This window comes from Bacillus sp. PDNC022 (genome assembly GCF_016919285.1).
In the GTDB taxonomy this organism is placed as follows: domain Bacteria; phylum Bacillota; class Bacilli; order Bacillales; family Bacillaceae; genus Bacillus; species Bacillus safensis.
Genome location: NZ_CP070345.1, coordinates 56,908 through 114,578, shown reverse-complemented (window position 1 = coordinate 114,578; position 57,671 = coordinate 56,908). Strand labels below are relative to the sequence as shown.

The following is a 57,671-nucleotide window of genomic DNA, read 5'->3' as shown; positions in this document are numbered from 1 at the left end:
CTTACGCTCCAGGCCCACATGGTCCAGGACAACGCAAAAAACTATCTGAATACGGTTTACAATTACAAGAGAAGCAAAAACTTCGTCACATGTACGGTGTCAACGAACGTCAATTCCGTACACTATATGACAGAGCTGCTAAACTTCCTGGTAAACAAGGTGAAAACTTCATGATCCTTCTTGAAACTCGCCTTGACAACCTAGTATACCGTCTTGGCCTTGCTCGTACTCGCCGCCAAGCTCGTCAGCTAGTAAACCATGGTCACATCCTTGTTGATGGAAGCCGTGTAGACATCCCATCTTTCTCTGTGAAACCAGGTCAAACGATTGCTCTTCGTGAGAAATCTCAAAACCTTGCAGTAGTGAAAGAATCAGTTGAAGTAAACAACTTCGTTCCTGAATACCTTTCTTTCGATGCTGAAAAGCTTGAAGGAACTTTCACTCGTCTTCCAGAGCGTTCTGAATTAGCGCCTGAAATCAGCGAACAACTAATCGTTGAGTTCTACTCTCGTTAATTTCATTACTTCTCTAAGAGAGAGCAAAAAAACCCTAGATCCCTTGATTGTTCAAGGATTTCTAGGGTTTTTTGTTTCGGGTCAAACATATAAAGTAAAAGCTAGTGTATGACAGTGTTTAACAGCATCCTTTTTATGTTATAATACAAATAGAATTAGCGTAAAATAAAAGAAGCCAGGATGCTGTCACATCCCGGCAATGCACAAATGCTTGGCTCAAAGTGAGCTGGCTAGAAGGTACGCAATAAATGGACCTACCCTACAAGTTGTCTAGGCTCAAAGGGTGGTCTATTTCTTTTTGTCTATATACGTCAACAAAGCAAGTATAAACATCCCAAATAAAAACATAAGGGACAATGCTTGAAAAGTTGACATAGGCGTCACCCCCTTTCAAGGGGATTTAGCCAAGACCACCTTTGAGTAAGCCGTACATTTGTACATTCTCTATTATACATGAGATCATTGGAAGAAACCTCCCATTTTCAAAAACCTCTTTTCCTCGACCGTTCCCTCCATTCTTACTTCAATCAAACCTGCCTCGATTTCCAAATACAAATATAGGAAACAATTCATTGAATTGCCTTTTTTCTATTGGTACAATAATGATGGATGACATATCAGTCGTATGGTCTTCTATAGTACTTAGATGGAGGAGTTCCATGTTTAATATCATAATCATTCTATTCTTACTTTTAATCTTATCAGTGATCACCTATTCTCTTTTAAGAAAAAAACAGGTTATCGATGAGCCGCCCAATAGACTTGCTGTATGTCTATTTATCTTTCTGCTCTTTTTTTCTCTCTGCTTCGCGATCGCGGTCCAATGTATATTACTATATATCGTCGTTTCAGGTGTGAATTTTCTTTTTGAGGATTACATCACGTATGAGTCGTTTTTTTCTTTGATCTCATTCTCTTTATTCGCAAGTGTCATCGCCGTTTTTTGGTCACCTTTTCTGTTATTTATAGGAAAAGGACTGGCTTATCTCCTTAAACTTCCTGTATGGCTCACTTATGCTTTGGAATGGGTGAGTTCTTGGATCGTTTTATATCTCTCTATCAACTATATCCTTCACATCAATCTAGTGAATGTATCAATAGGAGATTACGGTATATTGATCTTATCATTCTTTGTCAGTTTTATATTTATTGAGATTGATCTCGTTTACTCACGTATGAAACAACGTAAACAATCACTGAACACATAGACTTAGCATGAAAAAAGCCCCTAGATATCTTTCTAGGAGCTTTCAATCGTTCATTCTTGACCTGTCCATTTTGTGATGAGCTGCTCTGTTGTCATAACAGTCGCAAATTCATCATGCAGGGTTGCAAGTGAGAGCCGGTGGATCGTTTCTGGGTCAAAATATGTACCGTTTTGATCTGTTAGTCCAAAGGCGGCTGTTGCATCTGATATCAAGTACGTATCAAAGCCAAGATTTCCGCTCATTCTTGTGGTCGTTGATACGCAGTGAGGGGTTGTTAATCCTGCTATCACGACCGTGTCAATCTGGTTTGATCTTAGATGTTCCTCTAAGTTAGTGCCAATAAAGCTGCTGTTGACTTTCTTTTGTATCACTGTTTCTTCCTCTAGCGGGTTAGCAATATCTTTGAAAAGGTGCCCTTCATTTGCCGGATGAAATACAGAGTCCGGATTGTCGGATGTATGCTGAATATGAATCACTTTCCAGCCTTTCTCTCTCCAAAACGTCAATAGCCTGCTGATATTTTCCTCTGCCTCTAGGTTATTGCGTTCTCCCCATTTTTCATGCTCGAACGCTTTTTGTACATCTACAATGATGAAAGCCTTTTGATTCGTTTTCAAAAACGCCCACCTCCGAATATTCACATTCACTACATGTAGTGTAAGGAATAGCGGACGTTTTGTACATGTTTTTATTTGGCTATGTACGATGTTTTGTCTGTTTTTGCATCAAAAAGACAAACCACACACTGGCCATGATGTAATAGATACCAATGATCGATGTACAGTTCGACACTACCTCACCTATTTGAACCGATTTGATCATCTTCATCCAGATGAAATAGATGACCTTTATCAATATCTCTTACATCTAACAGCTGCCATATGCCAATTGACATTAAAAAAGACAGCATATACCGCTGTCTTTTTCGTTTCTTAATTCGTATTCTGTCCTCCGCCGTTCAGTCCTTCTTTAATATACCCTTTCACTTGGCTTGAAGTTAATAGACCGATATGTCCAACGCCGTGAATCAGGACGTTTCTTGCGCCAATTAAACGAGAGAGGCTGTTGACGACGATGAGATCAGCTGAGCTATAGACGGATGTGTAAAGAATTTTTTGATTTGGATCTGTGCCTGGTAATGCTCTGCTTGAAACAAGTCCGTTTGCTCCACCAATTGTGACAACGTTTTCAATTTTATCGCCGCCATCTAGATTCTTAATATAGTATAATGTGTTCGCCCCGCCCATACTATGAGCCACAATATCTACTTTTTTGGCACCCGTTTTGTCTAACACATCTTTGACGAATCTAGATAGACGCGGTCCATTGTTGCGGTTATTTCCTGTTTTGTCTATGAAATCGATAGCATATAATTGGTTTCGATCCCAGCCTTGTCCAACCAAGTAACTTTTAATAGAATAAAAGTTATAAGAGGCACCGCCAATGCCATGTACCATTACAACTGGATTATGCTCAGCCGCCTTCACCTCTTTCGGCTGGATAAAAGCCATTGAACCAATCACCAATGCAAGCGCAATGAGAATTTGCAAACTCCTTTTCTTAAATAGAATCACTTTCATTCCCCCTTATTCATCTTATACGACTCTATTTTATACAAGAAAAATATGTCAGAAAAGTGAACAAGGTAATGTTTATGAGATGATTTTACAAAAATATAAATAATCAAAAAGCACCTTGGACTTTTTTAAATTAAAACAAAAAGACTACGAGACCTTCTTTCTTTCATATATAATATCAATAGACAAAGGAGGTTCTACTAGATGCTATTTACTCAAACACCTGCACCACCCTATTATGCCGTGATTTTCACATCAAAACGAACAAATGTCGAACAGAAACAATACGATACGGCTGCTCAAAAAATGGAAGAATTAGCGAAGGATTTAGATGGATTTCTTGGAATAGAAAGTGTACGAGATGAACATGGTGTTGGAATCACTGTCTCTTACTGGGATTCATTAGCAGCCATTAAAGAATGGAAAGCACATACAGCACATCAGCGTGTTCAAAAAAAGGGGAAAAAAGATTGGTATGAATCCTATACAACCCGAATTTGTAAGGTAGAACATGCTTATACAAACAAAGATTCACTCCTTGAACAAGAAGAAAACGACCCTGTAAAATAAACAGCTAAATTCATCCTTCTAAAAAGAAAAGCACCTCAATGTATACGAACATTGGAGGTGCTTTTCAATGATGCTTACTGTTTCATACTTTATTTATACGTCACAAGGAAGTATTTCTTCTTCCCTCTTCTTAAAACGGTAAATTGGTTTTCAATTCGGTCTTCAGCTGAAAGAACATAGTCTTTATCTGTTTGTCTCTCTCCATTGATGGAGACAGCACCATTTGTGATATCTTCACGTGCTTGACGCTTTGATGGAGACAGCTTTGATTCCACAAGGATATCGACAAGTGTTAATTCTTCTGTGCCGCTTTTCTCCATTGATGGAACATCCTTAAAGCCTACTTTCACTTCTTCAGCTGTAAGAGATTTGATCTCACCTTTGAATAGCGCATTTGAGATGTTGACAGCCTGTTCTAGTGATTCACGGCCATGTACAAGTGTTGTCACTTCCTCAGCTAGACGGCGCTGTGCTTCACGCTTTTCAGGTGCTGTTTGCACTTTTTCTTCGTACGATGCGATCTCTTCTTTTGATAAGAACGTAAAGTATTTTAAGTATTTCACGACATCACGGTCATCTGTGTTGATCCAGAATTGGTAGAACTCATAAGGAGACGTTTTTTCTTTATCTAACCAGATGGCACCGCCTTCTGTTTTACCAAACTTTGTGCCGTCTGCTTTTGTGACAAGCGGCATTGTCAGACCGAATGCTTTTGCCCCTTCTGCTTCAGATTTACGGATCAGCTCAAGTCCAGATGTGATATTTCCCCACTGATCACTTCCGCCGATTTGCAGCTTACAATTTTCATTTCTGTAAAGGTTTAAGAAGTCTAAAGACTGCAGGATGACATAGCTGAACTCTGTGTAAGAAATCCCTGTTTCGATACGTGAGCTCACGATATCTTTTGCCAGCATGAAGTTTACACCGAAATTCTTTCCAATATCACGAAGGAACGTGATGACATTCATTTGGCTGATCCAGTCGTAGTTATTCACGATGACGGCTGGGTTCTCGCCTGCTTCAAAATCAAGAAATTGAGACAGCTGTCCTTTGATTTTTTCTGACCACTGTTCGACGATTTCTGCTGGGTTGAGTGAACGTTCTGCTTTTTTGAAGCTAGGATCACCAATGAGTCCAGTTGCGCCGCCAACAAGAGCAATCGGATGATGACCTGCCTCTTGGAATCTGCGTAATGTTAAAATTGGCAATAGATGACCAATGTGCAAGCTGTCAGCTGTCGGATCAAAGCCGGAGTATAGCTTGATTTTCTCTTCTGCTAATAATTTTGTTAAACCTTCTTCATCTGTTTGCTGCTGAATTAATCCTCTGAACGATAGCTCTTCCATCAATTGACTCATATCCAAATCTCCTTTTTTTAAAATGAAACATAAAAAACGCCCCTTCGAATGAACGAAGGGACGATATATATCGCGGTACCACCCTGCTTAAAAGACAAAAAATCTTGTCTTTTCACTTACACTGATAACGGATAGTTCCGTTCTTTCACTAATCAGGGTATGCTCCTTTTCGTAAAAGCGGTTCGTGAGGGTAATTCGAATATCTCTTTGTACTGACTCGCACCAGCCGTCAGCTCTCTTTAACAGGGAAAGATTATTCTACTGAATCTCAGTCAAAACCTTTTCATATTCAACTAATGTCATTTTTAACACACTTTTGATATCAAGTCAACTGATGAAAAAATCAATCTTCCATTGTCGAAAGGTCGCCAGCAGGTAAATTCAGCTCCCATGCCTTTAGCACACGTCTCATAATTTTTCCACTTCTCGTTTTTGGCAGTTTGTCTTTAAACTCAATTTCTCGCGGTGCCGCATGTGCTGCGAGTCCTTTTTTCACAAACGTACGAATCTCTTCTTTTAGCTCATCTGTCGGCTCATATCCGCTTCTGAGCGCTATAAACGCTTTAATAATTTCACCGCGGACCGGATCTGGCTTTCCAATGACACCAGCTTCTGCAATAGCTGGATGTTCAACCAGTTTACTTTCCACCTCAAATGGACCGACCCGCTCTCCTGACGTCATGATGACATCATCGACACGTCCCTGGAACCAAAAGTATCCGTCTTCGTCCATATAAGCTGAATCTCCTGAAACATACCAATCTCCCGGCATAAAGTAAGATTCATATTTTTCAGGATTGTTCCAGATCGTATGCATCATAGAAGGCCAGCCTTTTTTAATGGCAAGGTTGCCCATCCGGTATGGCGGAAGTTCATTTCCTGCATTATCCACAATCGCCGCTTCTACGCCTGGAATCGGTTTTCCCATCGAGCCTGGCTTGATGTCCATGCATGGATAATTACAAATCAGCTGTGCACCGGTTTCTGTCATCCACCAAGTGTCGTGAATTCGTTTGCCAAAAACAGCATCTCCCCAGCGGATGACTTCTGGATTAAGAGGCTCTCCCACACTTAAGACATGGCGGAGTGAGCTTAGGTCATATTTTTGAATGAGGTCATCCCCTGCCCCCATGAGCATTCTAAAGGCGGTCGGGGCACTGTACCAAACGGTTACACCAAGTGATTCAATGGTTTCATACCACGTATCAGGATTAAACCGGCCGCCTAAAATCACATTCGTTGCCCCATTTAACCACGGTGAAAAAATACCGTACACTGTGCCTGTAACCCAGCCTGGATCAGCTGTACACCAGTAAACGTCATCTTCTTTTAAGTCAAGCACCCATTTACCAGTTTGACCTTGCTGCACCATTGCACCATGGACATGAAGCACACCTTTTGGCGTACCGGTAGATCCTGATGTGTAATGAAGCAGGAAGCCGTCTTTTTCATCCATCCATTCAATTTCAAGCTCCTTTGCTGCCTCCTCAAACGCCTTTTCATAGTGAATTGTCCGGACGCCATCGACGTCTTCGTTTTCACCGCCGACAATGATGACAGATTCAAGCTTCGGAAGCTCTGCAAATGGAATTCGCTCAAGCAACTCCGGTGTTGTCACGATCACCTTAGCCTCACTATTTTCTAAACGGTCTTTGACGGCACCTTCCATAAATGCCTCAAATAATGGGCCAACGATCGCACCAATTTTAACTGCACCGAGCAGAAGAAAATAGAGCTCGGGTGATCTTGGCATAAAGATAAACACGCGATCCCCTTTTTCCACATGCGCATTTTCTCTGAATAGATTTCCCGCTTTGTTTGTGTGGATTTTCATATCCCTGAACGTATACTTTTCATCTCGCTGTGAATCTTTGTAGTGCAGCGCCACCTTATTCTGACGAAACGAGTCCGCATGTCTGTCAATCGCTTCATAGGCTGCATTTATTTTTCCTGTTTCATACCATGAGAAGTTTTTTCTTGCTTCCTCCCATGAAAAATCTTTGTATGCCTGCTCATAATCATTTAAATGATAATCCCCTTTTACTGATGGCAGCGTTTCCAATTTCATCAAACAGTCCCCCTTTGCATACGTTTACAATGACCATTATAGTATAGATGACTTTTTTTCTCAATTTTTAAAAAACTTCTGATGAAACCGTTTTAAATCTTGCAAGATTTAAGATAGAATAGAGACGACTCACTAGAATTAGGGGCGGTGGATACGTGGAGCATCCTAAAACTTATTATTCAAAAACCATTGAGCGAGAAACAGGTTCCATCCTAATTGAAGGACCGGTGCCTGCATCAGAGCTTGCGAACTATACGTTTCATGAAGGATTAACGGCATTTCGCACGCCTGAGGAACAGAAACAAGCACTTGTTGAAATAGCAGATCTTCCAGAAGGACGTATTATCATTGCAAGAGTGGATGAGCTTGTCGTAGGCTACGTCACGTATTTGTATCCTGATCCACTGGAGCGCTGGTCAGAGGGCAAAATGGACAATTTAATTGAGCTTGGCGCGATTGAGGTCGCTCCTCCATTTAGAGGGTGCTCACTTGGCAAGCATTTACTTGATGTGAGCATGATGGATGAGCAAATGGAGAATTACATCATCATTACAACTGAATATTACTGGCATTGGGATTTAAAGGGGACAAAGAAAAACGTTTGGGAGTACCGCAAAATGATGGAGAAAATGATGAACGCAGGCGGTCTTGTCTGGTTTGCAACAGACGAGCCAGAGATTAGCTCACATCCAGCCAATTGTTTAATGGCCAGAATTGGGAAACATGTGAGTCCTGATTCGATCGAGCGTTTCGATCGTCTTCGCTTCCATCAGCGTTTTATGTATTAACGTTCAATTCGTTTTTTGGCAAAGGGGATTGGTAAATAATGATGATTGAACAAATTATGGAGCGTGATGTGATCACGCTGCGAAAAACCGATACGATTGAAGAAGCCATTCAAAAAATGAGTGCACACCACATCCGGCATATCCCGATCGTATCTGATCAAGGATCTGTCATTGGGATGGTGACAGACCGGGATATTAAAAATGCCAGTCCAAGTATTTTTGAAACAGAGAAAAGGAAGCTCTTTATTCAGCGGCCAGTAGAAGAGATCATGGTATTAGAGACGATCACTGCTCACCCGCTTGATTTCGTTGAGGAGATATCAAGTGTCTTTTTTGAGCACGGAATTGGCTGTCTTCCTGTGGTGAGACGCGGAAAACTTGTAGGCATTATCACAAAGACAGATCTGCTTCGTACGTTTGTAAGACTGACAGGTGCAGATCAGCCTGGATCGCACTTAGAGGTTGAAGTGGAGCAGATGACAGAAGGTCTCGCAGATATTACAGCCATTTTAAAGGAGCAGCATATTCAAATGCTGAGTGTGCTTGTATACCCGCATGCCAATGAGGCATCTAAAGTGCTCGTATTCCGCCTTCAAACCATTCATGCAGATCATGTGACGAAGCTGATTCGCGCAAAAGGCTATAAGGTGCTCTGGCCTATGGAGCAGACGATCAAATGAAGGAAGCGACCTTTGTTTTTTCACCATCTTTTCAAACGTACCAATTTAACCAAGATCATCCCTTCAATCAGCTTCGTGTCTACTTAACTTATGATCTTCTTCAAAAAATGAAGGCGTTAACAGAGGATGAGATCGTCGCACCGCGTATGGCTACTCTGGAGGAATTAAAGCTCGTCCATACAGCAGATTATATCCAGGCTGTGCAGCGGGCAAGTGAAGGAAAGCTGTCTACTGCAGAGGGTGAACGCTACGGTCTTGGCACTGAGGATACACCAATGTTCGCAGGCATGCATGAGGCGGCTTCTCTCCTTGTTGGCGGAACATTAACAGCGGTTGATCAAGTGATGCTCGGTCATTCGCAGCATGCACTCAATCTTGGCGGCGGGCTTCACCATGGATTCAAAGGGCGTGCATCTGGCTTTTGTATTTATAATGACAGCTCTGTGGCGATCCAATATATTCAAAAGACATATGGCGCTAGAATTTTATATATTGATACGGATGCTCATCACGGCGATGGTGTCCAGTTCAGCTTTTATGACGACCCAGAAGTATGTACGGTGTCCATTCATGAAACGGGACGCTACTTGTTCCCTGGAACCGGACAAGTACAGGAAAGAGGTCACGATAAAGGCTATGGCTACGCTTATAATATTCCGCTAGATGCATTTACGGAAGATGAATCGTTTCTCGAAGCATACCGAACAGCAGTGACTGAAATTGCTGCTTTTTTTAAACCAGATGTGATTTTGACGCAAAACGGGGCAGATGCACATTACTATGATCCGTTAACTCATTTATCTGCCACCATGAAAATATATGAGGAAATTCCTAGACTTGCCCATGAGCTTGCGCATCAATATTGTGACGGTAAATGGATCGCTGTTGGCGGAGGGGGATATGATATTTGGCGCGTCGTTCCAAGAGCGTGGAGCCGCATTTGGCTTGAAATGAAAGGCATTACACCGCCTGCTGAGCTGCCTCAGGACTGGATTCAGGCATGGAATAAGCAATCGCCTGTTACCCTTCCACCCACGTGGAGAGACCCTGACGATTTATATCCACCGATCCCAAGAAAAGCAGAAATCACAGAAAAGAATGCTCAAACAGTAGAAAAAGCACTTATGCCTGTTAGAAGAGAAAAGAAAAAGGCATGAAAAAAGCAGGCTTTCCCTCATAAGGTAAGCCTGCTTTTTTAGTTTTATTTCGTTGATTGTCTTTCTTCAATTCTGTGCGGAAGCTCAACAATTTGATCGTCCACTTGTTCTTTGTTCATCAGCTTTGTAAGCAGTCTCATCGCAACAGCACCAATATCATATGTCGGCTGAACCACGGTTGTCAGCTGAGGACGCACCATGAGAGAAAGTCTTGTGTTATCAAAGCCAATCACTTCTAGATCTTCAGGAATGGATACCCCTCTGTCTTGTGCTCCGTGAATGACACCTAGAGCCATTTCATCTGTAGCTGCGATAACAGCAGTCGGCTTGTCAGACTGCTCAAGCAGATGAGCAAGTGCTTCAATTCCAGAATCATAAGAGTAATCACCTTCAGCGACGAGTACGTCGTCAAACGCTATGCCCGCTTCTTCAAGCGCACGCTTATAACCTGCAAGCTTTCTCACGGAATTAATTGGTTCTGACATTGGACCAGAAACAAATGCAATTCGTTTATGTCCTTTTTCAACTAGCAGCTGAACTGAATCATAAATGGCTTGCTCATAGTTGATGTTGACAGATGGTGTTTGAGCCTGCTCTTCAACAGATGCTGCAAGCACAATCGGTACAGGAGAGCGCTTAAATTCTTCCACATGCACATCTGTGATGTTTCCGCCCATAAAGACAATTCCGTCTACTTGTTTGCCAAGCATCGTATTTAACAAATGAAGCTCTTTATCAGTATTTTGATCTGAGTTGCTCAAAATGATGTTGTATTTATACATCGTAGCGATGTCTTCAATACCGCGTGCTAATTCTGAATAGAAGATACTAGAAATATCAGGGATGATGACCCCAACTGTCGTTGTTTTTTTACTTGCTAGGCCTCGAGCCACTGCATTCGGACGATAGCCAAGGCGATCAATCGCTTCAAGCACCTTTTTTCTTGTTGTTGGTTTTACGTTTGGATTACCATTTACTACGCGTGATACCGTTGCCATACTTACATTTGCTTCTCTTGCTACATCATATATTGTAACATTATTCACATAAATCACTCCTTCAAATACACTTCATATCTATAGCATTCACCAATTGGATAGAGACATGTCAGATACGAGGAAAATAATATCCTATTTGTCATTAAAACGATGAAAAGAGACACATAATTTTTCAATCTACATCAAAATGACATTCTTTTATGAAATTATACACGTTTTTTTGTCATATGAAAACGTTCCCTTTCTTTTTATAACTAAATTAAACAAACTTTAATCAGCTTGTTACCTGTAATTTGAATCATATTTCATAAAAAAACATCGAGAACGCCAGCTATGACAATGATCTTAGCAGATTCTATCGAATTTTAAAAATGAAAACATTGTGAACAAGCACTTTTTGGGCTTGCAATGTGCTTTCTTCCTTTCATTCCCAAACTTCATGGTATTTTCTCCATAAAAAAACCGCCGGGCAGTCATCCGGCGGCTATTTCTATCTATGATTATGCGTGAATGTTGACAAGTGGTCTTAACGCATCTAACCATTTTTCGAATTGTGGAATGTCCATTTGCTGTGCTGAATCAGATAGAGCAACAGATGGATCTGGATGTACTTCTGCCATGACACCGTCTGCTCCAATCGCAAGAGCTGCTTTCGCTGTTGGAAGGAGAAGATCCCTGCGTCCAGTTGAGTGCGTCACATCAACGAAGACTGGTAAATGTGTCTCTTGTTTCAAGATTGGCACTGCCGAGATATCTAGTGTATTTCTTGTTGCTGTTTCGTATGTGCGGATACCGCGCTCGCAAAGGATGATTTGATCGTTTCCTTGGGCGATGATGTATTCAGCTGCATTGATGAATTCTGAAATGGTCGCTGCAAGACCTCGTTTTAAAAGAACTGGTTTATTCACTGAACCGGCTTCTTTTAATAGTTCGAAGTTTTGCATGTTACGTGCCCCAATTTGGATGACATCGATATGCTCAATCGCTTCTTCAATATGAGCAGGATTAACAATTTCACTAATGACAGCAAGACCGTATTCATCCGCTACACGCTTTAGAATCTTTAGACCGTCTACACCAAGTCCTTGGAAGTCATATGGACTTGTGCGAGGTTTAAATGCGCCACCGCGAAGTAGTTTTAATCCTTGCTGTTTCGCTGCTGCCGCTACTTCTGCGACTTGCTCGTAGCTTTCAACCGCACATGGTCCAACGATGAAACGCTGCTTTCCATCACCAATCGCTTCCCCATTGATGTTCACGATTGTGTTTTCTGGTTTTTTCTTACGAGAAACAAGAAGTGCTTTGCTATGGTCATCTTCTTGAAGCTCTAGACCTGCTTTGAAAATCTCTTTGAAAATATGCTGAATCGTTGAGTTTTCAAATGGTCCATCATTTTCTTCAAGAATTTGGTTCAGCATTGTGCGCTCTCTGACAGGATCATAACGGTTGACACCTTGCGCTTCTTTCGCTTTTCCAATTTCTTTTACAATGTTTCCTCTTTCATTGATCAGTTTTAAGATTTGAAGATTTAGTTCATCTGCCTGCTGCCTCAATTTTTCTAGTTCATTGTTGCTCATTTTTGTCATCCTTTCCTCTGCCTGCTCTCGCTTTTTATTTTTTCATTCTTTCATGATAGGGTTTATTATAAACAAAGATTTCGGAATTGTCACGAAAATTTTCTTTATTACCCAAACGCTTTTAAGCGGTAAAGTATTGTATGTAAGATTATAGCATACTTTTCGTTCAAGTAAACCTTTTTTTATAAAAAAAACGTCAGCCGATGCTGACGTTTCTTTTACAGATTATGTTCAAGCGCTTCTTTTGTAATGCTTGAGTGAGAAGCATGCCATTTTACTTTTCCACCGCTAAAGATGAGTGCCTGCGGGCTTTCATGCTTTACTCCAGACTTTTCCGTCACATAGGATGAAAGCTCTCTCGTGTTTTGAATCTGCAAGAAATACGTTGGCACGTCTTCATGTGCAGACGCAAATGCTTCAAACTCTTGAAAAGCTGCTTGGCTGATCGGACATGTCAAACTGTGCTTAAAAAAGACAAAGGTCCCATCTTGATTCGTTAGTTGATCAAACTGTTCTTCTGTTTCAATGAGTTGTTTTGACATGATGTTCTCCTTCTTCACTTCGAGCAGTGAGCGTTAGCCTTTAGTAGATTGTTCTACTTTTTCTTTGACATCTTTGATGCCGTCTTCAATTTCTGACTTTGCTTCTTCTGCTCGTACTTTTGCTTCATCTGCTACATCAGATGCATCGCTTGCCAAATCCGCTACCGCATCTTCTGCTTCATTTTTCACGTGATTAGCTTTTCCGGCCGCACGCTCTTTTATGTCTTTCACTTTGTCTAAAATCTGGTTTGACTGCTCTGCTACAAGCTGAGACAATTCAGACGTTTTATCTTTCGCAATCGTCACATATTCAGTGCCTTTTTCTTTTGCATCTGTTGTGAGCCGGTCTGTTTTTTCTTTTAACGCATTCGCTTGGGTGTTCAAATCATCGCGAAGCTCTTTCCCTGACTTCGGTGCTAAAAATAATGCTGTTGTTGCACCCACAATTCCACCAATAAGTGTTCCGATCAAAAAGTCTTTGCTATTGATTCCGTCTTTGCTCATGATTATTCCTCCTATGCGAATATGGTTTATTTTTGGTGTTTACGCTGTTTCCATTTTTTATAAATTTCAAGTGCTGCGTTACTCCAGCTTACCACATCCGTCACTTTTTCTTGATTTCTTTCAACGGATGAAGAAACTGCACCAGCTGCCTGCTTTATGCTTGTATTAAATTGGTTGATCGAGCCGCCAATTCCCTGCACCGCATCCACAACTGTATTGAGTTTTGCTGATTTGTCTTGAATATCTTCAGCAAGCTGATTCGTCTTATGTAGCAACTGCGCTGTCTCTGTGGTGATGCCTTGCATCTGACCTTCAAGACCCTCTAAAGTTGATGCAACATTCTTTAATGTCAGCTGTAAGGATTTTAATGTTTTGGACAAATAGATGACAAGAATGAGGAAAGCAATTGCGATCAGTGCAACGCTTAGATATAGAATAATAATCATCTGATACCTCCTTTGCTGCGGGCATATTCAATTCATTACCCTCTCGTTGTATCATTCAAACATCGCCTAGAATGACCGATTGAATAATAATTCTACACTTATTCGCTAATTCCTGTCCACAGCGAACGAAAAAAAGCGGCACATGTTGACACAATTAGCCCATTTGTCACATTTTATTCAAAATAAAAAAAGTGCCGTTTCACACGGCACTTTAGATTATGGACAAAAGGCTAAAATGATCTTTATTTTAGCCCTTTGTCTTCTTTCAGCGTGATAGAAAACCTTTGCAGTCTAGGAAGGACGAGCACCGGAACGGAGCGAATTTGACATTCGTGAGTACCGGCGCAGAGGCCTGACAACGAATGCGAGGGTTTGTCTACACGCTGAAGTGCCGTTCTACACGGCACTTTTCGTTTAAGCATTTATACAGCGACTTTTTCATAAGCACGCAAATATTTTTGAATGTCTCCTGCTCCCATAAAGATCAGAATCGCATCTTCATGCGCTTTCAGCACAGATGTGTCTTCTTCTTCAATCAATTGGGCCTGCGGGATTTTTTCTCGTAAATCTTCAATGCTCAGCTTCCCAATGTTTTCACGGGCTGAACCGAAAATATCACAAAGGTAGACATAGTCGGCTTTCTTTAGACTGTCAGCAAATTCACTTAAGAATTGCTGTGTACGTGTGAACGTATGCGGCTGGAAGACAGCCACAATATCACGGTCCGGATATTTTTGGCGAGCTGCTTCAATCGTGACTTCAATTTCAGTTGGATGATGTGCATAATCGTCAATTAAGACCTGCTCACCGACCACTTTTTCATTAAATCGTCGTTTCACACCGCCAAATGTCGTTAATGCGCCTTTGATAAGCTCTACATCAATGGACTCATAGTGACATAATGCAATGACAGCTAACGAGTTGAGGACATTATGATTTCCGTAGGCAGGAATGTAGAAGGTATCATAAAACGTATTGCGTACAAATACATCAAATGTGGTACCTTCCGTATTTTTCACAACATTGCGTGCTTGGAAATCATTTTCTTCGTTGAAACCGTAGTACACAACAGGTACCTTCGCTTGAATCTTTGGCAGATGCTCGTCATCACCACAGGCAATAATGGCTTTTTTCACTTGAAGCGCCATGTTTTGAAACGCATCAAACACGTCATTAATATCTGAGAAATAATCAGGGTGATCAAAATCAATATTGGTCATGATCGCATAATCTGGATGATAGCTGAGGAAGTGTCTGCGGTATTCGCATGCTTCAAAGACAAAATACTCACTGTTTTCTTTCCCCATTCCAGATCCATCACCGATTAAGTACGAAGTAGGTTTTGCTGCCTGCATGACGTGAGCAAGCAGTCCTGTTGTTGATGTTTTGCCATGAGCACCAGTAATCGCAACGTTTGTGAATGAATCCATGTATTCTCCAAGGAATTTATGGTAACGAATGACAGGAATCCCTTCAGAAAGGGCACGTTCAATCTCAGGGTGTGTATCAGGGAATGCATTTCCTGCGATGACCGTCATCCCTGGCTGAATATTATCTGGGTCAAATGGTAGAATTTTAATATTTCGTTCTTCTAATGCTTTTTGTGTAAAGATATGTTTTTCGATATCCGATCCTTGGACAGTATACCCAGTATCATGAAGAATTTGGGCCAGTGGACTCATACCTGTCCCTTTTATTCCAACAAAATGATAAACAGTCATAATTGTACCTCCAACAAACGTCTATCTGACTTACAGTATATGACGCTCATTTCAATTTGCAACTTGTGATTTTTGCCTCTAGCTGATCACAGATCGCAGCTCCAAATAAAGATTTTTTCCGATCTTCCTATTCTAATCAATATTAACTATGATTAGTATCCGACAACTTTCCCATTTCTAACACCTATTTCCGCTTATTTTACATAAAAAAGCGTTCTGGCAGACATGCGAAAAGCGTCCAATTACAAAATTGCACCTATGTGCTATCATACCATGTTTATAAAAAAAATGAAGTGGTTTGTTTAGATCAACTGTTCTAAGTCACTCAGCGTCATGAGCACTTCTCTCGGCTTACTGCCTTTCGCACCAGAGATCATCCCCTCGCGCTCCATCATGTCAATCAGTCTGGCTGCACGATTGTAGCCAATTCTAAATCTTCGCTGCAAACTTGATGTACTAGCGCTATTCTGCTCGATGGCAAAACGGCAGGCATCCATAAACAATTCATCTTCGTCTGTAATCGCAGAGCCTTGGAGCATTAGTTCCTCCTGTTCAAAAAGGAACACTGGCTTGCGCTGCTTTCTCACATGTGCCACTACTTGATCAATCTCACGGTCTGATACAAAGTTCCCTTGCAGCCTTGTCGGCTTGCCGGAGCCATTTTCTAAGAAGAGCATGTCTCCTTTTCCGAGAAGCTTTTCTGCACCTGCCATGTCAATAATGGTTCTTGAATCAACCTGACTTGAAACAGAAAACGCAATTCTTGTTGGGATATTGGCTTTAATGAGACCTGTAATGACATCAACAGATGGTCTTTGTGTCGCAATCAATAAGTGAATGCCGCATGCTCTTGCTTTTTGTGCAATTCGGCAGATGCTTTCTTCGACTTCATTTGGGGCGACCATCATTAAATCAGCCAGCTCATCGATCACCACGACGAGATAAGGCAGTTTTTCACCCATTTGTTTTTCTTTCACAAGCTCATTAAATCGTTTAATTTCTCTCACGCCAGAGTGCGCAAATAGTTCATAGCGTCTTTCCATTTCATCCACTACCCATTTCAGAGCAGCAGTCGCTGTCTTGGCATCCGTAATAACAGGACTCACAAGATGCGGAATGTGATTATACGGCGCTAATTCAACCATTTTAGGGTCAATTAAGAGCATTTTCACTTCATCTGGTGATGCCTTAAACATTAGGCTCACTAAAATCGTATTAATGCAGACGCTTTTTCCTGAACCAGTTGCTCCGGCAATTAAGCCATGCGGCATTTTTTGCAGATCAACCACGACAGGCTGGCCTGAGATATCTAATCCGAGTGCTGCTGTTAAAGGAGATGGATTGTCTCTAAACGCACTGCTTCTGATCATTTCTCTTAAGAACACCATTTTACTGTGCAGGTTTGGCACTTCGATCCCGATCGTGTTCTTTCCTGGAATCGGTGCTTCAATTCGAATATCCTTTGCGGACAAACTAAGTTTAATATCATCTGACAGGTTCGTGATTTTGTTCACTTTGACACCTGGTTCTGGATGTACTTCAAACCTTGTCACAGAAGGACCCTGTGTGACATGAACGACACTTGCTCTTACGTTAAAATTTTTAAGCGTCGCATTGAGCAGCTCTGCCCGCTCTTTCACCCATGTGCCGTCCTCTTCTTTTTGAGCTGGCGGTACGTCTAAAAGGGCGAGACTTGGAAAAACATACCCTTGTGTATCGGCTGCTTTCTTTTGCCCTTGCACGCGCTGATCGCTTTTCAACATCATGACATTAAAAGGAACCGTGGAGGTTTGCCCGCTTGCGCGTTGTGGCTGCGGAGATGTCTGTTTTGGTTCTTCTTTCTTGGCTTCCTGCGTTTGTTCTTGCTGCTCTGTCTGCTCTATAACCGTTTCTGCCGGTTCAGATGCAGTTTGTTCCTCTATTACTTGTTCTACTGGCATCAACACTTGATCTTCTACAATTTCAGCTTCTTGAACCAGCTGATCTTCCTGCAGGTCATGTTTGACTGGCTCAGCTTCTTCAAATGCTGCCGCTGGCGCTTCTTCTTGTTTGTCTTCTATTGGATCAGCTTCTAGTTCTTCCACCGTTTCTTCTGAAATGTTTTCTGTTAACGCCGCTTCTTCTGATGGAATGTCTACTTCCATTTCAATAGCCGGCTGCGAAGGTTCCGGTGTTTCGAAGGTCAACATCTCTATTTCCTCAGTATGATCTTCAAACTGATTGACAGGCTCATCTTTTATTTCTTCGTCATTGCTTGAGGCAGCCTGTTCCGGCTCAGACTCAACCGGCTGCTTCTGATAGACTTCTGCTTGCTGCTTATGTAAATCAGCTTCATGATGATCTTCTGGCTCATTTTCTTCTGGCTGGATGAACGGCTCGTCAGTTAAACGTTCCATCGTCGATTGAACATGATCTTGATAAGCGAGTTCCTCTTGCAATACATGCGGGGTTACTGCTGGCTCTTTGTCCGTTCTCTCTTCTGCTGACGCTGAAGCCATTTCCTCGATACGTTTTTCTTTCTGTATAGACGGGATGTTCATTTGCTGTCTGACATTTCGTTCACGCTCTGCCTCTTCTGATAACAGTGTGACACGCTGCGCCGTTTCTTCTGCTGCTTTCCTTTGAACTGAAGCTGCTTCTTCTTTTGCATCTGCTCGTTTTGGACGCATATCCTGATGATAGCCATAGATCGGTGATGGAATTTGCTCTGGTTTGAATGGCTTTTTATTCATATCAGGCTGAAGCGTTTGTTTAGGCTGATAGGTTGTCTGCTTTGCCTTTGGCTGGCTTGGTTTCACGCGTCTTCTCTCCTGCTTCACTCCATCACGCTGAGGTTCATCTGGAACGAGCGGAAAGCGAAAGTTGCCTTTTGGATATTCATAATACACTTTCGTATCTTCGATTTTTTTATATTCTTTATGCTGTTCAAAAGCTGGCTGCTTTGGTGCAGCTAGATTTTCTTCAGGTCTTGCAGCTTTTTCTTCTTTCTTTTCTTCTCCTAAAAATACACTAAAAAATTTATCTAACCAACTCATCATTTATCACTCACTTTAACTCCCCTTACGTTTTCTTGGGCGATTTTTAGTATACCATTGCTTTTTCATGCAGAAAAGCGAGAAAAGTGCCGCTTTATGCTGTTCATGCTGTTATAGATGAAAAAAAGTCACTAAGTACGTACTTAGTGACTTTTGGTATAACACATTCTTCGCTCCTATGTGCCCGTTTATGGGAGGTTAAGCTTTAAAGGGTTCGCCAGCTTGATGGCTTCCTTCTAAAACAAGAATCCCTTTTTCAGCAGGTGCGTCTGGAAGATCTAACTCTTTCGCTGAACAGATCATGCCGCTTGATGGAACGCCTCTAAGCTCAGCATCTTTGATGACCATACCGCTTGGCATCACTGCACCGACCTTCGCAACCACGACATATTGGCCTTGGTCAACGTTTGGTGCACCGCACACGATTTGTAAGGTTTCATCGCCCACATCGACTTGGCAAATGTTTAATTTATCTGCATTCGGATGCTTTTCTTTTTCCTTCACATAGCCGACAACAAATTTTGGTGATAGATCCACAGTTAACGTTTCACTGACACCGTTTCGGTTTAAAATTTCATTGATATCTTGAACAATGGTTTCAGAAAGCGGGACAGATCCGTTTTCTTCAATTTTCATGTAAGTGGATGCATTGAAGATATTAAAGCCTGTTGTTTCTTTTGTTTCTTGATTGAAGATTCGTACAACATCTCCAAATGTCTCATGACCTACTTCTTCTCTCGTCACATCTTTCAATGAAATAAGGAGTGTGTCGCCTACACCTTCTGCATTATAAAAAACGTTCATTCTTCAAAATTCCCTTCTACTGCTGTTTTGGTCTGCTTTTTGCAAGTATAAAGATCGGTTCAAGCTTACCCTCATCATATAAAAATGACAATGCGGTAATTGGAACCGTGCCGCTGGCGAAGAAGCTCATCGACATCTGTCCTAAAATATCATAGCCTGAATCATTGCGAACGTCTGCAATGATGAATACATCTTGATGAGGAACAGAAATCGCCATCTGCCCTTCTATTTTTTGCGCGTATTCTTGTAATAACGATTCATTTAAAAGTCTGCTGGCGTCATACCCGTCATTTGCACGGAAGAAATAAAACCGGTTGCCTGCCACTTCATCCATTTTCACTACAGTTTTAAGCGAACGGACATTGAAGCTTGCAGTTTCTCTGATTCGCTCTTTTGTCCAGTTTTCCTTTTGAAGCATCTTTTCATCAATTAATCGGTAGGTGCTTCCAAGGTCAAGTGCATAGTAGATTCTCGTTTCTGCTGTATGCTCATCAAACACGAGCGGAATTCCATCACTTGATGCCTCAGGAAAGGAAGTAGAACGAATGACCGGATAGATCTGCTTTTCTTTTCCTGAGATGTGCTGCGCTTCGCCTTTCATAGCACTCAACGCTTCTTTCACATAATAAACGATCTCATCGATTGTTTCATCAGGCTTTACTTCCCACTTTGCAATAATTGGCGGGAGCTCTAGTGTGATGCCTTTGCCTGTTTGTTTATCTTCAATACGAAGCGTATCTTTTTCCCGGTCAAACTGGTGTGACCAGCTGTCGTTCGTCAGACGGCTTTTGAGTTCATTCGCAAGCTGTCTTGATGTCATTTTTGCCATCGTTTTAGACTCTCCTTTCGTTATTTAGAAAGAGAATCTGTTAAAAATGCTTCTATCTCTTCCTTTGTCTTACGATCTTTGCTGACAAAGCGGTTAATCTCTTGTCCGTTTTTAAAGACTAAAAAGCTTGGAATGCCGTAAATTTCCCACTCTGCACAAGTGTCAATGAACTTATCTCTATCGACATAGAAGTACTCAAATTCTGGGTAGTTTGCTTCAAGCTCTGGCAAGAATGGCTCAATAAATGTGCAGTCCGGGCACCAGTCAGCTGAAAATAGCAATACCGTTAAGTCTTCTTGAATCACTTTTTGTAATTCTTCGTTTGATTCAATTTTTTTCATGTTTCATTCCTCCAGTTTGTATGGTTAAATCTCCGAATTGTATATAGCCTTTCTTTCTCATCCATTCTGATACTACCAAACTAATCACTGCCGGGCCAACGATATGCAAGAGAGCTATCGCCAGAAATACAGATGGATGAAACCCCATGACGGTCAGGGTCATGAGCTGTCCAACAAGCCCGCTCGTTCCCATTCCCGCTCCTGCCGCATTATTAACCATCCCAAAGCCAATAATACCAATTGGCGCGAGAATCAAACCAGCAACCGTCGGCGGAATCAGGATGAGTGGGTTTTTCACAATGTTCGAAAGCTGCAACTTTGACGTTCCAATGCCGACAGCCGCAAGACCGCCAAAGCGATTTTCTCTAAAGCCTGCAGCGGCAAAGCCGACCATTTGAGCACAGCAGCCAATCGTTGCAGCACCAGCAGCGGTTCCGCTTAAGTCAAGCATAAGCGCAAGTGCAGCACTTGAGATCGGAGAACTGAGAGCAAGTCCAACAATGGTCGCTACCAGCATGCCCATGATCAGCGGGCTTTGGTCTGTCCCCCACATGATGAGTCTGCCGAGCCCTGTCATCATGGCTTCAATCCCAGGTCCGATTAGAGCAGCGGTGAAAAAGCCAGTGATAATGGTGACAAGCGGCGTTAAAATAATATCAATTCTTGTCTCACCACTGACCAGCTTGCCGAGTTCCACCCCAATTAGAGCAGCCGCGAAGCTTCCGGCTGGTCCCCCAAGCTCTGCTCCAGCGGCACCTGAGACAACACTTGCAAAAATGATTAATGGAGAAGCATTTAAGCGATAAGCAACTGCTACGCCAATTGCCGGTCCCATCAGACCCATAGCAAGCGTACCCATTTTCACAATGAGAGAAAGTGATAACAGACCGCCTGCTGTTTTTAAAATCAGACCTACCACTAATGTAGCAAATAGGCCCAAAGCCATATAAGAAAGTGCATCAATGAAATACACCTTTGGCGAAAGGGAGATCCCCTTTCTTTTCAAATAAGTCATCAACGTCGTCTTCCTGCTTTCTCATAGGAAAGACGAAGAGGCCTGTCCTTCCCATTATATGTAGTATTCTTACGGTGAAAAATAGTCTCTACCATGAATATCATAATCATATTTTTTTTGCTTTATCAAGCACTTCTTGTGTAACATGAAAAGAAACAGGACAAACCTTTACTAAGTTTGTACAAAAGGAGGAGATCGTTATGCAATTAACTGTCTATTTAGCTGGAGAAATTCATAGCCAGTGGCGTGATGAAATCAAGGAGAAAAGCCAATCTTTGAAGCTGCCAGTGACATTTGTCGGTCCAATGGAAAATCATGACCGCTCCGATAACATCGGTGAGGATATTTTAGGTGAGCAGCCAAATGCCATTTTTAAAGATGATGCTGCGTCTGATTTGAACAATTTTCGTACTGAAATTTTATTAAACAAAGCAGATGTCGTCATTGCGCGCTTTGGTGAGAAATATAAACAGTGGAACACAGCCATGGATGCATCTGCTGCGATTGCAAAAGGGAAACCTCTTATTTTGATCCGTCCAAAAGAGCTGCACCATCCGTTAAAGGAACTATCAAACAAAGCAAATATCACTGTTGAAACCGTCAACCAAGCGATCAAGGCGTTATCTTATGTGTTTGAACAGCAATAATAAAGAAGGCTGCTCTCATTAAAGAGGCAGCCTTTCAGATTGTTGACAAAGGGCTAAAATGATCTTGATTTTAGCCCTTTGTCTTCTATTCAGCGTGATAGAAAACCTTTGCAGTCTAGGAAGGACGAGCACCGGAGCGGAGCGAATGTGAGATTCGTGAGCACCGGCGCGCAGACCTGACACCGAATGCGAGGGTTTGTCTACACGCTGGAAGGCTGCTCTCATTGAAGAGGCAGCCTTTTTCTATCACATTTATACCTGTTGATAAATAGAATCCACTGTACTTTGATCACAATTTTTGACAAGGCGGACAATTAACTCTTTTGCCGCTGCGTAATCATCCACATGCAAAACAGAATGACTTGTATGAATGTAACGTGCGCAAACCCCGATCACAGCAGAAGGCACACCTTGGTTTGAAATATGAACACGTCCAGCGTCCGTACCACCCGGTGATACGAAATATTGATATGGAATGTTGTTTGTCTCAGCAGTATCAAGCACAAAGTCTCTCATTCCGCGGTGCGTAATCATTGTCCGATCAAAAATACGGAGAAGTGCACCTTTTCCAAGCTGGCCGAACTGTGTTTTATCACCTGTCACATCGTTTGCAGGACTCGCATCTAAAGCGAAGAAAAGATCTGGCTGAATCATATTCGCAGCTGCCTCAGCTCCTCTAAGTCCTACTTCCTCTTGAACAGTTGCTCCTGAATACAGCTGACATGAAAGTGATTCGTCTTTTAATTCTTTTAATAATTCAATCGCAAGGCCGCAGCCATAGCGGTTATCCCAAGCCTTCGCTAAAATCTTTTTTGGATTCGCCATTGGAGTAAAAACCGTTGCAGGAACGATTTGCTGTCCTGGACGAACGCCAAGCTCTTTTGCCTCTTCTTCACTGTCTGCACCAATATCAATAAGCATATCTGACGGCTTCACAGGTTTGCTTTTTTGTTCTGGCGTCAGAAGGTGAGGAGGTGTACTAGAGACGACACCAGGAATTGGCCCGTGATCTGTATGGACGTCCACACGCTGTGCCAGCATGACTTGACTCCACCAGCCGCCAAGTGTTTGAAAACGAATCATCCCGTTTTTTGTAATCGATGAGACCATGAATCCGACTTCATCCATATGACCCGCTACCATAATTTTCGGTGCGTTTTCCGGCCCCTTGCGTACGCCAAACACTCCGCCAAGACGGTCTTGAATGAGTTCATCAGAATATTTCTCAAGTTCCTTTTTCATAAAAGCACGCACATGGTGCTCATTTCCTGGAGTTCCCTGTAATTCTGTTAAATTTCGGAAAAGTGACAATGTTTCTTCGTTCATTCTACAGTTTACCTCGTTTCTATGTAATGACCATATATATTCCTATAAAAATAACACTCACTTTATACTATAAGAATTCTTTCGGTTTTCCAAGTATCTCTCCAGAAATTTTGAATATGCTTTCAAGTATTCGGATTCCTTAACATCAATGGACAAGTTTTGTATAATGGAAAAAACAGCAATACGGAGGTGCAGCACGTTGAAGTTAAAACATGTTCTGATTGGTGCGAGTATTGGCGTAGCCGCTGCAATTGTTGCAAAGAAAGTATTTTTCCCTACGTATATTTCATCTGAAAAAGCATTAAAAATTGTGAAATCTGCTTTTAAACAGCGCGGCCCGATTGATGGCTCATGGATTTATACTGTACCAGAACCGTATACCGTAAATGGTGAAACGATTGATGTGTACAAATCTGGCATTACCCGCTCTGCCTTTGGCGAGCTTGAACAGTATGAAGTGATGATTGATGCCAAAACTGGCATGATCGTTGATGTCATTGATTCTGTTGCTTGATCAAGAAAGCTTCGCAAAGACGTGTCCTTGCGAAGCTTTTTTTATATGGCTTTGATTTTTTTGTACACAGGATGCCACATAGCGTCCTGTACAGCCTGAATAAGATCATCAGGCGTTTCTTCTGCAATTCCTTCATCAATTGCTGCCTGCGCCACACGGACGGCCACTGTCGCTGAAACGGTTCGAAGCTGATCGACACTTGGCAGCATCGCTGCACCCGGCTTCCCAACATTGACCATGCTTGCAATGGCTTCAGCACTCGCAACAAACATACTGTCTGTCATCAACCTTGCTTTTGACACAATTGTGCCTAGACCAAGACCTGGGAAGACAAGAGCATTATTCGCTTGTCCAATTTCATATGTGACGCCGCCATATTCGACAGGATCGAATGGGCTTCCCGTTGTCACAAGAGCGCGTCCCTCAGTCCACTCGATCAGATCTTGCGGCTTTGCTTCTGATAGAGGTGTCGGATTCGACATCGGTAAAATCGCAGGGCGTTCCACATGTGACGCCATTTCTTTCACAATTTCCTCTGTAAATGCTCCTCCGACAGTCGAGGTGCCAATTAAGATCGTTGGTTTCGCCTGCTTGACGACCTCTAATAGATCAATCGAATGCTTTGGACCATTACGGGCATAATCCTTTACTTCGTCAGCACGCCTTGCATACGGCTTTTGAAATGGCTGAATGTCAGGTGAATCATCTGTGAGCAGCCCCGTTTTATCAATACACCAGAAATGATCGTAGGACTCCTCTTCTTTGACCCCGTCTCTGACGATTGCATCACGGATTTGCTCGGCTATGCCAATACCTGCCGTACCCGCTCCAAAAATGACGATACGGTGATCTTTCAGCGGAACTTTCGAAGCTTTTGCACATGCAAGAACTGCTGCAAGTGAAACGGCGCCAGTCCCTTGAATGTCATCGTTAAATGTACAAATACGGTCCTTATATTTTTCCAATATCGCACGGGCATTCTTTGTGCCAAAGTCTTCCCAGTGAAGGAGTGCATTTGGGAAAGTAGCACGGGCAAGCTCGACATATTGATCAATGAACTGATCATAGCGCTCTCCTCGCACGCGGGAGTGCTGATTTCCAACATAAAGCGGATCATTCAAGAGACTTTCCTGGTTCGTGCCGGCATCAAGCACTACTGCCAGCACGCGGCTAGGATCAATGCCTGCTGCAGCTGTATAAACAGCAAGTTTCCCAACTGAAATGGCAATCCCGCCAACGCCCCAGTCTCCAATGCCTAAAATACCTTCTGCATCAGTTGCAACGATTAAATCAATTGATTCATCGACACCATAAGAAGCAAAAATCTCTTCCATGCCTTCCAGATCATCAATCGATAAATAAAGCCCTCTCGGCTTTCGATACTCATGGCTATAACGCTGAATAGCTGTTCCTACAGTCGGCGTGTAGACAATCGGAAGCATTTCCGCCAAGTGTTCATTAAGTAATTTGTAAAAAAGCACTTCGTTTCTATCATGAAGTGATGTTAAATACACATTCTTCCCTAGCTCATCCGGCTGTGCCTTGAACTGCTCATATGCACGCTTTGCTTGATCCTCTAAGGTTAAGACCTTAGGCGGAAGAAATCCCTTTAACCCGAGCTCCTCCCGCTCTTCCTTTGTAAATGCAACCCCTTTGTTTAAATAAGGGACTGACATGACTTCCATCCCTCTTAATGGTGTTTCGATCACATCACCATGTACACGATAAAATTGGTTCACCTGCACTCTTCCTTTCACAAGTTCATTTTGTCGTTATTTTGTGTGAAAGGATAAAAAAACATACAGATGATCTTTTATCTTCCTGTTTCTCTTTTGATTTCGTGTGTAATCTGCCCATCTTCGTCCCATTTTACAGCACGATAAATGGCATCATGATAAAACAAGTACCATGCATTTTTTTCTTCAGCATATGCCTGCCACTTTTGCTTGGCTGGAATCGAAGTCATTGGGTAATCATCATATGCCAAAACCCAGAGTGGATTTTTATGAGCGTGTGTTGGCATGATATCAGCTAAATGAATCGCTGTTTCGCCCTCACTTGTGAGCGTTAAAATACTATGACCGTTGCTGTGGCCGCCTGTATGATGCAGCTCGATTCCTTCTGTCACTTCGATGCTTTCTTCAAATGTGACGACTTGATCTGCCACAGGCTCCCAGTTTTCTTTCCAATATGTATTTCTTGAGCGAATATTTGGCGCTCTCATTTCATCCCATTCGATTTTCGATGTGATGATTGTTGCCTGCTGAAAAACAGACACGAGCTTATCGCCCTCACGTTTTGTTAATCCGCTGACATGATCGAAGTGTAAATGTGTCATTAATACGTAATCAATATCTGATGGGCGCAGGCCAAGGGCTGCCAGAGATTCTTCCAATTTGGTTTCCTCTGTCACGCCGTAATTGCGTTTTTGTTTATCTGTCAGCTTCCCTGATCCGATGCCGGAATCCACTAACAGATGAAGTCCGTTCCACCGAATGAGAATTGGATCACATCGTAATTCAATTTGATTGCGGTCATTTACCGGGTATTTTTTTGACCATAATGGCTTTGGCACGACACCGAACATCGCACCGCCGTCCATGTGCGTATCTCCCCCGTTTAACCAGAACAGTTCCATTTCACCTATTTTCATTGTCTCCATTGCTGTCATCCCTCCTTTTTCTATCGTAGCAAATACAGCCAAAAATCGCATGCACCAATCTTTTCATAAAAAAAGCTGACTGCAATTTTTCTTTGCAGCCAGCTTGATATCACTTGTTATTCTGGGAATTTGACTTCTGAACGATAGATAGGTTGCCCCATAGACGAGAATTTCTCTTCATATTCAGTCATCACGTTTCCTTCTAAGCCGTCCTCATGTAAATCTAGGCTGACATACGTTAAAAGAAGACCATAAGCAGAAAAACTTTTTAAGGAATATTCAAATAACCCGCGGTTATCTGTTTTGAAATGTAATTCACCGCCTGGACGAAGAATATGTTCATATCGCTCTAAAAAAGTTTTAAACGTCAATCTGCGCTTTTCATGTCTTGCTTTTGGCCACGGATCAGAGAAATTCAAATACACCCGGTCAATCTCATTTTCCGCAAACACATCTGTCAGCGTCTCAGCATTGATATTCAAAAGCTTTACATTTTCAACATCTGTCTCTTTGATTTTATCTACTGCTGTCACAATGACACTTTTAAATAATTCAATGCCAATATAGTTGATATCAGGATGAAGCTTGCCCATTCCAGCAATAAAGCTCCCTTTCCCTGTCCCAACTTCGATATGGATTGGATGATCATTTCCAAACAGCTCATGCCATTTCCCTTTATATTGCTCGGGACTTGCTAAAGCAATATGAGCATTCTCAGCTAAGTAATCATCAGCCCATGGTTTATGTCGCATTCTCAATTTGATACACCTCTATTTTCTTTACATTTTATCAAGATACCATGAAACATAAAGACCCGCAAGACAGCATCTTTTATGTCCATATAAAAAAACCAGCCCTTCACTTGAGCTGGTCTGCCGCATGTATAAATTGGGCGCTGAATGCACAGTTTAACCTCATAAATGACACGCAGGAAAGGAGCATTCGTATGGGTTTAAACCGTCAACATCAGCTTCAATTAATCAAAGATATTTTAACCGATCACCAGCTGGATTGCTGCGGGACTGTTGCAGAATATGAACAGGTGGGACGCGTGATTCAATTAATGCTGGCAAAAGAATATCTGGATGCTGACATTCGTCAGCTGTTAACAGATATTTATGATTACAGCCAAAAGGGCACCTCTGTCAGTTCAATTGATGCACATATCGAGGAGCATCAATCACATCTGTCTGAGTGGGTCGAAAACATTCCACTGTCTTAATGGATGTTTAACCGTTTTAAAAGTGCATTTAGCTCCGCTTGCACTTCTTTTTGTGCCTTTTCATTTCCTTTTCTTTTATGCCAAACGACAAATGATACGGTTTCAGCGAGCACGTACCACGCCATGCGCTTTCGCAAATTGTCCGTCAGCGGGGCGCCGTACATAGAGAGCCAGCTTTCCCAGTTCTCTTCCTCCACATAATGGTATAAAAGCGGTCCAAGATCAATCGCTGGGTCTGCAATCATCGCCCCATCCCAATCGATCAAATAGAGCTGGTTTTCATCTGTCAGCAGCCAATTATTATGATTGAGATCACAATGACAGACGACCTTGTCCTCAAAATGGACAGCCTCCACATGCTTCTCTAAGTACTGGATGGCACGCGTAATGTCTTGTGAATCAATTTGCTCGTTTAATATGGACTGTTTCAGATGCATCAGAATGGATTCTGGGTCTAGAGAGTGCTTCTCTAATCGTTTCAGCATATCGAGCAATTCTTTTGATGTATGAATTTTTCTTAGCTGCTCTGCTACAGGACGATCATTCATGTCCTTTGGCTTCAGCTCTCTGCCGCTCAGCCAGTGCTGTGCAGTAATCACATCTCCATTTTCCATCCGTTTTGTCCAGACAAGCTTCGGCACAATGCCTTCAGCTGACAAAACCGCAAGAAACGGTGACGTATTGCGTTTTAAAAATAGCTTTTGGTCATTGTGTGTTGCGAAGTACGCATCTCCCGTAGCGCCTCCAGCAGGAGAGATGTGCCATTCGCTACCTAATATTTGTCCCAACCAGTTCATATCAATTTTCAACCCATCATTTCTTAAAATATTTTAAATCTTGCTTTTTTAGTCGACAAAATTCAGCCGATTGAGGATCAATTGGCTGTTTCTTTTTTTATTTATATGATCATAAAAACAAAAAGGACAGCTATTGAGAATGAGATGCTAAACAATAGCCGTCCTATAGATTTTATCGTTACCTTCTTATACTCGTCAAGCAAAACTAAAAAATCAGGACAAGAACCTTACGAAAAAGAAGGCTTTTTTCATGGTTCTTTGCCTGCGGATATACCGCAAGTTATTTAAGCACGTAATTTTAAGGATCGTTCACTTGCCTTTACAAAGACAGGCGTTACACCGATCACTTCTCCATCTGCGTGAAATAAGATTTTCTCATCTGCTTCTAAGTACGCTTCCTCATGCTGAAACAGGGTAACTCCATTCATTCCAAGGTGCTTTCGAAACACCATTGCACTTAGAAACAAGAGGACTTTGAATGGATTCAAATCTGTGACAACAATCGTTTGAAAACCTGGCTGCCTTGCACTCACTTCCGGCGCTGCCTCCAGCCCTCCCCCGTAATACGGGTGATTGCATACGATCACAAACCACACTTGGCGAAAGACTTTCTTCTCATTTTCAATAAATAGCGCAAGATCAAACGGCTTAAACGACCATAAAGAATGGAGAAATGACAGAGGATAGATGATAAAGCCAAGCCCCAGCCGTTTCAGCCACTTCTTCCCTCTAAAATGCACCGTTTTCCTCAGCACATGTGCGTCAAACCCCACACCGATATGATTGAGAAAGAGAACTGATTGCGGACTTTCAGCATGATCTTGAAAGGAGCCGAGAGAAAATGTTTTGGTGAGCATTCTCTTTTGCTTTTTCACTTCTTTTAGGACATCGTGACGTTGGATACCTAGACCCTTCGCAGCATCATTCCAATGACCAGCAGGGACAAAACTAAGCTGCACATGATCGATTTCCTTTAAGCCATTCAGTACTTCATGAATAGTGCCGTCACCACCAATGACAATTAAGCGCTTCAGCCTGTCATCCTGCATGGCACTGATTTGTCTTGCCAAAACTTCTGCATGGCCTTCATGCTGGGTGAGAAACGATCGATAAGAGACCTCCACCTTTTGTAATTCTTTCTCTATGCTCCTCCATGTGCGGAGTCCTTTTCCATGTCCTGCTTCTGGATTAACGATAAAGTACCATTCATTCATATATTAGCTCCACTCAGGTGTCATTTTTCGTGACCTTCCATCATTTCTTTAATCGAGCCATTCCTGCCTTCTTTTACTGTCTGATTCACCATAAGCAAGCAATGCTTTTGTCGCCTTAAACTGCTGATGCTTTGTCGGCGCCGTATTTTTCCGCTGCTTTTCAAACCACTCTTCCGCCTTCTTTTTATCGACAACCTCCATCCCGTATGGAACTTCAGGTAAATCAATATAAGAGGTTCGGCTGATGAGGATTTTTTTCACAGGAATATCTACACCACTTTGCTGTAATATCTTTGACACGACGGTGCCAGAGCGCAGAAGGCTTGCACAAGGATTCAAGACAGACTGTACAGCTTTCCCAGTCGCCCGTTTTTCCCAAAAACGTTCCTTCGTTCCGATATAGACGCTGTCTGGCTCGGCCTCTAAGAAGGATAAACAGATCACTTCGAGCGGCGTGATGAGGATCGGACATAGTTCCATCTCAGCTTTTTGAATGAGCAGCACCGGCTTGTACATCACAAAATAAGAATCCGGAAGCTGTCTTGCAAGCATCCGCAGCTTTTCATCATACCGAATATGATGGGAAACGGTTGAAATATGTGAAATCGTCGAACTCGCCCATTTTAATTGCACCTCAAAGAGATGATCCTTAAAAAAGTGAATCAGCTGCGTTTCATCGGTAGGGACGTTTCTGAAAACCCCTTGCTCTATATCTGTCGGCTCGTTAAAAAGACGCAGGTCCCGTTCCTTTTTCATATCGGCTTCTTTTTGCTTTCTCTTTAAGGAGAATTTCTTTCTCTTTTCTTCCTCTTGTTCAGGCGCTTGTTGAGGAATTTGGTCAGCCGGTTGCTGCGCCTCCTCTTTCGAAGCCTTTTTTAACTCGTCCCATCTTTGTTTTTTCAACCGATTGAATTGATTGATGTAGTGATGCGGGTCTTGTTCATATCGTGATATATAATCTTGGATTTTGATAATTTGCGCCATCTGCTGCTCACTCCAACTTCTAGAATCATTTATGTAGTGTAAATTGTTTAATTGCGTGATAACGAGGGGCTTCTTTTGGACGTATTTCAAATAAAGTGATACGAGAAACCTCCATCACATATGGCTCTTTGCGTAAAGGCGCTTGCTTTTCATAAGGGTCATCCGCATTCCATTTGCGCGCGATCGTCATATGCGGATGAAACGGTCTCTTTTCAACAGGGTGTCCTGCTGCCAAGACGGCTTCTTTCACCTTTTCTCTTAAGTGCATGAGCGGCTCACTTTCATGAGGCTTTGCAAAAAAGACTCTCGGGCGTTCCTTCGCACCAAACTGCCCTACCTCATTCAGCTCTAGTGGAAATGCAGACGCTTCATTTGAAAGGATGTCAAGCAGCTGAATGACCTTTTTTAAACGCTCTTCTGGAATGGCGCCTAAAAAGACAAGGGTCACATGATAATCATGTGGTGCTGTCCATTTTTGAAAGAACAGCCCGCTCCTTTGATCAATATCTTGTTTGATTTGATGCGCAAGTTGTTCAGGGATGTGAATCCCTATAAAATAATGACGGCTTTCTGACACAATATCACCTGTCCTTTTTTAACAAACTTTACGAATCCCCATTGATGATAGTATAACTAAAGAAATGCGGAATGAGAAGAAAGGGTGTCATCTGATGAAAGTTGCACAAAATATAGCGGAGCTGATTGGCGATACACCGCTTGTTAAATTACAGCGGCTTCAGCCAGAAAATGCGGCGGCTGTTTACTTAAAGCTAGAATCATTTAATCCGAGCGGAAGTGTAAAAGACCGCGCGGCTTACAATATGCTCGTCGAAGCAGAAAAACAAGGGAAGCTCACAAAAGGAGCAACCATTATTGAGCCTACGAGCGGGAATACAGGGATTGGTTTAGCCATGAATGCTGCCGCAAGAGGCTACAAAGCCATCCTTGTCATGCCTGATACGATGACAAAGGAAAGAATCAATATTTTGAAGGCATACGGGGCGCAGGTCGTCTTAACCCCAGGAGAAGAAAAAATGCCAGGCTGCATCCGAAAGGCTGAGGAACTGGCTGCTCAAATTCCTCATAGCTTTATTCCTATGCAATTTGACAACAGGGCGAACCCAGATGCACATAGAGGAACAACAGCAGTCGAAATCATGGAAGCTGTGAAACAACTTGGACAGCCTCTTGGAGCCTTTGTCGCAACAGCTGGGACTGGAGGTACTATTACTGGAACTGGAGAGGAATTAAAGAAGGCCTTTCCTCATTTGACCATCCGTGTGGCAGAGCCGAAGGGATCTCCTGTCTTATCTGGCGGGAAACCTGGGAAACATAAGCTCGTTGGCACAAGCCCAGGATTTATCCCCCATATTTTAAACGAGCACGTCTATGATGACATCGTGCAGGTAAGTGACGAAGACGCTTATCACATCACACGGCAGCTCGCTAAGCTTGAAGGAATTTTAGTAGGCCCATCCTCTGGGGCGGCTTGCTATGCAGCCATTGAAACAGCCAAGCAATTGCCAGCAGATCAAATCGTGATCTGTATGACAGCAGATACGGGCGAACGTTACTTATCAAGTGATGTTTTTCAAGATTAAAAAAGGAACAGGGCGATGAATCCCTGTTCCTTTTTCTTCGTTTCATGGTTAAGGTGCTTTGACAGATTGCACCTCAGCCTGCTCCCCTGTGACGAGTAAAGCCTGTTCATCAGTAAGCGGGCATAAATCAAGCGTCTGCTGATACTTCTCTATAATTAGCTGCGCAGCCTCGCCTAAATAGGTATTGTGCATATGCGGTACTGGATAGCGGCTTATTTCATTGAAACCTTGAAATGATGAAAGCTCCGGTGCCTTCTTTTGATCATCCATCAGAGAGATAAATTCAATGCTTGGCGCCATAATGATACTCCCCGCAGATTCTCCGATGTACAGCTTGCCGTTGTTGATTTCTTCTTTCAACACGTTATCGAGACGATGCTTTCTTAATTCCTGCAATAAATAAAAAGTGTTGCCTCCTGAAACGTAGATCACATCATTTTGTTTGATCATCTGCGCGATCTTTTCAGCGGACTGTTCATCTATCTGTACAGTCTCAAGCTGCATCCCTAATTGCTGAAAGGCTTCCTTCGCTGCCTCCACATAGTGCGTGACTTCTTCTACAGCACTTGCCGTTGGAAAGAAAGTCACGCACTTCCCTTTTAAAGATTCACCGGCAAAGTCAGATAAGAGAGAATAACTGTCTTTGAATGAAGAGCTTAAGAACATTTTTTTCACTGTGAATCCCCTCTTCTCTTTTACTATTTTGCTAATTCATACATGGCTTGTGCATATAGAGCGGCTGCTCTTAGTAAGTCATCGATTTCGATATATTCATCCTTCTGATGGGCGCAGTCAGGTCTGCCAGGAAATAGAGGTCCGAAGGCAACGCCAGCTTCTAAAGATCTCGCATACGTTCCTCCCCCAATGGCAATCAGATTAGCAGGGTCTCCCGTTTGTTCCTCATATACCCGCTGCAAGGTTTTCACAAGCGGATGATCTTTTGAGACGTGATGCGGAGGGCTGTCTTCGAATTTTAGAAGAGACGCTCCTTTTATGCTTTCAATTCCTTTTTTGACGTCCTTGCCGTCTGCTGTTACTGGATAGCGGACATTTAACCCTAACTTTGCTTCCTCATTTTGTTTATAGCGGATTGTCCCAACATTCAACGTCAAATCTCCACTAATATCATCTTTGCAAGCAATTCCCAGCTTTTGTCCTCTTGTATCTTGATCAAATAAAGCGTTGATTTGGGAAGTAAAGGCAAGTCCCTGCTCATCTAATTCGTGTCCGCATAAGAAATTTGCCATATGAATGCCCGCATTTGTCCCATGCGCCGGCTCCATGGCATGAACGGATACCCCTTTTAATGTAAAATGCAGTCCATCCGCTGCGCTTTTTACTTCGCCAGATAATTGATGATCAGCTAGATAGGCTTCGAAGGCTGTTTTTAATGGTTCAGCATCGTGCTCCTGTGCAGCAGTCACAGTAGCAGCTGCCTCATCTGGTACCATATTGAGCCTCATACCCGATGTAAATTGCTTCAGCGTATAGCGCGGATGATCCGCTGTTTGTTGATATGTAAATGACAGGGTGGCATCAATGATCCCTTTTTCCGCATGAATAATCGGAAAATCAGCATCTGGTGCAAATCCAATTTGCGGCATCGCCTCATGCTTGAAATAATGGTCCACACAGCGCCAATCACTTTCTTCATCTGTTCCAATGATCATTCGGATTTTTTTCGACAGCTGCAGACCAGAATCTTTTAAGATTTTCAGCGCATAGAATGCCGCCATGGTTGGGCCTTTATCATCAATAGCCCCGCGTGCAAAGATTTTATTTTCTCTGATGTCAGCTGAAAATGGCGGGGTTGTCCAGCCATCACCAGCAGGCACCACGTCCACATGGCACAGCACACCTACAATGTCTTCGCCTTCCCCATATTCAATATGACCCGCATAGCCATCGACATTCTTGACTGTGAAGCCTTCGTCTTCCCCTTTTTTCAGCACATACTGAAGGGCATCGTCGACTTTTTCACCAAATGGCTTTCCTTCTTTGCCGCCTTCTTCATCAAGGACACTTTCAATTTGTAAAAAAGATTGTGTGTCCTTGATCAAGTCGTCTTTTTTTCGTATCACTTCAGCTTCCCAATTCATTTTTTCCATTCCTCCTTGAAAAAAGGTTGCAATCCACCCTTAAAACGAATATTATATTAATTGTTTTGTAATAATGTTCGTAAATGGAGGATTTTATGTTTCAGTTAAAAGAAAATCAAACCAACATAAAGAAAGAAATCATCGCAGGTATGACGACATTTTTTACCATGGTGTATATTGTTGCCGTCAACCCGGGAATTCTTTCAAAAGCAGGCATTCCTTTTGACCAAGTCTTTACTGCAACAATCATCGCTGCTGTCGTCGGTACGCTCTGGATGGCACTATTTGCAAACTATCCGATTGCCATTGCACCAGGCATGGGGCTGAATGTCTATTTCACCTTTACCGTTGTCGGCGGTGGCGGCATCAGCTATCAAACAGCGTTTAGTGCGGTATTTGTTGCTGGTATACTCTTTATTATTTTATCGTTAACATCCCTTAGAAAACAACTGATTCAAGCCATTCCAGATAATTTAAAGTACGGTATTACAGCAGGAATCGGGCTTTTCATTGCGTTCATCGGCCTCCGTCAGTCTGGAATCATCGCTGCTGATCCAGAAAACCTTGTGAAGCTTGGCAATTTAAATTCGCCTGTTGTCATTTTAACGCTTGTCGGCTTAATGATTTCGGTTATTTTAATGGTTCTTCAAATAAATGGTGCACTGTTTATCGGCATGTTAGCGACCACATTGATTGCACTCGCAACAGGCCAGCTTCATTTCCCTAAAATGCTGATGGACATTCCTGCACTGCCTGAAGGCATGCTGATTACAAATCCAATTGCTGCGTTTGGTGACGTGTTCTCTCATCATTTGTATGCTGTCGTCTTCTCCTTCTTACTGGTGACGATTTTTGATACAACAGGCACTATGATTGGCGTTGCCGAACAAGCCGGATTAATGAAAAATGGCCAGCTGCCAAAAGTGCGCAGAGCCCTGCTCGCTGACTCTGCTGCAACAACGGTTGGTTCTATGTTTGGTACAAGCCCAACCACTGCTTATATTGAGTCATCATCAGGAGTTGCTGCTGGTGGAAGAACGGGGCTGACTTCTTTAACGGTCGCTGCACTGTTTATTGTGGCATTATTTTTTGGCCCGCTCGTTCAAGCGATTTCTTCTTTACCATCCATCACATCACCTGTTTTAATCATTGTTGGCTGCTTGATGATGAACTCAGTGTCACGCATTCGCTGGAACGAATTAGACGAAGCATTCCCTGCTTTTCTTGTCATTCTTTCGATGCCGCTGACTTCTAGTATCTCTACAGGGATTTCACTTGGATTTATTTCATATCCGCTTGTGAAATTGGCGAAAGGGAAATGGAGAGAAGTACATGTGCTTGTTCTCATCTTTGCGGTCTTATTTTTCATTCAGCTCTTTTTCTTAGAAGGATAACAGAAACAAAAAAGGCACATCCTAACATGGAATGTGTCTTTTTGCCTTTACTGAATTTTTTATTTTGTAAATTTTCTGTGTTTATTTTTGGACGTTTGGAATTGTTAGCTTCTTTCGTATCCCCTATGATAATTGGGTTGTAACCGGATTCAAATCATGATATATACCATATTTTATTTCATGAAGACAAGTTTAAAAACACGTAAAGTTGACTTTTTGGTGGAACTAGATGCATAATAACGTGTATAATAGAATAAAACATTAACAAACACGAACATTTACCATTGTTGCATGTCCTTATTTCGCAGTTTTAGTGTAGTAAGTTGTGGTTAGTCAAGTCCATCCGATCTTATTGATAGGGAGTGGTTTTTTGAAACCTTCAACAAACCGTATGATGACTCGAATCAAATCAGTCTATATGTTCATTCAAGAGAAAGGTCTTGTGACGACACAAGAGCTGGTTGATGAATTCGGGATCACACCTAGAACCATTCAAAGAGACTTAAACGTGCTTGCCTATAACGATCTTGTTCATAGTCCAAGCAGAGGCAAATGGGAAACAACAAGAAAAAAAGTAAAAATATCATCTTAAGCGTATAATGAATTGTCCATATAACAAAAAGAACCGGCGATATGCCGGTTCTTTTCTTTTGTTCTTATGTTATTCACGATTCATTAAGCTGTCTAATTCTTCATCCGTCAATTCACGGTACTCTCCAGGTGCTAGATCTTCATCTAATGAGACAGCCCCCATCGAGAGCCTTTTTAAAAAGATCACTTCATTTCCCACTGCTTGCGCCATCAGCTTCACTTGATGGTACTTCCCTTCAGTAATCGTCAAACGGATGCGTGTATCTTCGTCTTCATTCGCATCTACTTCAACCTTCGCCGGCTTCGTGTGATAATCATCTAAGATGACAACGCCCTCTTCAAGACGCTTGATGTCTTGATCGCCTAAAGGATACTTCAAATGAACTTCGTACGTTTTCGGCACATGCTTTTTTGGAGAAAGTAATTGATGAGCAAGCTGTCCATCATTTGTAAGGAGAAGGAGACCGACCGTATCCTTATCCAGTCTCCCCACAGGGAATGGCTCCCTTGCGATATCCTCCGGCTCAAGTAAATCGACAACCGTTTCATCCCGCAGATCTTCAGTTGCTGAGATCACCCCGTCAGGCTTATTCATCATTAAGTAAATGAATTCTTTATACTCTACACGCTCTCCATGTACGAGCACTTCATCATTTGATGGATCAACATGATCTTTCACCTGCTTCGCCACTTCTCCATTCACTGTGACAGCCCGGGCCTTGACAAGCTTTTTTACATCTTTTCTTGAACCAAAGCCGCTGTTAGCAAGCAATTTATCAAGCCTCATGAATATCTACCTCTTCTTAACTCTTTTTTCTTAAAAATTTCGGCATACGGCTGCCAAGTACACGCTCTAGTAATCCCACCTTATAAGACAAGAACATATACACACCGCCGCCAGTGATCATGGAAATCAAAATGACGATACCCGCTTGTACAATTCCACCTTCATAAGAAATCACTTGGCTCACAAGCTGACTTGTCATATATGCCACCACACCCATGATCGCCGTTAAAATACCAATCAGAATAAAACGTTTGAAAATTCTGCGGAACGAATAGCCGGCATGGCGTTTAATCATGATAAACATATACAAGATGGACGCACTGTAGCCTAATGCTGTTGCCAGTACAGAACCATTTCCTTGCAGCCAGCTGATCAGCGGGATGTTCAGAACCGTTTTAATAATGATCCCTAACAAAAGACTGACGATAGCAAATTTTTGTTTGTTGATCCCTTGCAGAATCGCTGCATTAATGGTGAATAATGAAAACAATAATGCAACAGGTGCATACCAGAACAAAATGGAGATCCCAATCTCAGGGTGAACCGATGGATAGAAAAACCAATAAACCGGTCCAGCTAGTGCTGAGATACCAAATGAAGCAGGCAGCACGAAAAATAAAATGATCTGCATCGTCTGATCAATTTGTCTATTGAGCAGCTTGTAATTACGTGCTGTAAATGATTCCGTTATTGTCGGAATCAAGGTTAAGCCAAACGCTGTTGCAAGTGACACAGGAATCATCACGAGCTTCGGTAAATATAACGTCACAATGGACAATACCGCTGTACTAATATCCTGATGTCCTGATGCAATCATGGCTCTATTAATTGTGTTTGTATCGATATAAGAATAAATTGGAATCGCAAGTCCAACAAATACATACGGCGCCGCATAGCTAAACAGCTCTGTAAACATTTGCTTATAAGATAAATCAGAGTGAGTGCCTGTATTCGGCTGCATGGATAAGAGCCGGTCCTTCCGCTTCAGCCAATATAAATAAAGCGTGAATAAACCGCCAAATGCACCGATCAGTGCGGCAAATGTTGCATACCCGACAGCAATAACAAGCCCGCCGTCAAGCACTTTTAAAATAATAAACGTCGCCGTTAATAGGAAGATGATTCTGACAAGTTGTTCAATCACTTGGGAAACAGCTGTTGGTCCCATCATGGAGTGTCCTTGGAAGAACCCGCGTACAAGACTCATGATCGGCACAACTAAAAGGCCTAAGCTGACCATTCGAATCACATATACTACTTGATCGACAGTCAAACCACCTGTTTCATTTGATCCGCCAAGCTGAATCTTGGCAAAAATCGGTGCGGACAAATATAAAATAGAAAAGGCGATAATCCCGGTGACAAGCATGACCGACATACCCGCCCTGAACATTTTTCTTGTTGTCTCATAATCGCCGATTGCATTATATTTGGAAACAAATTTTGATACCGCTGTTGGAAAACCAAGCGTAGCAATACTTAAAAAGATCGTATACTGATTGTATCCATATTGGAATAGCGCTCCACCAGTTGCTCCAACCATAGCGCTAAATGGAATTAAATAAATCATACCTAGAATACGAGAGAGATACGTCCCTATCGTTAAAACCAACGTACCACGAAGCAGTTTATTAGACATGCGCTTAACCACCATTTTTCTAATGAATATTCAACTTAACTATTTTACCACATCATTTCAACACACAGGTAACAAATCCAATACTGAAGTCACAAAACCAATCAATTCATATTTCAGCCTTCCCTAATCTTCGTTATAATAGAAAAATGACTGAAAGTAGAAAGAGGAATGTAACATGAAACATTATGATGTCATTGTCATTGGCGGCGGACCTTCTGGACTGATGGCCGCGATTGCATCAGCAGAGCACGGCGCGACTGTTCTGTTAATTGACAAAGGAAACAAACTTGGCAGAAAGCTGGCCATTTCTGGCGGCGGACGCTGTAACGTCACCAATCGCCTTCCAGTAGAAGAAATCATCAAACATATTCCCGGAAACGGCCGTTTTCTATATAGTGCATTTTCTGAGTTCAACAACGAGGATATTATTTCGTTTTTTGAAAACCTTGGCATTGAACTAAAAGAAGAAGACCATGGACGTATGTTCCCTGTCTCAAACAAAGCACAATCTGTTGTGGATGCCCTTCTAGACAGGCTCCGTGCCCTCAATGTCACCATTCGAACGAACGAAAAGATTAAAACGGTTCTGTATCAAGACGGACAAGCAGCTGGAATTGTTACAAATAATGATGAAAAAATTTCAAGTAAGGCTGTCGTCATCGCTGTAGGCGGGAAAAGTGTACCGCATACCGGCTCTACTGGTGACGGCTATGCATGGGCAGAAGCAGCCGGTCATACGATTACAGAGCTCTTCCCAACAGAAGTACCGGTCACATCAGATGAACGATTTATTAAAGAAAAAGTGCTTCAAGGTCTTTCTTTAAGAAGTGTGGCTGTCAGTGTTTTAAATAAAAAAGGGAAACCCGTCGTCACGCATGTCATGGATATGATCTTTACTCACTTTGGTTTATCAGGTCCAGCTGTTCTTAGATGCAGCGGATTTGTTGTAAAAGAATTAAAAAAGCAGCCGGCAGTCCGCCTGCAAATAGACTTATACCCGAAGCTGAATGACGAGGAGCTGTTCCAAAAGCTTCATCGAGACCTAAAAGATGAACCGAAAAAAGCCATTAAAAACGTCCTCAAGTCTTGGATGCAAGAACGCTATTTATTGTTTCTGTTAGAACGGAACGGTATTGATCCTCAAGACACATTTTCTGGTCTAGCCAAAGATAAACTGCGTGCATTTGCCCATGATTGCAAACATTTTATTGTTCATGCAAATGGGACGCTATCCTTGGACAAAGCGTTTGTGACAGGAGGCGGCGTTTCTGTGAAGGAAATTGAACCGAAGAAAATGGCGTCTAAAAAAATGCGCGGTCTTTATTTCTGCGGAGAAATTCTAGACATTCACGGCTACACAGGCGGATACAATATCACGTCAGCACTTGTGACAGGCAGACTTGCCGGCATGAATGCTGCACTAGAAGTAAAGGAGAGAGATCAATGATCAGACGCGCACTACCAATTGTTCTTGCGGTCGTTATCAGTTTAACAGCCGCTGTTTTCTTGAATCTGTCCATTACCCCGTTAAAAGTCGCCATTGTTTTGGCGTTTACTATTTTCGCTGTATGTTTAAAAGAATATGTCTACCGTCTTCGCAAACGAATTGAGGAAAAATCGTCTTCCCATATCGATAGTTGATAAATGGAAGCAAAACATGTTACGGTAAAGTAGAGGTCGAGTGAGAAGCTCGCCTCTTTTTGTTTGAAATAAGTTGAGTTAGGGGATATTAAGCAAAAGTCCTCTGCTTAAACGTGTAGAACAACAGGAGAGTGAGATGGTGTGAAAAACGTATCAAGTGTATTTTGGATTGTGATTGCGATCACATTTGTTGCCGTGATGTGGGGAGCGTTTTCTCCAGAGTCATTGCAAAATGTCACAGATCAAATTCAAACATACATTACAAATGACTTTGGCTGGTATTACTTGTTAGTGGTATCACTGCTTGTCGGCTTTTGTCTATTCTTTATCTTTAGCCCAATCGGTAAGATTACGCTAGGAAAACCGGGGGAAGAGCCTGAATTTGGTCTATTTTCTTGGTTTGCTATGCTATTTAGTGCCGGTATGGGAATTGGTCTTGTTTTTTACGGAGCAGCTGAACCGATCAGCCACTATGCTATTCAGTCACCAACAGGAGAGACTGAAACTGCGCAGGCCTTCCGCGATTCCCTTCGCTATACATTTTTCCACTGGGGGCTTCATGCATGGGCTATTTATGCCATTGTTGCACTTTGCATTGCTTACTTTAAATTTAGAAAAGATGCACCTGGCTTAATCAGTGCAACGCTGCAGCCCGTTTTAGGAAATAAAATTCACGGATGGATCGGTAAAACCATCGATTGTATTGCGGTATTTGCAACTGTGGTTGGTGTGGCAACAAGCCTAGGATTAGGCGCAGCACAAATAAATGGCGGATTGAATTATCTTTTTCATATTCCAATTGCCTTTAGCACACAATTGATCATTATCATCATTGTGACGGTGCTTTTCCTTGCATCTGCTTTAAGCGGGATTGGAAAAGGCATTAAATACTTAAGTAATATCAACATGGTATTAGCAGCTGTTCTGATGTTTTTCTTACTTTTGGCAGGTCCAACTGTTTTTATCTTAAATTCATTTACTGACTCGATTGGGCAATACTTATCCAATGTCGTTCAAATGAGCTTCCGTCTATCTCCAAATGATCCTGAAAAGAGAGAATGGATTAATGGATGGACGATCTTTTATTGGGCATGGTGGATTTCTTGGGCACCATTTGTCGGGATCTTTATCGCTAGAGTGTCACGCGGGCGAACAATTCGTGAATTTTTATTGGGTGTCTTAGTCGCTCCTTCCATCCTAGTCTTCCTATGGTTCTCGATTTTCGGTGTATCTGCGATGGATTTACAGCAAAAGAATATTGTCGATGTTGCAGGTCTTTCAACTGAAACGATGCTCTTCGGTGTACTGAATGAATATCCGCTGGCGATGATTACATCGATACTGGCGCTCATTTTAATTGCCGTATTCTTTATTACATCGGCTGATTCAGCTACATTTGTGCTTGGAATGCAGACAACCTACGGATCATTGAACCCTTCTGGCAGTGTCAAAGTCAGCTGGGGCATTATCCAATCGGCTGTTGCTGCTGTGCTTTTATTTTCAGGGGGACTTGAAGCCCTGCAAAATACAGCCAAGCTCGCAGCCTTGCCGTTCTCCGTTGTCATCATATTGATGATTGTCTCGCTGTATAAATCACTAAATGATGAACGAAGAGCTATTAAACAAGCCAATCAAGTCACTAAACCACGAAGTCCAAGAGTAAAAAAAGCATAATCGCAAGCGAGAAAAAGCCGTTCCTTATCCGAACGGCTTTTTTCTATATAAACAATTTAAGATTGTCTCGAGCTTGAGGATTCCTTTAAAATAGTGATGAATCATCACTTTCTACATAATGGAGGTTTATATGACGTTACCTACGTTCAAGTACAACCCAGATCCAGTTTCGTTAAACGTGATTAAAAAAGAGCATACAACATGTCCTGTTTGTGAGAAAGAAAGAGATTATGTGTACCAAGGCCCTTTTTATACTGTTGAAGATGTGGAGGGAATTTGTCCTTGGTGCATTAAAGATGGATCAGCGGCGAAAAAATACAATGGAACTTTTCAAGACGATGCGAGCTGTGATGACGTCGATCAAGAGGATTATATCGATGAGCTGATCTTCAGAACGCCAGGCTATCGCGGATGGCAGCAGGAATATTGGTTAAGTCATTGCGGAGATTTTTGCGCAATCGTCCAGTATGTCGGCTGGAAAGAGATTGAACATCTAGAGGAAGAACTCGCCGAGGATATCGAAGACATTTGCAGCGGAGAAGGATTAACAAAAGAGAACCTAAAGAAATGGCTCGTCAACGGAGGAGACTTACAAGGCTACCTCTTTCAATGTGTTCACTGCAACAAGCATCGTTTATATATTGACGCCAGCTAACCAAAGAAATAGGACCCTTCAAGCAGGTCCTTTTTTGATGCCGTCTATTTTTTATATAAAATGAGTGCAGAAAAACAGTAGAGCTGTTCCCCTCCCTGCTCACAGATCACCGCTACATTGTACTTGATGTCAATGATTTGGTCGTCATCCATTCCTTTTAAAAAATGATTGATTTCGCTCTGCAAATCTTTCTCATGTTCTTCATCAAATACAGCTACCTTTAGCACCTATGCCACTCTCCCTTCTCTCGCTACTCTATCTTTATGCACAGAGAGAGAGGCATATGAACAAAACCTTTCATCTTATCGATCGATGAAAGGTCTTCTATTTATAACTTCGGTTTTGTTTCTCCTGTCCAAGCAAGCATCCCGCCAACGACATTGGTCGCTTGGTAGCCTTGATCTTCTAGGTAATAGCAGACATTTTCACTACGTTTACCAGAGCGGCAAATAATATAATATTCCTGCGTTTGATCGAATGCATCCAGCTTCTCAGGGATATCACCCATTCGAATGTGGATTGCTTCCGGGATCATGCCTTCTGCTACCTCTTCATCCTCACGTACATCGACAAGCTGAATGGCGTCTTCCTGCTCTAGTTTTTGTTTTAATTCTTCTATTGAAATTTCTTTCACTGACACGACTCTCATCTCTCCTTTTCATCACGGTGACACCATTATAGCAAATGATTCACTTCACTGCGTATTCACCCGCTTCGATTGAAGGAAAGACGGCAGCCGCTTCTTCACTTCGGCTGTCTCGTGCTCACTTTCAAACTCTACCTTTTTAAAGACTTGATAGGCAAGCCACATATGACCGTAGGCGAGTATGCTCACGCTGAAAAACGGCACGATTCCTGGTAAATAAGCAAACAGAACAAACAGCACAGCCGAGAAAACAAGCATAGAGAGTGTATACTGCAAGTATGAGATACCAAGCAGAAGAGAGAATTTCAAATAGAGACGTTTTTTCCAATCGTAATGAGCAAGCAGCGGAAAAATATAAAATAAGCTCACAATAAACAGAAAACCGAAAATATATATAGCAAAGCGAAGCACATGTAAGAGCCAACTCGTCGGATAGATATAAGCAAGGTCGACATAAATAATCGTTCCAATGATGAATATTACCACTCCAATGATGTTAGAGCGTACAAACTCCTCTCGGTATATCTTCCAAAAAATGCGGAATACATTGACTTGCTCATGCCCTTGAATCCACTTTCTCATCACAGAAAATAACGCAGTGGTCGCAGGCATCAAGCCAAATACGCCAAGCCCCAGGATGGTGAACAAAAGCCATAACAAATTCGTATAGGCGAGTCTCATCACCCACTCACACATCCTCAGCATTCTGCTCATTGAACCATCATGATCCATCTCTTCCCCCTCCTCTCATTCTCTTTACACCGTCTCTTTATGAAACAATTCATCGATTTCAATTGGGCGCTTTTCTGTGACAGAGCGCCACATGCCTTCCCCAAGAGCAATCGAATAAGCCCCAGCCTCTGCTCCCGCTAAGATGTCATAGTGAATCAAGGGATCTTTTCCTATAAATAAATCAGCCAAAAGCAGAGGATCTCCTCCGCCATGTCCGCCTGGCTGCTTGACGACTTCAATCGTCTCCTTTGATCCAAACATCGGGTAATAAGAAATTGTTTGTTCTGGAAATTGAAATGGAATTCTTGATGGCACATGAAACTCATTTGTTTCAATACGCCCCTTCGTCCCATTAATAGCCAGACGATAGCCTTCATATGGGGCTGAGAATTGAATCGAATAGCTGAGCAAAGCCCCTTGGTCATAAGCAACTGACGCCACATATGTATCCTCAATATCAATTTCCTGATCAAAAATGCAGGCATCCGGGCGATAATTTGAGTACTGCTGCGTTTGCTCCTGACCGGATTCAATATGGTCGTCTTCCACCTTCGAGCGCTCAACCCGCGGGTTCCACCTTGCTTCATAATGACATATATCCTTCACATGACATGTTCCGCAAAATCTATTTTCCTCCCCCTGCAAGGGATTCCAAGGGCTTTCACTGCCGTAATAGTTCAGTGCCCCGTAGGCAAATACTTGCTTCGGTTTTTGATCAATCCACCAGTTGACCAGATCAAAATGATGCGTCGACTTATGAATGGACAGTCCGCCAGAAAATTGACGTGTGCGGTTCCACCTTTTGAAATAACTAGCACCATGATACGTATCAATGAGCCAGCTCAGTTCAACAGAAGTGACCCTTCCAATTTTCCCGTCTAAAATAAGTTCTTTTACCTTTCGATGGAAAGGGTTGTAGCGATAATTAAAAGTGACCGTGACCTTCCCTTTACTTTCCGCCTCTTTTTCCATCACTTTTTTGGCGTCTTTTGCTGTTGTCACCATCGGCTTTTCAGTGATGACATCAAGATCATGGTCAAGTGCCTGCATGATATATGTGACATGTGTGTCATCCCTGCCTGCCACAATGACGATATCTGGTTTTGCTTCTTTGACCATCTGATCAAATGCATCTTCATGAAAAAACGAAACGCCCCGGAGTGATGGAAAACGCTCCTGACAAAGTGTATACCGCTGATGATCTATATCTAGGAGCCCAGTAATCCGATAATGTTCATTGAAATCCTCTGTGAGCGGTTTAATAAACATATTAAATGCACGATGACTCAGCCCGCATACCACGACCCGTTTCACATTCCCCACCCCATTTTTTATTGGTTTTCACGAAGCTGTTTCATGAGAGACAGTGCCTCTTTCGACTTGTCAGCATACACGGGAATGAAAGCAACCATATCTCGGTGTAATTGAAAGGTATAGCCGTTGAGCTTTTTCGTTCCTTTATTGATTTGAATCGCATAATCGACCGTTTTCCCTGTCTTTTTGTCCTCGACCGTATATGGTCCTGCTGCTTGATCACTTATTTTCATCTCTTCCAGCAGCTGAAAGCTTTCAGGATCATCATACGTTCTAAACATTTCTTCTGGGACAAGCATCACGTCCCCCTCTTTTGAGGTAATTTCAACAAGAAGCTTTTCAGGAATCGCCGGAAAGATGTGGACGCTATAAGTCTCTTGTTTCGGCTGAAAAGCCTTCTCTACTAATTGATCCTTCATTCCCTTTGACATATCAGAAAAAATCAGAACATCGATCTCGTTTGTTTTCTCCTGACAGGCAGATAAACAAAGAGCAGCGATGAAACTGATGAGCCATAAGGCGGCTCTTTTTTGCCTCCTCATGCCTTTTGAAAAACAGACAGCTTTTCCAGCTCAGTTAACGCCATAATAAAAGCGCCTGCCCCGTGCAAGTCATTTGTGCTCCGCTCTCTTCCAACGTAATAATCATAAAATCCCGCAGATGTTCCAATACAAATATCATTGATGGTAAAATCACCATTCTCTTTCTCAGCCGTCTTATGCTGAATCAAGCCTTGATATGCTTTGACCACATGATCAACATAACGGAGGCTCACATACCCTTCATTCATGGCCTTTGCCATGGCATACATGAATAAACACGATCCCGAGCTTTCGAGCCAATTGTCACTGTGATTTCCTTTATCAATGATTTGATGCCAGAGACCTGTCTTTTGATCCTGATACTTTGCCACACTTTCCAGCATGTCTGTCAGCGTTTTCTTCCACACCTTCCGCCTTTCATGCTGCTCTGGCAGATCCTCGATCATATCTGCTAATGCAAGGACATACCAGCCAAACGATCTTGCCCAAAACTCGGGAGAACAGCCGGTCTTTTGATCAGCCCATGGCATCGTTTTTCGTTCATCCCACGCGTGATAATACAGACCTGTATGTTCATCTTTCGTATGCTTTCTCATGAGATGCTCTTGATGGATGACCATATCCACTAGTGACTCTTCACCTTTAAGCTGAGCATACTTTAAGGCAAAAGGACCGCCCATGTAGAGACCATCGAGCCACATTTGATAAGCATAATTGTCTTTATGCCAAAATCCGCCCTCAGACGTGCGATTTAGCGTACGATAAAGTCCGCGCAGCTTCTCGGCTGCCAGCACATACCGCTTCTCTCTCGTTCGTTCGTAAAGAGGGAATAAAATGAGTCCTGCTTGAATGGCATCAAGCTCATCCCTGCGAAATAACAGATTTCCGTACTCATCAATGAGGGAGTCCGCATAGTTTTTCACATAATCGAAATACGCCTCGTTCCCCGTTGCCTCATATAGCTTCATGACACCGCAAAGGAAAACGCCTTGATGATAATGCCACCTTCCAGCTGGCGGCAGCTCAATTGGTGTATACGCTTTCATAATAGTTTGTGCTAATTTCTCTGCATGCTCAAGTGGTGATCCCTTTTCAATCGATAATGTCATTTTTCCTCATCTCCCTTTTTAATAAATACCTTCTTCCCCGAATTTCTTCGCTAAACGGTTTGCCATCATGACCAAAATAAGCCCAACGGCTGCTTTAAATAAACCAACAGCGGTACTATAGCTGAATTGTCCCTGCTTAAGACCTGCTGTATAGACGTACGTATCAAAAATCTCCGCTACTTCCCGATTCGTTGCGTTCAGTAATAGATAGACATGCTCAAAGCCAAGCTCAAGCGTATCACCGATTTTTAAAATAAGCAGAACCACAATGACACTTTTAATGGCTGGAAGTGTGATGTGCCACATTTGTCTCAGTCTTCCGGCCCCATCCATTTTTGCTGCTTCATATAGCTGCGGATCTACCGCTGTAATCGCCGCGAGGTAAATGATCGTCGACCACCCTGCTTCCCGCCAAATCACTTGTAAAATGTACATCGGTCTAAACCATTCTTGACTTAGAAGGAAGTTAATCTTTTCTCCTCCAAAGAAAGCAATCAATTCATTAATTAAACCGCCATCTACTGTTAACAAAACAAAAGATAAGGACACGACAATCACCCATGACATGAAGTGAGGGATATAAATCATCGTCTGTACAAATTTCTTAAACAAGGCCAATCTCACTTCGTTTAAAAGAAGGGCTAATAAGATCGGAATTGGAAAGAAAATCACGACATTCATGGCAAATAAAATCAGCGTATTTTTTAATAAGATGAAAAATGTTGGTTCTGTAAACAATCGAATAAAGTGTTTGAAGCCAACCCACTCACTGCCAAGAATGCCAAGAAACGGCTGGTAATCTTGAAAGGCAATGATGAGCCCCCACATTGGCACATATTTAAAAACAATAAAATAAATGAGCCCCGGCAAAATCATTAAATACAAAAACTTTTGACTTAGCAATTGATTAAGTAAGCGCTTTCTTTTTTCACTTTTCAAATCTGCCGCAGGCACACCCTTGGCAGTCACATCCTCTGTTTTCATTGATAAAGCCTCCCCTCATGCTAATGCATGTGTTAACTGTATCTTAAGGATGAAAAATCCGTCTACAATCATATCAACAGATCATATTTTCATAGGTGGTGCTACTCAAAACGTTACATAAAACATAAGAAAATGATCCTAATCTCAGAAAATGATTATTGACAAACCTACCAGATTTTTGGATTAATAAATTAAGGGGAAAAGATTGTTTCGTTTGAAATGGGGGGTTTTATGAAAAGAAGGCAGTATAAATTTTATTACAAGCTAGTGACGTTTTTTTTCATACTTAGTACGATTCCTGTTATCATTGTTGGCATTTTTTCTTATCAGCATTCGCAAAAAACAGCGCTTGAAAATATCTCAAATGAAAAACTCGACAGCGTCAAACAAACGCAATCCAATATTGAGCATATTTTAAAAACTGTTGATCATTCTCTCACTCACTATGTCAGTTCGCCGCCTCTCCTTCAAACACTGGCAGAACCTTTAAATCCAGACCAATTCCAGCTTTATAATCAAGTACAGCAGGAACTGAATTACCTGCAAACCTTTGACACCGATCTTTCCAATATTACACTCGTCAGTAAAATGGAAGACTGGTACATGAACAATTCGGGGCTTTATCATGTCACAAGCGAAGACCAAGAAAAAGCGCTGACCTCTTACCTCAATATACCAAGTCACTCCAGCTGGGCACTTGAAGAGAATAATCCACTTGTTGCGACAAAAGAAGGAAAAGCATCCTTTTGTAAGTACAATGTGAATTTAATCAAACAACTGCCTATGAACAGCGTTCAAAAAAAGGGAATTGCTGTCGCCAGCATTCCAAGCTGCGTGATAGCTGATAACATGCCTGACTTCTCTCAATCGGATAGCATGTTTGTCATCGATACAAACGGAAAAGTGCTGCTACATAATCGCAAAGAACAAATTGGGGAATCGCTGAAACATCAAGATTTCGTCAAGCATGTGCTCTCACTTGAAAAACGATCAGGGCAATTTGATATGAAGATCGACGAACTCAACTATCAAATCACATTTCAAAAATCAGATTATAATGAATGGACGTACCTATCCTTTGTTTCTATTCCAGAACTTAAGCAGCAAACGAAATCAATTGGGTGGATTACTTTTATTATCTGCACTATTTTGTTAGCGCTTTCATTACTATTTTCATGGTTTGGTTCCAGACATTTTTATAAACCAATCCGCTTATTATACGAGTCATTTGCACGCAATGAATCATTTTTGCAAAAACAGCCCTTTCAAAATGAATTTGAGTTGATTGAATCGAGTATTAAACAAATGAAAGATCAAAACAATGATTTAGAGGAACGTATTGAGCAGCAAGTGACACACTTGCAGCAATACTTTATGGTACGGCTGCTGCTTGGAAAGCTGACAGATGAAGAAGTAAACAACCGGTTCCAAAGCTTAGGCTTTCCGCAAGGCTGGTCTCATTTGTCCATGCTTGTGACCCAAATCGATACATTAAAAGGAACACCTTATGAAAAAAAAGATGCTGACTTGCTTTTATTTGCGATCAATGGACTGATCGAGCAGATTATTCCGCAAGAGGAGCACCTTCAGCCAACCGTTGTCAATCAGCATCAAACAACGATTATCCTCAACCACTCAAAGTCAGATGAAGAGTTTACTGAATATTTAAACCAATTAGCAGAAACCATTCAACAGCGTATCGAGGAAGAGCTCGGTTTATCGATCAGCATCGGAATCAGCCGTCAGTTTAAGGAGCTTACAATGGCAAAACACGCTTACATTGAAGGGAAAGAAGCCTTAAAATACAGACTCAAAGCAGAGAAAAAGTCTATTATCTTATATGAGCATATTCAGCAAGGAAAGACGTTCAAAACCCATTTTCCAAAGCAGCTGCAGCATGATTTATTTGATGCGATGAAAGCTGGCGATCAAGGCAAAGCGGATCACTATTTGCATGTACTCCTGCAATCCATTTTCTCTAAAAATGCAGGACCGCACGAATACCATATCGCCCTCGCTCGTTTTTTAAACAATTTAATCGAGCTGATGCATTTGCTGGGCATTGAATTATTTGAGGTCGAAGATAACAAAATGCTCTATGATACGATTTTTGAATTTAAAACCTTTGAAGATACGGAAGCATGGCTGAAACATGAAATCATTCGGCCAATTATTGACCAGCTTGCTGCACGTGAAGACTCACAATACAAAAACATCTCAGAAAAAATCATCCATATCATTCATCAAGAATTCGACTCAGATCTCACATTGGATGAAATCGCCACACGCCTGCATTACAATCCAAATTATTTAAGCAGTATTTTCAGAAAGGAAATGGATATCTCCTTTAGTGAATATCTCTCTTCCTACAGACACCATGTCGCTAAAAATTGGCTTGTAGAAACCGATATGTCCGTCAAGGAAATTTCGGAAAAACTGAAATATAAAAACCCGCAAAATTTCATCCGATCCTTTAAAAAGCTGGAAGGTACAACTCCTGGGAAATACCGCGACCAGAAAAAAGGCTCGTAAGACAAAGAGTCCCGCTCTCACAAGAAAGCGGGACTCTTTTATTTAAACTGTTCATTTAAGATGCTGTCTTCCAGCACGGAAAGCGGCTCTCCATACACACGTTCAATATGAGCTGCTCCCCAATCGCATAGCGCATTGAGAATTCTTTCGAGCGACTGTCCGTATTCACTTAATTCATATTCCACTTTAGGCGGCACCTGTTCATACACAATCCGGTTAATGACCCCGTCACTTTCAAGCTCTCTCAGCTGCTGCGTGAGCATTTTTTGTGTGATGTTTGGCATGAGCCGCTTCAATTCACTCGTACGTTTTTTCCCATGTGTCAAATGACATAAAATCACACACTTCCACTTCCCGCCAATGACCTCAAGTGTTGCTTCCACAGAGATATTATATTTTTTCTTTTCCATCGAATGTTCACTCCTCTTTGTACTAACAGGCACTTTTTAGTACCTATATTACAAAAAAGTACGTACTTTTTTTTTCGTCATCTATGTTAGATAATAACTCTTGCCGATCGGCTTCGTCTATCAAAATGTCATCACAGAAGGATGTGAACTTACTTATGAAGAAAAAGCAAAACCATTTTGCTCTTCTCGCACTAGCGATTAGTGCTTTTGCTATAGGAACAACTGAGTTCATTAGTGTCGGTCTTTTGCCAATGATCTCAGAAGACTTTGGAGTGAGCGTCAGTCAGGCGGGCTGGACTGTCTCTTTATATGCACTTGGTGTGACATTTGGTGCGCCTATTTTGACTTCCCTTACTTCCACGATGAAAAGAAAGACATTGCTTTTGCTCATTATGCTCGTCTTTTTGATTGGTAATACACTTGCCACCATTGCCCCGACTTTTTCAGTGCTGTTAATCGGCCGGGTGATTTCAGCTTTATCCCATGGAATCTTCATGTCCATCGGTTCTACGATTGCTGCAAGCCTTGTCGTGAAAGAAAAACGGGCAAGCGCGATTGCCTTTATGTTCACTGGTTTAACAGTAGCGACTGTGACAGGTGTGCCATTCGGGACATTTCTTGGTCACGAGCTCGGCTGGCGGACATCATTTGGTGTGATTGTGATCATTGGTCTGATCGCACTGATATCCAACTATTTTCTTGTTCCGTCTCAATTAAAGCAAGGTGTGAAAACATCTTTTAAAGATCAAGCTGTCCTATTAAAAACAAAAAGAATCTTGCTTTTATTTGTCATTACAGCCACAGGGTATGGAGGAACCTTTGTCGTCTTCACGTATTTATCTCCTCTCTTGCAGCATGTGACAGGTCTTGCGCCTGGGGCTGTGGCCTTGATCCTTCTTTTATACGGAATCACGATCGCAGCCGGAAATGTCATTGGCGGAAAAGCTGCTAATGAACAGCCCATAAAAGCACTGATCTATATGTTTATCATCCAAAGCATCATCTTGTTTATCCTTAGCTTCACTGCAGGATTCACAGTGTTAGGCATTGGAACCGTCATGCTGATGGGACTGTTTGCATTCATGAATGTGCCTGGGCTGCAAGTAGCCGTCGTTGATTTTGCAGAAAGATACACACCTGGAGCGGTCGACGTCGCATCTGCTATGAATATTGCTGCCTTTAATGCCGGTATTGCCATTGGCTCATTTTTAGGCGGCATCGTGACAGATACACTTGGTCTTGTGCATACAGGCTGGGTCGGCGGCATCATGGTCCTCATCGCAGCCATTCTTACGATGATCAGTTATCAAATGGAACAAAAAGAACAAATACAAACCATTTAAAGGAGTTTTTATGATGGAACATTTACAAAGTACAAAAACATTAAACAATGGGGTCCGCATGCCAGGCTTTGGCCTTGGTGTATTCAAGGTGGAAGATGGAGCTGAATTAGTTGATGCTGTCAAAACCGCCATTCAATTAGGCTATCGCAGTATTGATACAGCAGCTATTTATGGAAATGAAGAAGGTGTTGGACGAGGCATACAGCTTGGTTTAGCAGAAACAGGACTGCGCCGCGAGGATATCTTTGTCACATCAAAAGTGTGGAATGCCGATTTAGGATATGAATCTACTCTAAATGCATACGAAGAAAGCTTAAAAAAGCTTCAGCTTGACTACCTTGATCTGTATTTAATCCATTGGCCGGTTGAAGGAAAATACAAAGAAGCTTGGCGTGCACTGGAAACCTTGTATCGTGAAGGAAAGGTCAGAGCCATCGGAGTGAGCAACTTCCAGCCGCATCACCTAGACGAGCTATTAAAAGATGCAGACATCAAACCAGCGATCAATCAAGTGGAGTTTCACCCAAAGCTTACGCAGGAAACACTCTATACGTATTTGAACTCTCATGGCATTCAAATGGAAGCTTGGTCACCGCTGATGCAGGGTGAACTGCTGCATCACCAGCTGATCACAGAGCTTGCAGACACATATGATAAAACACCTGCTCAAATTATTTTGCGCTGGGATGTACAAAAAGGTGTCATCACCATCCCAAAATCAACGAAAGCACATCGTTTAAAGGAAAACGCTGATATATTTGATTTTGTCTTATCTGATGAAGATATGAAACGTCTTTCTGACTTAAATGAAAACAAACGTATCGGTCCAGATCCAGACAACTTCGACTTTTAATGAAAACACCCCCGCTTTTTTGCTTTGCGGGGGTGTTCCTATTGATCATTTTGATTTTTTAAAGGAAGCTTCATATTCTTCTATGATTTTATTCCCACCATTTGATTTCCACTTCTCTACATCTTTCTTAAATTGATCTTCACTGATGTCTCCAAGAATGAACTTATACGTCGCATCATCGATGATTTTCTTCAGTTCGTTTCCACGCTCTGATGCTGTTTCTGAATACAGGCTTTCAGCAGGATTGGCAACGATGATGTTTTGATTGTCTTCTTCCAGCTCTTCATATTTAGAACGAACTGCATCCCCTTTATTTTTCAAGTAACGTTTATCAATGCCTACAAGACTGACAAGTGGCTGTACATCTGTCTGCCAGCCTTTCACTTGGCTTTCTTCTCTGACAAATGTATTCCCTTCTTCTTTCTTATAATGCTGGCCATCTATACCGTACGTCATGAGACCATATACATCTTCTTCGGCAATGCGATCAAAGAAGGCCAAAATCCGCTTTAATTCCGCCTCTGATTTCACACTTGTTTTAGGGAATGCGAAGATGCCATTATGACCACCAGATGCCCACACACGTTCTTTGCCATCTGGGCCTTTGATTCGGTTGATAATATCTACTTTCATGTTTTTATCTGTCGCATCATCTCTCAGGTTCACGGCATCTACCATATTTCCAACATAGATGCCTGCTTTTCCTTGTGAGAATAATTCCTGCTGCTGTGTTTTGCTTGTCACTGGGAAGTCTTTGTTGATATAGCCATTGTCGCGCAGCTTTTTCATGTATTTCATTGTATTCATGTACTCATTTGTCATAAAGTCCGGCGTGAATTTCCCGTTTTCTTCTTTCCAGTCTGTTGGCATTCCTTCATATGAACCAAGTGTCTTAAATGCACCATAAATTAAATCGTTACGATCCGTAAAACCAATTGTATCGGCTTTTCCGTTTTGATTCGGGTCTTTTTCAGTAAAGGCTTTGGCTACTTCATACAAATCATCCAATGTTTTTGGTGTATCCAAATTTAAATTTTCAAGCCAATCCTTTCGAATGACAATCCCTTGTCTTGAAAGTGGTCTTTCTCTATAGATCCCATAAAGCTTACCGTCTATAGAAGCGTTTTTATTAATCAGTTCGTTCATCTTACTTAAATTTGGATAATCCTTTAAATACGGACCGACTTCCCAGAACATACCTGATCTGAACGCATTAATCGCAGACGAATTTTTAATGTCTTGAATCGTCACAATTTGCGGCAAATTCCCTGCTGCAAGTGCGGAATTTAAACGGTCTTCCTTCACAGCATCAGGCACCCATGTAATATCAAGCTCTGTATTTGTGAGCTTCTCAATCTCTTTTAAAACGGAATCCTTCGGCGGCTGCTGATGATATAAAATCGCCATCCATGTCAGCTTTACCTTTTTGTCTAGATCAACCTTCTCATCTGATGAGTTTGCCCCTTTACTTGAACATGCTGACAGAATACCGCTTGCTGCAAATAACAGGACAAACGCAATCAGCCATAATTTCTTTCTCCCCATAAGATCCCTCCGTTGTTCCATCTTTTTAACCCTTTACAGAACCTAGTAATGCCCCTTTATTGAAATGCTTTTGAATAAATGGATAGACAAGCAGAACCGGAATGGTTGCCACAACAATGACAGCCATTTTAATCGTCTGGTCTGGCGGTGGTGTCGATGAGCCCATATCCGACATATCTCCCTGCATTCCGCTTGAGACAATGACAATCTGTCTCAGCAGCACCTGAATCGGCCACTTCACTGAATCATTTAAATACAGAATGGCAGTCATATACGTATTCCAATACGTCACGGCATAAAAGAGTGAAATGGTTGCAATGGCTGGCAAAGAAAGCGGGAGCACAATTTTAAAGAAAATCCCTAAATCGTTACAGCCGTCCATCTTCGCTGATTCCTCAAGGCTTGCCGGTATGTTTTGAAAGAAGTTCTTCAAAATGATTAAGTTGAACGCATTGATTGCAACCGGTAGAATAAGTGACCAATACGTATCAAGCAGACCAAGTGTTTTCACCACAATAAACGTCGGAATCATACCTCCGCTAAACAGCATCGTGAAAACAACGAGAAACATTAGTGTTCTCCGGCCTTTTAGCTCCTGACGAGACAGCCCGTATGCCATAAGCGAGGACAAAAACATGCTGACAGCTGTTCCAACGAGCGTCACAAGAATGGACACAATGAGGCTGCGATACACAATATCTGTAGAGAAAATGTATCGATATGCCTCTAGAGAAAACGTCGTCGGGAACAAGATAAATTTCTTCGTGATGACCTCTTCTACTGTTGCAAAAGAGGCGGCAATGACATGGATGAACGGAAGCACACATATTAATGCGAACATGAGTAGAAAAGAGTAATTAAATAAATTGAACAATCGGCCTTTAATAGAACGATCTATGTTCATCACACCCTTCCTTTGTAAGCGTTATCATTTCGTCTGTAACTAAGCTGCAGCCTGTGACGATATCGTGATTAAAATGTAACAAACAGGGGAAGAAAGCGTCTATAATCATCTTGACAGACCAACTGGATAGATCATGTCAGCCGTGCTTTTATGCTCATGAAACAAAAGAATAAGATCATTAGCTCATGACATGATTATGCCCTATGCCTGATCATTTTCTCCGAGGATTTCCGTCGTATTGACATCTGGTTTGTAGCCTAACTCCTGTTTCGTTTTCTCAGTAGACCACGGCTTTTCTTCATTCTCTGATACAGCATAATAGGTCCCAAAGGGAATATCCGATTCAATCGCTGCCTTTATCATACCTGTAAGATCCTCATGTGACAGTAGTGTTCTTTTTGTTCTTTGTTTTTTGTGTAATGTTTTCATCTCATCTGTTACAACTGTTCCAATCCTTAAATTGATAACAGACATACCCGTTTGATCGTGGAACAAATGCCCTAGCTGTTCGGAAGCAAATTTTAAAATGCCATAGACATTTTTAGTCGCAGGCACATCGTCAATTGTAATCTGCCGTCCAAGTAAGGAACGTCCATCCTCTTCATAACGATCCGTCACATGGTTGCTGCTTGCAAAAATGACTTTTCGTATGCCAAGCCGCGCGGCTGAACGAAACATATAATAGGTACTCCTCCAAAAAATATCAGTCATTTTTGCAAATTCTTCATGATCCATCACATCATGCGTCATGTCCATGTTTAGAAGATGCAAGATGACATCTGTATCCCGCGGAATCGCCTCATATACATTCTGTTCATTCGCTGCATCGGCTAAAATGACTTCTTCTACACAGCTCGTTTGATCAATGATCGTGACGCTGTACTCAGCAGAGAGTGCTTTTGTTAAAAGACGGCCAATCACACCGCATCCGCCAATGATGGTGATTTTTTTCATCTGTCTCCTCCTTTCTTCTGACGTAGTATGTCCAAGCGTTTCTTGATTACAGCCACTTTTTCAAAAATCGTGTCGCCTCGTGACGCATAGCGGCTGTTTCAAAATGACCTGCATGAAGACGGGCAAGCTGATATCGTTCTTTCAATGAAGCAGCGTCATAGGTTTGACTCAATACCTTTTGAATCCTTCCAACGCCTTCAGCAGGCGTGAGCTGATCAAGTTTTCCAACTAAGCTTAAATGCGGTCTTGGAAAAATCATTTCTTGAATGTCCGCTGCTGTAAAATGCTTCGCTAAGCTCGGTACATAGTAATAAAAGCCATGTCTGTCCAAATTGTTCGTTTCAATTAATGTATGATGATCCACCTGTGCGCAAAGATCAATACACACACTGACCCTCTCATCAAGCGCAGCCGTCCACCAGGAAAGGAGACCACCCATCGACATTCCAAAGACAGCTAACCGGTCCGCCAGCACATCAGATCGAGACAGCAAATAATCGATTGCACACATGCTTTCATACAGCATCATGCCCCACATCACTTTTCCTGTTAAAAGCATTTCCTTAAAAATTTCACTTTCTGTTCTTCCTCTTCTCTCACCAAACCCTGCATGATCAATGGCG

59 protein-coding genes and 1 other annotated feature (2 of these 60 only partly in view) are annotated in these 57,671 nt (G+C 42.1%); of the genes, 19 read left to right on the top strand and 40 right to left on the bottom strand.

Annotated elements, in window-relative coordinates; genetic code table 11:
• Window positions 1-515, top strand: the 3' portion of a protein-coding gene (gene rpsD, locus JVX94_RS00685) for a 30S ribosomal protein S4 (protein WP_039180654.1). 88 nt of this gene lie to the left of the window's left edge; 515 of the gene's 603 nt are visible here — the last part of the coding sequence; its start codon lies beyond the left edge, outside the window; the stop codon is at window positions 513-515.
• Between the two features lie 288 nt (window positions 516-803).
• Here rpsD and JVX94_RS19490 read toward each other — a convergent pair whose 3' ends face one another.
• Window positions 804-890 (bottom strand): putative holin-like toxin, encoded by an 87-nt coding sequence (locus JVX94_RS19490; protein ID WP_017358303.1) that lies wholly within the window; start codon window positions 888-890, stop codon window positions 804-806.
• Between the two features lie 284 nt (window positions 891-1,174).
• Between JVX94_RS19490 and JVX94_RS00680 the strand changes: the two genes are divergently transcribed.
• A complete protein-coding gene (locus JVX94_RS00680; protein ID WP_205184250.1) occupies window positions 1,175-1,723 on the top strand; it encodes a hypothetical protein in 549 nt (182 codons plus the stop codon).
• Between the two features lie 50 nt (window positions 1,724-1,773).
• Here JVX94_RS00680 and JVX94_RS00675 read toward each other — a convergent pair whose 3' ends face one another.
• Both JVX94_RS00675 and JVX94_RS00670 read right to left on the bottom strand, forming a co-directional pair.
• Window positions 1,774-2,340, bottom strand: coding sequence for a cysteine hydrolase family protein (locus JVX94_RS00675; RefSeq protein ID WP_144484963.1), 567 nt, complete (start codon window positions 2,338-2,340; stop codon window positions 1,774-1,776).
• Window positions 2,341-2,655: 315 nt separating this feature from the next.
• Entirely contained in the window at window positions 2,656-3,303 is a 648-nt protein-coding gene (locus JVX94_RS00670) for an esterase/lipase family protein (protein WP_095409297.1), read from the bottom strand.
• 201 nt (window positions 3,304-3,504) lie between these two features.
• Here JVX94_RS00670 and JVX94_RS00665 point away from each other — a divergent pair, with 201 nt between their 5' ends.
• Window positions 3,505-3,870: an antibiotic biosynthesis monooxygenase family protein gene (locus tag JVX94_RS00665; RefSeq protein WP_205184248.1), complete on the top strand. Its 366-nt coding sequence runs from the start codon at window positions 3,505-3,507 to the stop codon at window positions 3,868-3,870.
• Window positions 3,871-3,959: 89 nt separating this feature from the next.
• Here the strand turns inward: JVX94_RS00665 and tyrS are convergent, their stop codons facing one another.
• Window positions 3,960-5,228 (bottom strand): tyrosine--tRNA ligase, encoded by a 1,269-nt coding sequence (tyrS, locus tag JVX94_RS00660; RefSeq protein ID WP_095409299.1) that lies wholly within the window; start codon window positions 5,226-5,228, stop codon window positions 3,960-3,962.
• 53 nt (window positions 5,229-5,281) lie between these two features.
• Window positions 5,282-5,513 (bottom strand) — a binding site (T-box leader).
• A 58-nt stretch (window positions 5,514-5,571) separates the two neighbouring features.
• Window positions 5,572-7,296 carry an acetate--CoA ligase gene (acsA, locus tag JVX94_RS00655; protein WP_095409300.1) on the bottom strand — a complete coding sequence of 575 codons (1,725 nt, stop codon included), beginning with the start codon at window positions 7,294-7,296 and terminating at the stop codon, window positions 5,572-5,574.
• 155 nt (window positions 7,297-7,451) lie between these two features.
• Here acsA and JVX94_RS00650 point away from each other — a divergent pair, with 155 nt between their 5' ends.
• The 3 genes from JVX94_RS00650 to JVX94_RS00640 are packed head-to-tail and all read left to right on the top strand — an operon-like array spanning window position 7,452 to window position 9,921.
• Window positions 7,452-8,084 (top strand): GNAT family N-acetyltransferase, encoded by a 633-nt coding sequence (locus JVX94_RS00650; protein ID WP_095409301.1) that lies wholly within the window; start codon window positions 7,452-7,454, stop codon window positions 8,082-8,084.
• Between the two features lie 38 nt (window positions 8,085-8,122).
• Entirely contained in the window at window positions 8,123-8,764 is a 642-nt protein-coding gene (locus tag JVX94_RS00645) for a CBS and ACT domain-containing protein (RefSeq protein WP_095409302.1), read from the top strand.
• Window positions 8,761-9,921: an acetoin utilization protein AcuC gene (locus tag JVX94_RS00640; RefSeq protein WP_205184246.1), complete on the top strand. Its 1,161-nt coding sequence runs from the start codon at window positions 8,761-8,763 to the stop codon at window positions 9,919-9,921. The genes JVX94_RS00645 and JVX94_RS00640 overlap by 4 nt, the downstream gene beginning before the upstream one ends.
• A 44-nt stretch (window positions 9,922-9,965) precedes the next feature.
• On the opposite strand, the gene ccpA is transcribed toward JVX94_RS00640, so the two are convergent.
• The 11 genes from ccpA to JVX94_RS00585 all read right to left on the bottom strand — a co-directional run bounded on the left by ccpA (window position 9,966) and on the right by JVX94_RS00585 (window position 21,733).
• Window positions 9,966-10,967, bottom strand: coding sequence for a catabolite control protein A (gene ccpA, locus JVX94_RS00635; protein WP_048239113.1), 1,002 nt, complete (start codon window positions 10,965-10,967; stop codon window positions 9,966-9,968).
• A gap of 452 nt (window positions 10,968-11,419) precedes the next feature.
• Window positions 11,420-12,496, bottom strand: a complete 1,077-nt coding sequence (locus JVX94_RS00630) for a bifunctional 3-deoxy-7-phosphoheptulonate synthase/chorismate mutase (protein WP_024424852.1) — start codon at window positions 12,494-12,496, stop codon at window positions 11,420-11,422.
• 218 nt (window positions 12,497-12,714) lie between these two features.
• A complete protein-coding gene (ytxJ, locus tag JVX94_RS00625; RefSeq protein WP_095409304.1) occupies window positions 12,715-13,038 on the bottom strand; it encodes a bacillithiol system redox-active protein YtxJ in 324 nt (107 codons plus the stop codon).
• Window positions 13,039-13,071: 33 nt separating this feature from the next.
• The gene (locus JVX94_RS00620; protein ID WP_048239114.1) at window positions 13,072-13,542 is read right to left on the bottom strand and encodes a YtxH domain-containing protein; all 471 of its coding nucleotides are present in this window, start codon (window positions 13,540-13,542) and stop codon (window positions 13,072-13,074) included.
• 26 nt (window positions 13,543-13,568) lie between these two features.
• The gene (locus JVX94_RS00615) at window positions 13,569-13,988 is read right to left on the bottom strand and encodes a DUF948 domain-containing protein (RefSeq protein WP_024424855.1); all 420 of its coding nucleotides are present in this window, start codon (window positions 13,986-13,988) and stop codon (window positions 13,569-13,571) included.
• 422 nt (window positions 13,989-14,410) lie between these two features.
• Window positions 14,411-15,709, bottom strand: a complete 1,299-nt coding sequence (murC, locus tag JVX94_RS00610) for a UDP-N-acetylmuramate--L-alanine ligase (protein WP_095409305.1) — start codon at window positions 15,707-15,709, stop codon at window positions 14,411-14,413.
• 302 nt (window positions 15,710-16,011) lie between these two features.
• Window positions 16,012-18,747: a DNA translocase FtsK gene (locus tag JVX94_RS00605; RefSeq protein ID WP_275891456.1), complete on the bottom strand. Its 2,736-nt coding sequence runs from the start codon at window positions 18,745-18,747 to the stop codon at window positions 16,012-16,014.
• A gap of 195 nt (window positions 18,748-18,942) precedes the next feature.
• Window positions 18,943-19,548, bottom strand: a complete 606-nt coding sequence (ytpR, locus tag JVX94_RS00600) for a YtpR family tRNA-binding protein (protein ID WP_095409307.1) — start codon at window positions 19,546-19,548, stop codon at window positions 18,943-18,945.
• Window positions 19,549-19,564: 16 nt separating this feature from the next.
• On the bottom strand, window positions 19,565-20,377 hold the full coding sequence (locus JVX94_RS00595; RefSeq protein WP_095409308.1) for a DUF1444 domain-containing protein: 813 nt from the start codon (window positions 20,375-20,377) through the stop codon (window positions 19,565-19,567).
• Between the two features lie 20 nt (window positions 20,378-20,397).
• Window positions 20,398-20,718 carry a thioredoxin family protein gene (locus JVX94_RS00590; RefSeq protein ID WP_024424860.1) on the bottom strand — a complete coding sequence of 107 codons (321 nt, stop codon included), beginning with the start codon at window positions 20,716-20,718 and terminating at the stop codon, window positions 20,398-20,400.
• Entirely contained in the window at window positions 20,705-21,733 is a 1,029-nt protein-coding gene (locus JVX94_RS00585; protein ID WP_205184242.1) for a PTS sugar transporter subunit IIC, read from the bottom strand. Before JVX94_RS00585 ends, JVX94_RS00590 begins: the two co-directional genes overlap by 14 nt.
• 200 nt (window positions 21,734-21,933) lie before the next feature.
• Between JVX94_RS00585 and JVX94_RS00580 the strand changes: the two genes are divergently transcribed.
• Window positions 21,934-22,380, top strand: a complete 447-nt coding sequence (locus tag JVX94_RS00580) for a YtoQ family protein (RefSeq protein ID WP_024426182.1) — start codon at window positions 21,934-21,936, stop codon at window positions 22,378-22,380.
• 252 nt (window positions 22,381-22,632) lie between these two features.
• Here the strand turns inward: JVX94_RS00580 and JVX94_RS00575 are convergent, their stop codons facing one another.
• Window positions 22,633-23,706 (bottom strand): M42 family metallopeptidase, encoded by a 1,074-nt coding sequence (locus JVX94_RS00575; RefSeq protein ID WP_095409310.1) that lies wholly within the window; start codon window positions 23,704-23,706, stop codon window positions 22,633-22,635.
• A gap of 199 nt (window positions 23,707-23,905) precedes the next feature.
• On the opposite strand from JVX94_RS00575, the gene JVX94_RS00570 reads away from it, so the two are divergent.
• Window positions 23,906-24,220 carry a PepSY domain-containing protein gene (locus JVX94_RS00570; protein ID WP_003217759.1) on the top strand — a complete coding sequence of 105 codons (315 nt, stop codon included), beginning with the start codon at window positions 23,906-23,908 and terminating at the stop codon, window positions 24,218-24,220.
• A 41-nt stretch (window positions 24,221-24,261) separates the two neighbouring features.
• On the opposite strand, the gene JVX94_RS00565 is transcribed toward JVX94_RS00570, so the two are convergent.
• From JVX94_RS00565 to trmB, 3 genes are all read right to left on the bottom strand, one after another.
• A complete protein-coding gene (locus JVX94_RS00565; protein WP_205184240.1) occupies window positions 24,262-25,959 on the bottom strand; it encodes an NAD-dependent malic enzyme in 1,698 nt (565 codons plus the stop codon).
• Between the two features lie 74 nt (window positions 25,960-26,033).
• Complete coding sequence (locus tag JVX94_RS00560) at window positions 26,034-26,882, bottom strand: YtnP family quorum-quenching lactonase (RefSeq protein ID WP_205184238.1); 849 nt, start codon at window positions 26,880-26,882, stop codon at window positions 26,034-26,036.
• Between the two features lie 116 nt (window positions 26,883-26,998).
• Window positions 26,999-27,640: a tRNA (guanosine(46)-N7)-methyltransferase TrmB gene (trmB, locus tag JVX94_RS00555; RefSeq protein ID WP_024424866.1), complete on the bottom strand. Its 642-nt coding sequence runs from the start codon at window positions 27,638-27,640 to the stop codon at window positions 26,999-27,001.
• 188 nt (window positions 27,641-27,828) lie between these two features.
• Between trmB and JVX94_RS00550 the strand changes: the two genes are divergently transcribed.
• Window positions 27,829-28,104, top strand: a complete 276-nt coding sequence (locus tag JVX94_RS00550) for a YtzH-like family protein (RefSeq protein WP_205184237.1) — start codon at window positions 27,829-27,831, stop codon at window positions 28,102-28,104.
• Here JVX94_RS00550 and JVX94_RS00545 read toward each other — a convergent pair.
• The 4 genes from JVX94_RS00545 to thpR all read right to left on the bottom strand — a co-directional run bounded on the left by JVX94_RS00545 (window position 28,101) and on the right by thpR (window position 31,676).
• Window positions 28,101-28,901 (bottom strand): phosphotransferase family protein, encoded by an 801-nt coding sequence (locus JVX94_RS00545; protein WP_076840453.1) that lies wholly within the window; start codon window positions 28,899-28,901, stop codon window positions 28,101-28,103. The genes JVX94_RS00550 and JVX94_RS00545 overlap by 4 nt on opposite strands.
• 284 nt (window positions 28,902-29,185) lie before the next feature.
• Window positions 29,186-30,115: a YegS/Rv2252/BmrU family lipid kinase gene (locus tag JVX94_RS00540; RefSeq protein ID WP_205184235.1), complete on the bottom strand. Its 930-nt coding sequence runs from the start codon at window positions 30,113-30,115 to the stop codon at window positions 29,186-29,188.
• Between the two features lie 48 nt (window positions 30,116-30,163).
• Window positions 30,164-31,099, bottom strand: coding sequence for a hypothetical protein (locus tag JVX94_RS00535; protein ID WP_203128741.1), 936 nt, complete (start codon window positions 31,097-31,099; stop codon window positions 30,164-30,166).
• Window positions 31,100-31,124: 25 nt separating this feature from the next.
• Window positions 31,125-31,676: an RNA 2',3'-cyclic phosphodiesterase gene (gene thpR, locus JVX94_RS00530; protein ID WP_144484987.1), complete on the bottom strand. Its 552-nt coding sequence runs from the start codon at window positions 31,674-31,676 to the stop codon at window positions 31,125-31,127.
• A 94-nt stretch (window positions 31,677-31,770) separates the two neighbouring features.
• Here thpR and cysK point away from each other — a divergent pair, with 94 nt between their 5' ends.
• Window positions 31,771-32,700, top strand: coding sequence for a cysteine synthase A (gene cysK, locus JVX94_RS00525; protein ID WP_095409317.1), 930 nt, complete (start codon window positions 31,771-31,773; stop codon window positions 32,698-32,700).
• Between the two features lie 48 nt (window positions 32,701-32,748).
• Here the strand turns inward: cysK and JVX94_RS00520 are convergent, their stop codons facing one another.
• Complete coding sequence (locus tag JVX94_RS00520; RefSeq protein ID WP_203128742.1) at window positions 32,749-33,375, bottom strand: Type 1 glutamine amidotransferase-like domain-containing protein; 627 nt, start codon at window positions 33,373-33,375, stop codon at window positions 32,749-32,751.
• A gap of 23 nt (window positions 33,376-33,398) precedes the next feature.
• On the bottom strand, window positions 33,399-34,799 hold the full coding sequence (gene pepV / locus JVX94_RS00515) for a dipeptidase PepV (protein WP_111291846.1): 1,401 nt from the start codon (window positions 34,797-34,799) through the stop codon (window positions 33,399-33,401).
• Between the two features lie 95 nt (window positions 34,800-34,894).
• Here pepV and JVX94_RS00510 point away from each other — a divergent pair, with 95 nt between their 5' ends.
• Both JVX94_RS00510 and JVX94_RS00505 read left to right on the top strand, forming a co-directional pair.
• Window positions 34,895-36,193, top strand: coding sequence for an NCS2 family permease (locus JVX94_RS00510; protein WP_095409320.1), 1,299 nt, complete (start codon window positions 34,895-34,897; stop codon window positions 36,191-36,193).
• A gap of 370 nt (window positions 36,194-36,563) precedes the next feature.
• On the top strand, window positions 36,564-36,785 hold the full coding sequence (locus JVX94_RS00505; RefSeq protein WP_008356419.1) for a DeoR family transcriptional regulator: 222 nt from the start codon (window positions 36,564-36,566) through the stop codon (window positions 36,783-36,785).
• Window positions 36,786-36,854: 69 nt separating this feature from the next.
• Here the strand turns inward: JVX94_RS00505 and JVX94_RS00500 are convergent, their stop codons facing one another.
• Together JVX94_RS00500 and JVX94_RS00495 are read right to left on the bottom strand one after the other, a co-directional pair.
• Window positions 36,855-37,571, bottom strand: coding sequence for a pseudouridine synthase (locus tag JVX94_RS00500; RefSeq protein ID WP_046312109.1), 717 nt, complete (start codon window positions 37,569-37,571; stop codon window positions 36,855-36,857).
• A 16-nt stretch (window positions 37,572-37,587) separates the two neighbouring features.
• Window positions 37,588-39,210, bottom strand: a complete 1,623-nt coding sequence (locus JVX94_RS00495) for a putative polysaccharide biosynthesis protein (RefSeq protein WP_205184234.1) — start codon at window positions 39,208-39,210, stop codon at window positions 37,588-37,590.
• A gap of 175 nt (window positions 39,211-39,385) precedes the next feature.
• Between JVX94_RS00495 and JVX94_RS00490 the strand changes: the two genes are divergently transcribed.
• The 4 genes from JVX94_RS00490 to JVX94_RS00475 all read left to right on the top strand — a co-directional run bounded on the left by JVX94_RS00490 (window position 39,386) and on the right by JVX94_RS00475 (window position 43,180).
• Window positions 39,386-40,657 (top strand): BaiN/RdsA family NAD(P)/FAD-dependent oxidoreductase, encoded by a 1,272-nt coding sequence (locus JVX94_RS00490; RefSeq protein ID WP_095409323.1) that lies wholly within the window; start codon window positions 39,386-39,388, stop codon window positions 40,655-40,657.
• Window positions 40,654-40,851 carry a hypothetical protein gene (locus JVX94_RS00485; protein ID WP_095409324.1) on the top strand — a complete coding sequence of 66 codons (198 nt, stop codon included), beginning with the start codon at window positions 40,654-40,656 and terminating at the stop codon, window positions 40,849-40,851. Before JVX94_RS00490 ends, JVX94_RS00485 begins: the two co-directional genes overlap by 4 nt.
• Before the next feature lie 141 nt (window positions 40,852-40,992).
• Entirely contained in the window at window positions 40,993-42,525 is a 1,533-nt protein-coding gene (gene opuD / locus JVX94_RS00480) for a glycine betaine transporter OpuD (RefSeq protein ID WP_205184231.1), read from the top strand.
• Window positions 42,526-42,655: 130 nt separating this feature from the next.
• Complete coding sequence (locus JVX94_RS00475) at window positions 42,656-43,180, top strand: CbrC family protein (RefSeq protein WP_205184228.1); 525 nt, start codon at window positions 42,656-42,658, stop codon at window positions 43,178-43,180.
• A 44-nt stretch (window positions 43,181-43,224) separates the two neighbouring features.
• On the opposite strand, the gene JVX94_RS00470 is transcribed toward JVX94_RS00475, so the two are convergent.
• The 7 genes from JVX94_RS00470 to JVX94_RS00440 form a co-directional block, all read right to left on the bottom strand.
• The gene (locus tag JVX94_RS00470; protein WP_024424881.1) at window positions 43,225-43,407 is read right to left on the bottom strand and encodes a sporulation protein Cse60; all 183 of its coding nucleotides are present in this window, start codon (window positions 43,405-43,407) and stop codon (window positions 43,225-43,227) included.
• Between the two features lie 101 nt (window positions 43,408-43,508).
• Window positions 43,509-43,820 (bottom strand): rhodanese-like domain-containing protein, encoded by a 312-nt coding sequence (locus JVX94_RS00465; protein ID WP_024424882.1) that lies wholly within the window; start codon window positions 43,818-43,820, stop codon window positions 43,509-43,511.
• Window positions 43,821-43,874: 54 nt separating this feature from the next.
• Window positions 43,875-44,558 (bottom strand): YesL family protein, encoded by a 684-nt coding sequence (locus JVX94_RS00460; protein WP_205184225.1) that lies wholly within the window; start codon window positions 44,556-44,558, stop codon window positions 43,875-43,877.
• Between the two features lie 24 nt (window positions 44,559-44,582).
• A complete protein-coding gene (locus tag JVX94_RS00455; RefSeq protein WP_095409328.1) occupies window positions 44,583-45,872 on the bottom strand; it encodes a Gfo/Idh/MocA family protein in 1,290 nt (429 codons plus the stop codon).
• Window positions 45,873-45,889: 17 nt separating this feature from the next.
• Window positions 45,890-46,414: a lipoprotein YteS gene (locus JVX94_RS00450; protein ID WP_205184222.1), complete on the bottom strand. Its 525-nt coding sequence runs from the start codon at window positions 46,412-46,414 to the stop codon at window positions 45,890-45,892.
• Window positions 46,411-47,523 (bottom strand): glycoside hydrolase family 88/105 protein, encoded by a 1,113-nt coding sequence (locus tag JVX94_RS00445; protein ID WP_205184219.1) that lies wholly within the window; start codon window positions 47,521-47,523, stop codon window positions 46,411-46,413. Before JVX94_RS00445 ends, JVX94_RS00450 begins: the two co-directional genes overlap by 4 nt.
• Window positions 47,524-47,541: 18 nt before the next feature.
• Window positions 47,542-48,507, bottom strand: coding sequence for an ABC transporter permease (locus tag JVX94_RS00440; protein WP_095409331.1), 966 nt, complete (start codon window positions 48,505-48,507; stop codon window positions 47,542-47,544).
• A gap of 231 nt (window positions 48,508-48,738) precedes the next feature.
• Between JVX94_RS00440 and JVX94_RS00435 the strand changes: the two genes are divergently transcribed.
• Entirely contained in the window at window positions 48,739-51,039 is a 2,301-nt protein-coding gene (locus JVX94_RS00435) for a helix-turn-helix domain-containing protein (protein ID WP_238409379.1), read from the top strand.
• Window positions 51,040-51,077: 38 nt separating this feature from the next.
• Here JVX94_RS00435 and JVX94_RS00430 read toward each other — a convergent pair whose 3' ends face one another.
• The gene (locus JVX94_RS00430) at window positions 51,078-51,449 is read right to left on the bottom strand and encodes a winged helix-turn-helix transcriptional regulator (RefSeq protein WP_003217763.1); all 372 of its coding nucleotides are present in this window, start codon (window positions 51,447-51,449) and stop codon (window positions 51,078-51,080) included.
• 155 nt (window positions 51,450-51,604) lie between these two features.
• Here JVX94_RS00430 and JVX94_RS00425 point away from each other — a divergent pair, with 155 nt between their 5' ends.
• Both JVX94_RS00425 and JVX94_RS00420 read left to right on the top strand, forming a co-directional pair.
• Complete coding sequence (locus tag JVX94_RS00425; RefSeq protein WP_205184217.1) at window positions 51,605-52,792, top strand: MFS transporter; 1,188 nt, start codon at window positions 51,605-51,607, stop codon at window positions 52,790-52,792.
• 10 nt (window positions 52,793-52,802) lie between these two features.
• On the top strand, window positions 52,803-53,645 hold the full coding sequence (locus JVX94_RS00420; protein ID WP_205184215.1) for an aldo/keto reductase: 843 nt from the start codon (window positions 52,803-52,805) through the stop codon (window positions 53,643-53,645).
• Between the two features lie 45 nt (window positions 53,646-53,690).
• Here JVX94_RS00420 and JVX94_RS00415 read toward each other — a convergent pair whose 3' ends face one another.
• From JVX94_RS00415 to JVX94_RS00400, 4 genes are all read right to left on the bottom strand, one after another.
• Window positions 53,691-55,190, bottom strand: a complete 1,500-nt coding sequence (locus tag JVX94_RS00415; protein ID WP_095409335.1) for an extracellular solute-binding protein — start codon at window positions 55,188-55,190, stop codon at window positions 53,691-53,693.
• A gap of 25 nt (window positions 55,191-55,215) precedes the next feature.
• Complete coding sequence (locus tag JVX94_RS00410) at window positions 55,216-56,076, bottom strand: carbohydrate ABC transporter permease (protein WP_087976618.1); 861 nt, start codon at window positions 56,074-56,076, stop codon at window positions 55,216-55,218.
• A 219-nt stretch (window positions 56,077-56,295) separates the two neighbouring features.
• Window positions 56,296-57,048 carry an NAD-dependent epimerase/dehydratase family protein gene (locus JVX94_RS00405; protein WP_144485005.1) on the bottom strand — a complete coding sequence of 251 codons (753 nt, stop codon included), beginning with the start codon at window positions 57,046-57,048 and terminating at the stop codon, window positions 56,296-56,298.
• A gap of 46 nt (window positions 57,049-57,094) precedes the next feature.
• Window positions 57,095-57,671, bottom strand: the 3' portion of a protein-coding gene (locus tag JVX94_RS00400; RefSeq protein ID WP_144485007.1) for an alpha/beta hydrolase family protein. Its footprint extends 326 nt past the window's final position; 577 of the gene's 903 nt are visible here — the last part of the coding sequence; its start codon lies beyond the right edge, outside the window; the stop codon is at window positions 57,095-57,097.

Bases quoted from the DNA above. Each gene is read 5' to 3' on its own strand.
- JVX94_RS19490 (WP_017358303.1), bottom strand. From the start codon at position 890: ATGTCAACTTTTCAAGCATTGTCCCTTATGTTTTTATTTGGGATGTTT.
- JVX94_RS00680 (WP_205184250.1), top strand. From the start codon at position 1,175: ATGTTTAATATCATAATCATTCTATTCTTACTTTTAATCTTATCAGTG.
- JVX94_RS00670 (WP_095409297.1), bottom strand. From the start codon at position 3,303: ATGAAAGTGATTCTATTTAAGAAAAGGAGTTTGCAAATTCTCATTGCG.
- JVX94_RS00665 (WP_205184248.1), top strand. From the start codon at position 3,505: ATGCTATTTACTCAAACACCTGCACCACCCTATTATGCCGTGATTTTC.
- tyrS (WP_095409299.1), bottom strand. From the start codon at position 5,228: ATGAGTCAATTGATGGAAGAGCTATCGTTCAGAGGATTAATTCAGCAG.
- acsA (WP_095409300.1), bottom strand. From the start codon at position 7,296: ATGAAATTGGAAACGCTGCCATCAGTAAAAGGGGATTATCATTTAAAT.
- JVX94_RS00645 (WP_095409302.1), top strand. From the start codon at position 8,123: ATGATGATTGAACAAATTATGGAGCGTGATGTGATCACGCTGCGAAAA.
- JVX94_RS00640 (WP_205184246.1), top strand. From the start codon at position 8,761: ATGAAGGAAGCGACCTTTGTTTTTTCACCATCTTTTCAAACGTACCAA.
- JVX94_RS00630 (WP_024424852.1), bottom strand. From the start codon at position 12,496: ATGAGCAACAATGAACTAGAAAAATTGAGGCAGCAGGCAGATGAACTA.
- ytxJ (WP_095409304.1), bottom strand. From the start codon at position 13,038: ATGTCAAAACAACTCATTGAAACAGAAGAACAGTTTGATCAACTAACG.
- JVX94_RS00620 (WP_048239114.1), bottom strand. From the start codon at position 13,542: ATGAGCAAAGACGGAATCAATAGCAAAGACTTTTTGATCGGAACACTT.
- JVX94_RS00615 (WP_024424855.1), bottom strand. From the start codon at position 13,988: ATGATTATTATTCTATATCTAAGCGTTGCACTGATCGCAATTGCTTTC.
- murC (WP_095409305.1), bottom strand. From the start codon at position 15,709: ATGACTGTTTATCATTTTGTTGGAATAAAAGGGACAGGTATGAGTCCA.
- JVX94_RS00605 (WP_275891456.1), bottom strand. From the start codon at position 18,747: ATGATGAGTTGGTTAGATAAATTTTTTAGTGTATTTTTAGGAGAAGAA.
- ytpR (WP_095409307.1), bottom strand. From the start codon at position 19,548: ATGAACGTTTTTTATAATGCAGAAGGTGTAGGCGACACACTCCTTATT.
- JVX94_RS00595 (WP_095409308.1), bottom strand. From the start codon at position 20,377: ATGGCAAAAATGACATCAAGACAGCTTGCGAATGAACTCAAAAGCCGT.
- JVX94_RS00590 (WP_024424860.1), bottom strand. From the start codon at position 20,718: ATGAAAAAAATTGAATCAAACGAAGAATTACAAAAAGTGATTCAAGAA.
- JVX94_RS00585 (WP_205184242.1), bottom strand. From the start codon at position 21,733: ATGACTTATTTGAAAAGAAAGGGGATCTCCCTTTCGCCAAAGGTGTAT.
- JVX94_RS00580 (WP_024426182.1), top strand. From the start codon at position 21,934: ATGCAATTAACTGTCTATTTAGCTGGAGAAATTCATAGCCAGTGGCGT.
- JVX94_RS00575 (WP_095409310.1), bottom strand. From the start codon at position 23,706: ATGAACGAAGAAACATTGTCACTTTTCCGAAATTTAACAGAATTACAG.
- JVX94_RS00560 (WP_205184238.1), bottom strand. From the start codon at position 26,882: ATGGAGACAATGAAAATAGGTGAAATGGAACTGTTCTGGTTAAACGGG.
- JVX94_RS00550 (WP_205184237.1), top strand. From the start codon at position 27,829: ATGGGTTTAAACCGTCAACATCAGCTTCAATTAATCAAAGATATTTTA.
- JVX94_RS00545 (WP_076840453.1), bottom strand. From the start codon at position 28,901: ATGAACTGGTTGGGACAAATATTAGGTAGCGAATGGCACATCTCTCCT.
- JVX94_RS00540 (WP_205184235.1), bottom strand. From the start codon at position 30,115: ATGAATGAATGGTACTTTATCGTTAATCCAGAAGCAGGACATGGAAAA.
- JVX94_RS00535 (WP_203128741.1), bottom strand. From the start codon at position 31,099: ATGGCGCAAATTATCAAAATCCAAGATTATATATCACGATATGAACAA.
- cysK (WP_095409317.1), top strand. From the start codon at position 31,771: ATGAAAGTTGCACAAAATATAGCGGAGCTGATTGGCGATACACCGCTT.
- pepV (WP_111291846.1), bottom strand. From the start codon at position 34,799: ATGAATTGGGAAGCTGAAGTGATACGAAAAAAAGACGACTTGATCAAG.
- JVX94_RS00510 (WP_095409320.1), top strand. From the start codon at position 34,895: ATGTTTCAGTTAAAAGAAAATCAAACCAACATAAAGAAAGAAATCATC.
- JVX94_RS00500 (WP_046312109.1), bottom strand. From the start codon at position 37,571: ATGAGGCTTGATAAATTGCTTGCTAACAGCGGCTTTGGTTCAAGAAAA.
- JVX94_RS00495 (WP_205184234.1), bottom strand. From the start codon at position 39,210: ATGTCTAATAAACTGCTTCGTGGTACGTTGGTTTTAACGATAGGGACG.
- JVX94_RS00490 (WP_095409323.1), top strand. From the start codon at position 39,386: ATGAAACATTATGATGTCATTGTCATTGGCGGCGGACCTTCTGGACTG.
- JVX94_RS00485 (WP_095409324.1), top strand. From the start codon at position 40,654: ATGATCAGACGCGCACTACCAATTGTTCTTGCGGTCGTTATCAGTTTA.
- JVX94_RS00475 (WP_205184228.1), top strand. From the start codon at position 42,656: ATGACGTTACCTACGTTCAAGTACAACCCAGATCCAGTTTCGTTAAAC.
- JVX94_RS00460 (WP_205184225.1), bottom strand. From the start codon at position 44,558: ATGGATCATGATGGTTCAATGAGCAGAATGCTGAGGATGTGTGAGTGG.
- JVX94_RS00450 (WP_205184222.1), bottom strand. From the start codon at position 46,414: ATGAGGAGGCAAAAAAGAGCCGCCTTATGGCTCATCAGTTTCATCGCT.
- JVX94_RS00445 (WP_205184219.1), bottom strand. From the start codon at position 47,523: ATGACATTATCGATTGAAAAGGGATCACCACTTGAGCATGCAGAGAAA.
- JVX94_RS00440 (WP_095409331.1), bottom strand. From the start codon at position 48,507: ATGAAAACAGAGGATGTGACTGCCAAGGGTGTGCCTGCGGCAGATTTG.
- JVX94_RS00435 (WP_238409379.1), top strand. From the start codon at position 48,739: ATGAAAAGAAGGCAGTATAAATTTTATTACAAGCTAGTGACGTTTTTT.
- JVX94_RS00430 (WP_003217763.1), bottom strand. From the start codon at position 51,449: ATGGAAAAGAAAAAATATAATATCTCTGTGGAAGCAACACTTGAGGTC.
- JVX94_RS00425 (WP_205184217.1), top strand. From the start codon at position 51,605: ATGAAGAAAAAGCAAAACCATTTTGCTCTTCTCGCACTAGCGATTAGT.
- JVX94_RS00420 (WP_205184215.1), top strand. From the start codon at position 52,803: ATGATGGAACATTTACAAAGTACAAAAACATTAAACAATGGGGTCCGC.
- JVX94_RS00415 (WP_095409335.1), bottom strand. From the start codon at position 55,190: ATGGGGAGAAAGAAATTATGGCTGATTGCGTTTGTCCTGTTATTTGCA.
- JVX94_RS00405 (WP_144485005.1), bottom strand. From the start codon at position 57,048: ATGAAAAAAATCACCATCATTGGCGGATGCGGTGTGATTGGCCGTCTT.